The sequence below is a fragment of the Mesorhizobium silamurunense genome (assembly GCF_014843905.1).
In the GTDB taxonomy this organism is placed as follows: Bacteria; Pseudomonadota; Alphaproteobacteria; order Rhizobiales; family Rhizobiaceae; genus Mesorhizobium; species Mesorhizobium silamurunense.
Map to the genome: position 1 here is coordinate 1 of NZ_LPVS01000067.1, position 57,671 is coordinate 57,671.

44 protein-coding genes and 2 pseudogenes (1 of these 46 running past the window's edge) are annotated in these 57,671 nt (G+C 61.4%); 27 read left to right on the forward strand and 19 right to left on the reverse strand.

Translation table 11 applies throughout. The features are described 5' to 3' along the window. Positions 1-49 precede the first annotated feature (49 nt). Positions 50-208, reverse strand: a pseudogene (locus AU465_RS18020) (GlxA family transcriptional regulator); the annotation flags it as partial. Between the two features lie 249 nt (positions 209-457). Continuing rightward, positions 458-1,834 carry an aspartate aminotransferase family protein gene (locus AU465_RS18025; RefSeq protein ID WP_192250529.1) on the reverse strand — a complete coding sequence of 459 codons (1,377 nt, stop codon included), beginning with the start codon at positions 1,832-1,834 and terminating at the stop codon, positions 458-460. Positions 1,835-2,063: 229 nt separating this feature from the next. Here AU465_RS18025 and AU465_RS18030 point away from each other — a divergent pair, with 229 nt between their 5' ends. After that, a complete protein-coding gene (locus AU465_RS18030; protein WP_192250532.1) occupies positions 2,064-3,182 on the forward strand; it encodes an NAD(P)/FAD-dependent oxidoreductase in 1,119 nt (372 codons plus the stop codon). Between the two features lie 258 nt (positions 3,183-3,440). Here AU465_RS18030 and AU465_RS36645 read toward each other — a convergent pair whose 3' ends face one another. Then, complete coding sequence (locus tag AU465_RS36645) at positions 3,441-3,668, reverse strand: hypothetical protein (protein ID WP_246506226.1); 228 nt, start codon at positions 3,666-3,668, stop codon at positions 3,441-3,443. Here AU465_RS36645 and AU465_RS18040 point away from each other — a divergent pair. Next, the gene (locus tag AU465_RS18040) at positions 3,656-5,227 is read left to right on the forward strand and encodes a glycine cleavage T C-terminal barrel domain-containing protein (protein ID WP_312891283.1); all 1,572 of its coding nucleotides are present in this window, start codon (positions 3,656-3,658) and stop codon (positions 5,225-5,227) included. The genes AU465_RS36645 and AU465_RS18040 overlap by 13 nt on opposite strands. Beyond that, positions 5,220-5,696, forward strand: coding sequence for an aminomethyltransferase family protein (locus AU465_RS18045; RefSeq protein ID WP_192250538.1), 477 nt, complete (start codon positions 5,220-5,222; stop codon positions 5,694-5,696). The genes AU465_RS18040 and AU465_RS18045 overlap by 8 nt, the downstream gene beginning before the upstream one ends. Before the next feature lie 48 nt (positions 5,697-5,744). Here AU465_RS18045 and AU465_RS37480 read toward each other — a convergent pair whose 3' ends face one another. Both AU465_RS37480 and AU465_RS18055 read right to left on the reverse strand, forming a co-directional pair. Next, on the reverse strand, positions 5,745-6,488 hold the full coding sequence (locus AU465_RS37480) for a Crp/Fnr family transcriptional regulator (RefSeq protein WP_192250541.1): 744 nt from the start codon (positions 6,486-6,488) through the stop codon (positions 5,745-5,747). Positions 6,489-6,978: 490 nt separating this feature from the next. Then, complete coding sequence (locus AU465_RS18055; protein ID WP_192250544.1) at positions 6,979-7,548, reverse strand: hypothetical protein; 570 nt, start codon at positions 7,546-7,548, stop codon at positions 6,979-6,981. A gap of 410 nt (positions 7,549-7,958) precedes the next feature. Between AU465_RS18055 and AU465_RS18060 the strand changes: the two genes are divergently transcribed. The 11 genes from AU465_RS18060 to AU465_RS18110 all read left to right on the forward strand — a co-directional run bounded on the left by AU465_RS18060 (position 7,959) and on the right by AU465_RS18110 (position 27,731). Continuing rightward, a complete protein-coding gene (locus AU465_RS18060; protein WP_192250547.1) occupies positions 7,959-10,049 on the forward strand; it encodes a GumC family protein in 2,091 nt (696 codons plus the stop codon). A gap of 20 nt (positions 10,050-10,069) precedes the next feature. Beyond that, positions 10,070-10,633 carry a transcription termination/antitermination protein NusG gene (nusG, locus tag AU465_RS18065; protein ID WP_192250550.1) on the forward strand — a complete coding sequence of 188 codons (564 nt, stop codon included), beginning with the start codon at positions 10,070-10,072 and terminating at the stop codon, positions 10,631-10,633. Positions 10,634-11,085: 452 nt separating this feature from the next. Next, complete coding sequence (locus AU465_RS18070; protein WP_192250553.1) at positions 11,086-12,636, forward strand: hypothetical protein; 1,551 nt, start codon at positions 11,086-11,088, stop codon at positions 12,634-12,636. Positions 12,637-12,824: 188 nt separating this feature from the next. After that, positions 12,825-14,045 (forward strand): glycosyltransferase, encoded by a 1,221-nt coding sequence (locus AU465_RS18075; protein ID WP_192250556.1) that lies wholly within the window; start codon positions 12,825-12,827, stop codon positions 14,043-14,045. Between the two features lie 139 nt (positions 14,046-14,184). Continuing rightward, on the forward strand, positions 14,185-15,552 hold the full coding sequence (locus tag AU465_RS18080) for a polysaccharide biosynthesis/export family protein (RefSeq protein ID WP_246506228.1): 1,368 nt from the start codon (positions 14,185-14,187) through the stop codon (positions 15,550-15,552). A gap of 199 nt (positions 15,553-15,751) precedes the next feature. Continuing rightward, positions 15,752-17,803, forward strand: coding sequence for a type I secretion system permease/ATPase (locus AU465_RS18085; protein WP_246506230.1), 2,052 nt, complete (start codon positions 15,752-15,754; stop codon positions 17,801-17,803). Further along, positions 17,800-19,119 (forward strand): HlyD family type I secretion periplasmic adaptor subunit, encoded by a 1,320-nt coding sequence (locus AU465_RS18090; protein ID WP_192250559.1) that lies wholly within the window; start codon positions 17,800-17,802, stop codon positions 19,117-19,119. Before AU465_RS18085 ends, AU465_RS18090 begins: the two co-directional genes overlap by 4 nt. 64 nt (positions 19,120-19,183) lie before the next feature. Further along, on the forward strand, positions 19,184-20,131 hold the full coding sequence (locus AU465_RS18095; protein ID WP_192250562.1) for a sulfotransferase family protein: 948 nt from the start codon (positions 19,184-19,186) through the stop codon (positions 20,129-20,131). Positions 20,132-20,188: 57 nt separating this feature from the next. Then, entirely contained in the window at positions 20,189-21,694 is a 1,506-nt protein-coding gene (locus AU465_RS18100; RefSeq protein WP_312891279.1) for a lipopolysaccharide biosynthesis protein, read from the forward strand. 149 nt (positions 21,695-21,843) lie between these two features. After that, positions 21,844-23,862, forward strand: coding sequence for a cadherin domain-containing protein (locus AU465_RS18105; RefSeq protein ID WP_192250565.1), 2,019 nt, complete (start codon positions 21,844-21,846; stop codon positions 23,860-23,862). Between the two features lie 167 nt (positions 23,863-24,029). Further along, positions 24,030-27,731, forward strand: a complete 3,702-nt coding sequence (locus AU465_RS18110; RefSeq protein WP_192250568.1) for a metallophosphoesterase — start codon at positions 24,030-24,032, stop codon at positions 27,729-27,731. Between the two features lie 498 nt (positions 27,732-28,229). On the opposite strand, the gene AU465_RS18115 is transcribed toward AU465_RS18110, so the two are convergent. From AU465_RS18115 to AU465_RS18135, 5 genes are all read right to left on the reverse strand, one after another. Next, complete coding sequence (locus AU465_RS18115; RefSeq protein WP_246506233.1) at positions 28,230-29,231, reverse strand: nucleotidyltransferase family protein; 1,002 nt, start codon at positions 29,229-29,231, stop codon at positions 28,230-28,232. Beyond that, on the reverse strand, positions 29,222-30,373 hold the full coding sequence (locus AU465_RS18120; RefSeq protein WP_192250571.1) for a PqqD family peptide modification chaperone: 1,152 nt from the start codon (positions 30,371-30,373) through the stop codon (positions 29,222-29,224). Before AU465_RS18120 ends, AU465_RS18115 begins: the two co-directional genes overlap by 10 nt. A 103-nt stretch (positions 30,374-30,476) precedes the next feature. Next, complete coding sequence (locus AU465_RS18125) at positions 30,477-31,481, reverse strand: hypothetical protein (protein ID WP_192250574.1); 1,005 nt, start codon at positions 31,479-31,481, stop codon at positions 30,477-30,479. 28 nt (positions 31,482-31,509) lie between these two features. Then, positions 31,510-32,160, reverse strand: a complete 651-nt coding sequence (locus AU465_RS18130; RefSeq protein ID WP_192250577.1) for a hypothetical protein — start codon at positions 32,158-32,160, stop codon at positions 31,510-31,512. 216 nt (positions 32,161-32,376) lie between these two features. Continuing rightward, complete coding sequence (locus AU465_RS18135; RefSeq protein ID WP_192250580.1) at positions 32,377-33,687, reverse strand: O-antigen ligase family protein; 1,311 nt, start codon at positions 33,685-33,687, stop codon at positions 32,377-32,379. 326 nt (positions 33,688-34,013) lie between these two features. Here AU465_RS18135 and AU465_RS18140 point away from each other — a divergent pair, with 326 nt between their 5' ends. Next, the gene (locus AU465_RS18140; RefSeq protein ID WP_192250583.1) at positions 34,014-34,262 is read left to right on the forward strand and encodes a hypothetical protein; all 249 of its coding nucleotides are present in this window, start codon (positions 34,014-34,016) and stop codon (positions 34,260-34,262) included. A 63-nt stretch (positions 34,263-34,325) separates the two neighbouring features. On the opposite strand, the gene AU465_RS18145 is transcribed toward AU465_RS18140, so the two are convergent. Then, positions 34,326-34,913, reverse strand: coding sequence for a sugar transferase (locus tag AU465_RS18145; protein ID WP_246506235.1), 588 nt, complete (start codon positions 34,911-34,913; stop codon positions 34,326-34,328). A 656-nt stretch (positions 34,914-35,569) separates the two neighbouring features. Here AU465_RS18145 and AU465_RS18150 point away from each other — a divergent pair. Then, on the forward strand, positions 35,570-36,562 hold the full coding sequence (locus tag AU465_RS18150; RefSeq protein WP_192250586.1) for a DNA-directed RNA polymerase subunit omega: 993 nt from the start codon (positions 35,570-35,572) through the stop codon (positions 36,560-36,562). A 246-nt stretch (positions 36,563-36,808) separates the two neighbouring features. On the opposite strand, the gene AU465_RS18155 is transcribed toward AU465_RS18150, so the two are convergent. Beyond that, positions 36,809-37,495, reverse strand: coding sequence for a helix-turn-helix transcriptional regulator (locus AU465_RS18155; protein WP_312891280.1), 687 nt, complete (start codon positions 37,493-37,495; stop codon positions 36,809-36,811). A gap of 962 nt (positions 37,496-38,457) precedes the next feature. On the opposite strand from AU465_RS18155, the gene AU465_RS18160 reads away from it, so the two are divergent. From AU465_RS18160 to AU465_RS37180, 3 genes are read left to right on the forward strand one after another with little or no spacing between them, the layout of a single operon-like run. Next, positions 38,458-39,738: a nucleotide sugar dehydrogenase gene (locus AU465_RS18160; protein ID WP_192250605.1), complete on the forward strand. Its 1,281-nt coding sequence runs from the start codon at positions 38,458-38,460 to the stop codon at positions 39,736-39,738. A gap of 32 nt (positions 39,739-39,770) precedes the next feature. Beyond that, positions 39,771-40,790, forward strand: a complete 1,020-nt coding sequence (locus tag AU465_RS18165; protein WP_192250608.1) for an NAD-dependent epimerase — start codon at positions 39,771-39,773, stop codon at positions 40,788-40,790. A gap of 33 nt (positions 40,791-40,823) precedes the next feature. Next, a complete protein-coding gene (locus AU465_RS37180) occupies positions 40,824-41,282 on the forward strand; it encodes a 50S ribosomal protein L11 methyltransferase (RefSeq protein WP_192250612.1) in 459 nt (152 codons plus the stop codon). A gap of 183 nt (positions 41,283-41,465) precedes the next feature. On the opposite strand, the gene AU465_RS18175 is transcribed toward AU465_RS37180, so the two are convergent. The 5 genes and pseudogenes from AU465_RS18175 to AU465_RS18195 form a co-directional block, all read right to left on the reverse strand. Next, a complete protein-coding gene (locus AU465_RS18175; protein WP_192250615.1) occupies positions 41,466-42,665 on the reverse strand; it encodes a mandelate racemase/muconate lactonizing enzyme family protein in 1,200 nt (399 codons plus the stop codon). A 9-nt stretch (positions 42,666-42,674) separates the two neighbouring features. Further along, a pseudogene (locus AU465_RS18180) lies at positions 42,675-43,002 on the reverse strand (NIPSNAP family protein). 102 nt (positions 43,003-43,104) lie between these two features. Next, on the reverse strand, positions 43,105-44,463 hold the full coding sequence (locus AU465_RS18185) for a mandelate racemase/muconate lactonizing enzyme family protein (protein WP_192250619.1): 1,359 nt from the start codon (positions 44,461-44,463) through the stop codon (positions 43,105-43,107). Between the two features lie 62 nt (positions 44,464-44,525). Continuing rightward, positions 44,526-45,713, reverse strand: coding sequence for a mandelate racemase/muconate lactonizing enzyme family protein (locus AU465_RS18190; RefSeq protein WP_312891284.1), 1,188 nt, complete (start codon positions 45,711-45,713; stop codon positions 44,526-44,528). 32 nt (positions 45,714-45,745) lie between these two features. Further along, positions 45,746-46,456, reverse strand: a complete 711-nt coding sequence (locus AU465_RS18195) for a GntR family transcriptional regulator (RefSeq protein ID WP_192250626.1) — start codon at positions 46,454-46,456, stop codon at positions 45,746-45,748. Positions 46,457-46,668: 212 nt separating this feature from the next. Between AU465_RS18195 and AU465_RS18200 the strand changes: the two genes are divergently transcribed. The 6 genes from AU465_RS18200 (at position 46,669) to AU465_RS18225 (ending at position 53,131) form a co-directional block, all read left to right on the forward strand. Then, the gene (locus AU465_RS18200) at positions 46,669-48,150 is read left to right on the forward strand and encodes an ABC transporter substrate-binding protein (RefSeq protein WP_192250629.1); all 1,482 of its coding nucleotides are present in this window, start codon (positions 46,669-46,671) and stop codon (positions 48,148-48,150) included. A gap of 76 nt (positions 48,151-48,226) precedes the next feature. Beyond that, complete coding sequence (locus AU465_RS18205; protein WP_192250632.1) at positions 48,227-49,186, forward strand: carbohydrate ABC transporter permease; 960 nt, start codon at positions 48,227-48,229, stop codon at positions 49,184-49,186. Next, positions 49,183-50,073: a carbohydrate ABC transporter permease gene (locus AU465_RS18210; protein WP_192250636.1), complete on the forward strand. Its 891-nt coding sequence runs from the start codon at positions 49,183-49,185 to the stop codon at positions 50,071-50,073. Before AU465_RS18205 ends, AU465_RS18210 begins: the two co-directional genes overlap by 4 nt. A 10-nt stretch (positions 50,074-50,083) precedes the next feature. Further along, entirely contained in the window at positions 50,084-51,181 is a 1,098-nt protein-coding gene (locus AU465_RS18215) for an ABC transporter ATP-binding protein (RefSeq protein WP_192250639.1), read from the forward strand. 31 nt (positions 51,182-51,212) lie between these two features. Beyond that, complete coding sequence (locus AU465_RS18220) at positions 51,213-52,376, forward strand: mandelate racemase/muconate lactonizing enzyme family protein (protein ID WP_192250642.1); 1,164 nt, start codon at positions 51,213-51,215, stop codon at positions 52,374-52,376. Between the two features lie 20 nt (positions 52,377-52,396). Next, positions 52,397-53,131 (forward strand): ribonuclease activity regulator RraA, encoded by a 735-nt coding sequence (locus AU465_RS18225; RefSeq protein ID WP_192250645.1) that lies wholly within the window; start codon positions 52,397-52,399, stop codon positions 53,129-53,131. A gap of 233 nt (positions 53,132-53,364) precedes the next feature. On the opposite strand, the gene AU465_RS18230 is transcribed toward AU465_RS18225, so the two are convergent. Both AU465_RS18230 and AU465_RS18235 read right to left on the reverse strand, forming a co-directional pair. Next, complete coding sequence (locus AU465_RS18230) at positions 53,365-53,958, reverse strand: DJ-1/PfpI family protein (RefSeq protein ID WP_192250647.1); 594 nt, start codon at positions 53,956-53,958, stop codon at positions 53,365-53,367. A 68-nt stretch (positions 53,959-54,026) separates the two neighbouring features. Beyond that, positions 54,027-54,722 carry a GntR family transcriptional regulator gene (locus AU465_RS18235; protein ID WP_192250650.1) on the reverse strand — a complete coding sequence of 232 codons (696 nt, stop codon included), beginning with the start codon at positions 54,720-54,722 and terminating at the stop codon, positions 54,027-54,029. A gap of 222 nt (positions 54,723-54,944) precedes the next feature. Here AU465_RS18235 and AU465_RS18240 point away from each other — a divergent pair, with 222 nt between their 5' ends. Both AU465_RS18240 and AU465_RS18245 read left to right on the forward strand, forming a co-directional pair. Next, entirely contained in the window at positions 54,945-56,192 is a 1,248-nt protein-coding gene (locus tag AU465_RS18240; protein ID WP_192250653.1) for an iron-containing alcohol dehydrogenase, read from the forward strand. Between the two features lie 35 nt (positions 56,193-56,227). Next, a protein-coding gene (locus AU465_RS18245) for an NAD-dependent succinate-semialdehyde dehydrogenase (protein ID WP_376774866.1) crosses the window boundary here: on the forward strand, positions 56,228-57,671 show its 5' portion. 5 nt of this gene lie beyond the right edge of the window; only the first 1,444 of its 1,449 coding nucleotides appear in the window; the start codon lies at positions 56,228-56,230; the stop codon falls past the right edge of the window.

The window sequence follows — 57,671 nt, forward strand, 5'->3', positions numbered from 1 at the left end:
ATCAGTGCTTCAGAGCTGCTTCAAGCCGGAGTTTTTCAACACAATCCGCCAGAACCTGCCAGTCGGCAAAGACCCTGCCGGACCTGTCCGCTTCGTCGCTGGCGAGGCGCAGCGTGTCGACGAACAATGCAAACGCTGAAAGCGTGAAGGAGCGGGCAAGAATGAAGCCGATCTTCAGCCGGCTGGTCTCCGGAACAGCTATTTTCATACCTGCCTCACGCTCTATTGGCGGACAATGCGCGCGCTCGGAAGCATTGCTTCCAAACCAGCGCCGATCTCGTCGTCAACACCCTTTTCGCGCATGGCAAGATGCCAGCCGCCGGCGCCCTGGGATAGTCCATGAACGACTTGGCCGTCTCGGAAGGAGACGCGCGGTCGAGGCCGTCGCGCCGGCCGGAATTCAGCGCCGGCTGGCGCGAAGCGTGGCAGTCAGGGCGACGCAGTGTGATGGATCGGTTCAGTCCTGTGGCCGGACCTGCGGCAGCGCGGCGTCGAGCGACCGCTCGAACGCGTCGACCAAAGCGTCGACCTGAGCCTCGGTGATGATCAGCGGTGGACAGAAGGCGATGGCGTCGCCCATGTTGCGCGAGATCACGCCGTTCTGCTGCAGCAAGCCGTTGACCAGGGCGCCGAGCGCTCCCGCCTTGCCCCATGGCGCCTTGCTCGCCTTGTCGGCCACCAGTTCGACGGCGGCGATCAGGCCGACGCCGCGCACCTCGCCCACCAGCGGATGGGAATCCAGCTTGCGCAGCCGTGCCTGCAAATGCGCACCGACCTTGCGCGCATTGCCGACGAGGTCGCGCTCCTCGATCAGCTTAATATTTTCCAGCGCGACGGCCGCGGCGACCGGATGGCCGCCGCCGGTGAAGCCATGGCCGAACGTGCCGATGCGGTCGCTTTCGTCGGCGATCGGCTCGAACACCTTGTCGTTGATGAGCAGCGCCGAGATCGGCAGGTAGGACGACGAGATCTGCTTGGACAACACCATGATGTCGGGCTTGATGCCGAAGGTCTGCGAGCCGAACATCTCGCCGGTCCGGCCGAAGCCGCAGATCACCTCGTCGGCCACCAGCAGGATGTCGTATTTCGACAGCACCGCCTGGATTTTTTCCCAGTAGCCGGCCGGCGGAACGACGACACCGCCGGCGCCCATGATCGGCTCGCCGATAAAGGCGGCGATGGTTTCCGGCCCCTCGGCGAGGATCAGCTTTTCCAGGTCGCCGGCGAGCCGGCTGGAGAACTGTTCCTCGCTTTCGCCGGGCTCGGCGTCGCGCCAATGGTGCGGCGTCGAGGTGTGCAGGATATTGGCGATCGGCAGGTCGAAGGAGAGATGATTGTTCGGCAGGCCGGTCAGGCTCGCCGCGGCAATGGTGACGCCATGGTAGCCGCGCTTGCGGCTGATGATCTTCTTGCGACCCGGCTGGCCGAGCGCATTCGACCGGTACCAGATCATCTTGATCGCCGTGTCGTTGGCCTCGGAACCGGAATTGGTGAAATAGGCCTTGCTCATCGGCACCGGCGCCATCTGCACCAGCTTCTCGGCGAGATCGATCAGCGGCGAATGCGCCTTCGAGCCGAAATCGTGATAGAAGGGCAGCTTCGACATCTGCCTTGTGGCGGCCTCGACCAGCCGCTTTTCCGAGAAACCGACGGCGACGCTCCACAGGCCGGCCATCGCCTCGATGTAGCGGTTGCCGGCAATGTCCTCGACATAGACGCCGTCGCCCTTCTCGATGACCAGCGGGCCCGTCTCCTGATGCTTGCGGGCATTGGTATAGGCATGCAGATGGTAGCGGATATCGCGGGCTTCAGGGGAATTCGGTCTGGCGTCCATGATGGCTCCTGTCTGCGGGCGTTCAAGCGGAAATAGGAACCCGTTTCCCTGTTGAGAAAATCGGGAAAATCCGCCTCGCGTCTGCTGCTTGATGCATCACGGCGGGATGCGGCTGCAAGAGCCCCTGTGTCACAATCGATAGCGCCATGAGATTTCCAAGGCGGACAGAGACGGTATAAGTCCTTGCGGGGGCTGTGGAGCACGGCTTGCGCAACCGAAGAGACGCGATATGGAACAGGTCGACTGCATAGTGGCCGGGGCCGGCGTCATTGGCCTTGCGGTCGCGCGGGGGCTGGCGGCGCGAGGCCTCGATACGCTGATCCTCGAAGCGGCGGACGCCATCGGCACCGAGACGAGCTCGCGCAATTCGGAAGTCATCCATGCCGGGATCTATTATCCTCGAGACTCGCTGAAAACCCTGTTCTGCATTGCCGGACGCGACATGCTTTATCGCTACTGCGCAGTGCGCTCGATCCCGCACCGGCGCTCAGGCAAGCTGATCGTCGCGACCGACGAAGCGCAGGAGCCTGTGCTCACCACCATACGCGCCAGCGCCGCCGCTTGCGGCGTCGCCGATCTGCGTTTCCTCTCCGCCGCCGAAGCGCACGCACTGGAGCCGGCGCTGCATTGCACGAAAGCGCTGCTCTCGCCTTCAACCGGGATCGTCGACAGCCACGCGCTTATGCTCACCTTGCTGGGTGACGCCGAGGAAAGCGGCGCGATGCTGTCGCTCAACACCCGCATCGTTTCAGGCCGCATCGATGCCGGCCGCATCGTGCTCCAGACGATGGACACGACGAACGGCGAAAATTTCGAGATCGCCACGTCACGTCTTGTCAACGCGACCGGCCTCGGCGCGGTCGCGCTGGCCGGCTCGCTCGAGGGATTCGGCCGGCAGTTCCTGCCAACGCTTCGTTACGCCAAAGGCAATTACTTCTCGGTGGCGGGACGGGCGCCCTTCTCGCGGCTCATCTATCCGGTGCCGGAGCCGGGTGGGCTCGGTGTCCATCTGACACTTGATCTCGGCGGAACGGCCCGGTTCGGACCGGACGTCGAATGGACAGATACACTCGAGTACCGAGTCGATCCCGCGCGCGGCGAACGCTTCTACAATGCGGTCCGCAAATACTGGCCGGAATTGGCCGACGGCAGCCTGCAGCCGGCATACAGCGGGATTAGGCCGAAACTTTCGGGCCCGGGCGAAGCCAACAGCGATTTCGTCATCCAGGATAGCGCGACCCACGGTGTCCAGGGCCTGGTCAATCTGTTCGGCATCGAGAGCCCCGGCCTGACGTCCAGCCTGGCGATCGCCGAACACGTGACGCGCATCCTCGCGCCGGAGAACTAATAATGGACAGCTCGATCAAGCAAAGCTTCGAGACGCTATGCGCGAATTGTCCGGCGCGCTGATCGACCGTATCGGCATTGGCGCTTGCGCGCTGCATGGAGGTCCGCACCAGCCCAGCACGAGAGGCAATCAATGGCTTGCACGAGAAGAACTCGGAAAAAGGCCCGCGCCGCTGTGAGCAGGACCTCATTCCGGGCGGCAAGGATTTCCTTCGCTTCCTTCAGGGCATGAAGGCTTCGTGGCGCGCTGAGGCGCTGCTTACCGGTTCACAAGACTGGACGACGCCAGCCCGACCGAATCCTCGCCACGCAACGCTTCACCCTTGTCATTTCGGTGCAGCATCATCCGCCGGAAGCTCATCGAGATATGCGCCCGCCTGATGTGTCCGATCGAAGCCCAGTCGCCGATCTCGGCCGCTGCGAGCACCTCCGCGATTTCCCGGCGGAACGCCGTGAATTCCTCGGCCAGCCCTAATCGCGGCATCATTTTCAGGACGACCCGTAGCATATTGTGGAAAGACAAAGCCGGTCCCGGCCGCTCTCCAGTTCCAATCAGCGGAGCCGGCCACGGCTGCGTTCCGCACCGTCCCACCAGCGCGCGGCAAGGCTTTCGTCGACTTCCAGATGGACGTCACCACCGGCGACATCGCGCTCGCCCATCGCGAGGGCTATCAATCAGTCGAGCATCTGAAGCGCTACACCACGCTCGGCATGGGCACGGACCAGGGCAAGACCAGCAATTTCCCGGCGCTCTCGGCCATGGCGGCCTTGCGCGGCGCGACCATTCCCGAGACGGGCACGACCACCTTCAGGCCGCCCTATGTGCCGGTCGCCATCGGCGCGCTCGCCGGGCGGGCTGTCGGCCATCATTTCAAGCCGACCCGCCGCACGCCGATGCATGACTGGCATATCGCCAACGGCGCCGACATGCTCGAAGTCGGCCTCTGGATGCGGCCGTATTTCTATCGCGGCGCCGGCCGGGACGTGAACGAGGCCTATGTCGCGGAGATGCGTTTCGTGCGCGAGGCCGCCGGGCTGATGGACATCTCGACCCTCGGCAAGATCGACGTTCAGGGTCCCGATGCCGCCACGCTGCTCGACCGGATCTACGCGAACGGTTTCGCCAAGTTGCCGGTCGGCCGCGCCCGCTACGGCGTGATGCTGCGCGACGACGGCATCGTCTTCGACGACGGCACCACGACGAGGCTTGGCGAGCACCGCTTCTTCATGACCACGTCGACCGCCAAGGCGGCCGAAGTAATGTCGCGGCTGGAATTCCTGCTCGACACGGCGTGGCCGGACCTGCGCGTCGCCGTCACCTCCGTGACCGACGAATGGGCGGCGATGTCGGTCGCCGGACCAAGGGGCCGGGAGGTTCTCGCCGCCGCCTTCCCCGCGCTCGACGTGTCCAACGAGGCTCTGCCGCATATGGGCTTCATCGAAGGGGAGTTCGACGGCCGTGCGCTGCGGATCATCCGGCTGAGCTATTCCGGCGAGCGGGCCTACGAAGTCTATGTCGGCGCGAGCGCCGGCGAAGCCGCGTGGCGCCGGTTGATCGAGGCCGGGCAGCCGTTCGGGCTCGAGCCTTACGGGGTCGAAGCGCTGGGAGCGCTACGTGTCGAAAAGGGCCATGTCGCCGGCCCCGAAATCGACGGCCGCACGACGCTGGACGATCTCGGGCTCGGCCGCATGGTTGGAAAGCGCTCCGGTTTCGTCGGCGACGTGCTTCGCCGCCGCCATGCTCTCGCCGAGCAGAACCGGCAGCGCCTGGTCGGGCTGACATGCGTGGAGGCGGACGCGCGCCTGAGCGGCGGCGCGATTCTTTTCAGGCCGGGCGAAGTCCCGAAAGGGCATGGCCGGGGCCGCATCACCTCGGTGACCTACAGCCCGACGCTCGGAGCCTATGTCGGCCTTGCGCTGCTCGCCGGCGACGTGGCGATGGGCGACAAAGTGGTGGCGGTCCACATGATGAAGGGCGAGGCCGTCCGCGCAAGCGTCGTCTCGCCGGTCTTTCTCGAGCCACAGGGAGAGAGGCTCCATGGCTGAAACCCTATCCGTCGAGATTTGCACGATCGTCCAGGTCGAGGGTTGGCCCGAGACGCAAGCGGCGTTCGAAGCCGAACTGTCGCGCCAATTGGGCGCCGCGCTGCCGGCTGCCTTCGGCGAGGCCCTACCGGTCGGCGGATGGCTCGCGGTTCGTCTCGCGCCGCGCCGGTTCTGGCTGATTGCGGAGGGCAGATCGAAGCCGAACTGGTCGATCGATCCCGCCCTTGGCTGTTCGGTGTCGCTCGGCGAAGGCCGGATGCGGCTCAAGCTGAGCGGGCAGCACACCTTCGACGTTCTCGGGGCTTGTGTGGCGATCGACTGGGATTCACCGCAAGCGAAGCCAGGCAGCGCGCTGCAGACCGGGTTCCATCACGTGCCGGTGCTTCTCCTGCGCACCGGGACCGAAGCCTGCGATATTTTTGCGCCGCGCAGCTTTGCGCAAAGCCTGATCGATTGGTTGCGGATATAGCCGTGTCACGCGATGTTCAGGATGAAATGATGCCCCGGGACCCTTGCGTCAGCTCGAAATGTAGGACCGATCAAATCCGGCTGTTTTGATAAGCCCCGCATGGTCGTGCAGCTCGACGACGCCGTTGCGGAATGAGGCCAGGGAGGTCTCTCGCAGCGCCTTCAGCACGCGACTCACATGCACAGCCGAAAGCCCCAATGCGTCGGCCAGTTCAGCCTGGGTCAGGGGGCATTCAAAGCGATCCGGATAACTCGTTGCCGATCGCTGTGAGCGGCAGGCCAGTTCGAGAAGCAAATGGGCCGTGCGCTCAACGGCTCCCCTTCTGCTGACGCTTGCCAGATGTTCCGCAACCCTTGAATATCGGCGCGTCTCGGCCCGCAGGATAGCTTCGCAGATGGACTGCGGAAAGCGCAAAAAACATGTGTGGACGGGACCAGCCAACTCAATCGCGGTAACGTCCGATAGGGCCATTACCGTTTCGCCCGCTTCTCCGGCGAACTCGATCAAGGCAATTTCGTGAGGAAGCGCAAAATCGACGATGAGACGCGAGCCATTCGGCAATGTCTTGGCGAATGCCGCCCAGCCGGCGGTCATGATCAGGATAGAGGATTTGGCGTGATATTCGCCCGCAATGGTCGTGTTGGCCGGATAGGTGCGGCGCACGGCGCCCGGCAGTACGGAAATCCCCTTTTCCCAACTTGCGTCAGCAAGCGTAGGTCCTCTCGCCAGTCCAAGAGCCTGCTTTGATAAGCTCATTTCCCCTGAATAACCCCAGCCCGTGATCCGCCCCACCGGGTCAACCTGAAGCTGCAACTATAGACTAGGCAAAAAGTTCCATCTATCTCTTCATCCCGAATTGCATCGCAGTCTACCACCTTTGGGTACAGCCCTACCACCCCTGGCGGATTGGAACGCGCTGCAGGCAGCAGATTCGGCTTGAGGCCACGATGGCTCCGGAACAAATCGTCGTGCGGCGCCGACGTCAGACAACAACGTCGCGGCGCAACGGCACATGCCATCGAGGTGCAAAGCCGACTGTGTCGATCTTGCGAGCGCGGCACCTGCGCTCCGGCCGGCGATGACGGCTGGGATCCCGCAAAGATCCTTGGCGGGAGGCCGGCAGTACCTCGTCAGAGCAACGCGCGCGACATTACGGGCGCAGTGAAAAGTCGAACCGGGCTGCCGATCTTCTCGGCCGGCGAAGCATGCCCTTACAACTCACTTATCGACTCGATCCGGACAAGTTGCCCGTGGACCTACCGGCAAACCGAAGATCCTTGTCTTAGAACTTGTCGTTAGGGCTTCGATCCGACGATAAAGCAAAATTGCGTCCTGCCGGTTGTGTTGATGCCGGAGCCGCGGATTCCGATCGTGGACCGAACGCTTGCAGTTCTTGCCAAGGCGGTCCGGGAATATATCGCGTCTCTTTTCCTGGGTTGTCCGCAGCAGCGGGCGAAACGGTTTGCTCGATCGTTCCGGCCGCCGGCTTCCGGTGCGAACGCTTGGCGCTGTAAGTCTGCCGCCTTTCCTCTGCGACTTCCAGGCCCTCTATTGCCGACATGACCAATGCGAGGCGGTCCTCGATTTGCTTCAAACGCCTCCAGGTGGAAAGCAGGGCAAATGAAACCAGCACGCAATAGGCGAGAATGGCAGTGACCGCTCCCGCCGAATTTTCGATACCGAACAATATCAATGTCACCGCCCCGATTAGGGCGGCAAGGGCTCCGTAGCCCAACGGCCGGCCCCTAAGAAGAAACATAAGCGGCAGGATTGCTGCCAGCATAAGAATAACTCCGGTGCTGCTGAGCGCCCAACCTAGAAACCACGGAACGATTTCGCTGTAAGTGTCCATGTCCACCTCAGAATCGCCGAGGCCAGCCGCTCTCTCATCGTCGGGAGCACCCCTGACGATCGTAGCGTTATGGTAGACCTCCCTGAAGCGCGACAGGAAGGTGTCCCGGCGACGCTCTAAAGCTCTGAAAGGCATACAGGGTAGACCAGATCGACCTTTAGCCGATTTACTACTCAATAATGGTAATGGCGGGGCTGTCCGCGAAGCTGATATGTTTCTGGCTTAACCGGTGAGACGATCGGTCAGTGGGCGCAAAAGGGCGATTTGGACATGCCGGCGGGGCACTAAGCCTTACGTTTCATGCGTTTCAGCGCGCTTAACAGCTAACTGCCCGAATCATTTTGAAGTGAAGGCCACTCAGCCGACGCTGAGGGGGTGGGAGTTGTGTTGCTGATCGTAAGGATTCGGAAATGGCAAGTCCAACTGACAATCCGATGATGATCCGGGAATTCCTGCCGCTCGATATCAGGGAGGTCTTCGATTTCTTTCTCCGGCGATGGAAGCTGGTGTGCGGAATTGCCGTCATCACCTTCGGCTTATTTGTAATCGCTGCCTATGTTATCCCGCCATCTTATACAGGCGTCTCACAAATATTACTCGATGCTCCGATCGACTATATGACCCCGCAAGATTATTCCAACTCCGACTTTGCCGACAATCCAACATTCATTGAAAGTCAGATTGCAGTCTTGAGGTCTGCCTCACTTCTTCAGCAGGTCGTCGACAGCGAGAAGCTGACGCAAGACCCTAAGATCGGGCCGGCGGCACTGATATGGCTCCAGAGCGAGCTGGGGGTCTCGCGCGTCGGGCTTGGAAATGTCATCGAGATTGATGTCAGCGTATACGACCCCCAAAAAGCAGCATCGCTCGCGAATGCGATTGCCCAGGCCTACGTCGCCGATCGACTAAAGTCTCGTTACGAAGGGGTGCAAAAAGCCTCCACATGGCTCAGCGACCGGGCCGCTTATCTGCGAGCGGAGCTCAGCCGTTCGGAACAAGCTGTCCAGAAGTTTCGGATCGATCACAATTTATTGGCGACGCCGGCGGGCAGCTTGACTGACCAGCAACTGTCCGAATTGAACGTCGCCTTGATCAATGCGCGCGCCGAATTGTCGGCGAAACGGGCGCAATATCAACAAGTTGACAAGCTGCGGGCTGCTGGGGGTGACATCCAGTCGATCCCGGACGTGTTGCAGTCCGTGGTGATCAACGCACTTCGGGCTCAGCTCTCTGGAGTGACCCGGCGGGAAGCCGACCTTCAATTGAAATATGGCGAACGACATCCCGAGGTCTTGTCGGCTCAAGCCGAGCGCCGCGACATCGAGGGACAGATCGCCGCCGAAGTCCAGCGCCTCGTCGGCAATCTGAAGAATGAGGTCGATGCCGCCGAAGCCAGGGAGGCTTCTCTGACACGCGCCTTGGACTCGGTGTCCAACCGATCCGAAGTCGAAGGTCAGGTTGGCGTCCAGTTGCGCGATCTGGAGAGGATTGCCGCCGCGAACAAGGAGCTCTTTGAGACGTTCCTGTCACGCGCCAAGCTCACCGAGGAGAAATCCACCCTCCTCAACAGCGGCGTGCGGGTAATCACCGATGCCAGCGTCCCGGGTTCGCCAAGCTTCCCGAACAGACCTCTTTTTGCGGCTTTGGGTCTGGTCTTCGGCATCTTCTTCGGGGGCGCCGGCGCCGTTCTGCGTGAGCTTTTTGCTTCCGGCTTCATGGCAAAGAAGCAGATCGAGGACGAATTGGCCGTTCCGGTTCTTGCGTCGATGCCAAGGATGTCGGGTTGGTCGAAGGACGTCCATGTCCAGCCTGTGGCCTATCTCGAGCGCAAACCGCTATCCAGGTACAGCGAAGCGGTGCGGCGGCTTCGCCTCGGTATCCAGGCAGCGACGGAACTCGACGGTCCGCCGCGCCTGATGCTCGTGACATCGGCGATGCCCGGCGAAGGTAAGACAACTCTGGCATTGAGCCTGGCCTGCTCGGCCGCTGCCGACGGCGAACGGGTTCTGGTCATCGACGCGGACTTGCGCCTTTCGGCCACCACGGCCTTCTTCGGCATGGCTGACAAGGTCGGATTGGTCGATCTTCTGACGTTGCCGGTGAAGGCCGCAAACGCAATCCATCTAGACGAACGCTCGGGGATTTCCCTGTTGCCGGCAGGAGCAAGGACCCGCAACCCACCTGCCCTTCTTTCTTCGGCGCGAATGCGCTCGCTCCTTGATGAAGTTCGGGGAAAATTCGACACGGTGATCATTGACGCGCCGCCTGTCGGCCCCGCCGCCGATGCCTCGATCCTGGCGAGGCATGTCGACAAGGTCGTCTTCGTCGTGAGGTGGCGGGAAACCTCGCGCGAGGCCGTCGCCGAAGCAATTCGACATATTGGCGATCGGTCCAAGCTTGCCGGCATTGCCCTGACGATGGTGGATGAGCCGAAGCTGCCCAGATATGGCCGTTACACGTCGCTCGAAAGCAGCGTCTCGGACAGTTACTACCTCAATTAGAGAAGAGACAGTATTTCGCCATGCTGCACACTGACCTATACGACAATCGTTTTCCAGCGCCGACGGGGAAAATTGACGGCGGCGAGGCTGCGCGGTGGTGCGTGGTCCAGACGCACCAGCATTCCGAGAGCCTGGCCGAGCGGCACCTGCTGTCGCAGAACTTCCGGACCTATCTGCCCAAGCGCAGGCGAACCGTCCGGCATGCCCGCAGCGTCAGGACCGTCTCCAGTGCGTATTTCGACGGCTATCTGTTCGTCTCACTGGCTGTCCATCAGCAGAGCTGGTACCCGATCAATTCAACCGTCGGCGTCCGAAAGCTGGTCATGAGCAAGGGAATGCCGATACCGGCGCCACATGGTGTGGTTGAGTCCTTGATATCAGTAACCGACGACGATGGAATCTTGCACCCGGACATTCTGTTGAGGCCGGGCCAGAGAATCAGGATCATAGATGGGCCGTTTTCGGACCAGCTTGGGATTCTTGATCATGTCGGAAGCGCTGGAGCCGTCAGAATTCTTCTCGACATTATGAACCGATCGATTCCTATCACTATTGATAGGGACAAATTGTCCATAGTTTCTTGAAAATAGTTGGTGAGTTTTCACTCACTATTTTTTGTTTTCGGAAGATGCCGAAACCGTTCGGCAGGGAGTGATGAGTTGGCACCCAATTCACCCTCGGTGCGGCAGCCTGCGAAGGCGACGTCAGAACCTGCGGGCCGGCACTGAGACGATTGGTCGTGCGACATCCGTGAGACACCGGCCCACCAAGGGGTTTGGACTTCCTCGCGCCAATTCCAAGACGTTTCCGACGACGACGAGCGAATGACGCTCGCCGGCGATCAATCACGGGAAATCCCTTGCAAACTCCACGCAAGTCCACATCGGCAGCCTTCCGCCCGGCCGGGCCCGGAGACCTTCGGGATCGTCTGCAGCCGCAACAGTATCGCCGCTGGGCTCCGGAGGCCAAGGCAGGGATCCTGGCGGAAGCGTCGGCGGCGGGGGCGAATGGATCAGCCTCGGCTAGGGCACTCGGCGTGGACGCGTCAGGCCAAGCAGAAACTGATGGAAGCGCGTTCCGGCCGATCGAAACGGTGCCGGCGCTGCCGATTGCCAGCGAATTGTTTCGGGCATTCAATGAAGCCGGCCTGAAGTACGGAATAATTCAGGATCTCGCGTCCCTGCATGACGGATTTGCCGGCCGGGATGATCTGGATGTCCTTTTGGACAAGCATGACTACCCGGCCTTCTGCTCGATCGTGTGTCAATTGCACGGTCGGCGCAGCGTGAGCCTCTCCTGCTACGATAATGTCTGCGCCGGCAGAGAGGATTGGTTCCTGCCTGACTTCTCGCGTGGCCGGTATCTGCATCTCGACATGCATATCGGTGCCCGGGTCGGCTGGGAGTTTCGTAAGCGCTATCCGGCATTCGACTATGCGGCGATCACGCGATGGGAGTCGATTTCTGTCGACGGCGTGTCGGTTCCGGTGGTCTCTCCCGAGGACGAGCTTCGAATAGCGATTGCCCGTTTCGCCTTCCGGGCCTGGGCGATGCCTTGGAAGCAATGGATCAGCGTCGATGAAGGTTGGAAGCAGCACTTTGCTCGCCTGCCATTGCCGTCCGACGAGCAAGGTGTGCAAGTCGTGGAGTGCACGTTTGGCGGCGCAGGAACGGTGCGCTGCAGGTTCCTGCAAAGCGCTGACGGTCTGGTCGCCCACCGCGGCGACCTGGCCAGGCTGCGGCGTTCGATCCGGGAAATGTGTGGTTACACGGGACGCTTCGCAATCGCCGATGCCGCGGTCCATCTGGCGCGCAAGACCTCCTATCTCGCCCTGAGGTTCCTTCAGCGCTCGATGCCGGGGCGCTTTCCACCAAAGAGACGGCCCGCGGCCGGTGGCTTCGTGGTGGCCTTGATAGGTCCCGATGGCATGGGCAAGAGCACTCAGGCTGGCCGGCTGGCCCAGACATTCGGGTGGAAATTCGGGTGCGCGCAAGTCTATGTGGGAACTGGCGACGGCAATGGATGGTGGCTGCGCAAGGCGCTGCAGAGTGTGGCCTTTCCCCATAGACGCCGCCTGAAGTCCCTGGCCCAGAACGATGGAAAAGATTCCTCCGGCCGAGCTTGGTCGAAGGGAGGCGTTGTCGCTGTCGCGTTGGCATTATGGGCGGTCTTGATTGCGTTCGAGCGATACGCTGTCGTGAAACGTGCGCATCGATGGGCGACGCGCGGCCTGATCGTCATTTGTGACAGGTGGCCGCAGGCGCTGTGCAGGGGATATCTGGACGGGCCGACCATCCCCGCTCGCCTGTTCTCCATTCCAGGCTTGTCAGCTCTCGCCCGGCTTGAGCAGCGACTCTATCAGAAGATGGCGGAACGCCGCCCACACCTCGTCTTGCACCTCGTTTCAGATTTTGCCGTCTCCGAGCAACGAAAGCCCGGGGACATCAGGAAAGAAGCGTTCGATGCGCGGCTATCACTGATGGCGGAGCTGCGGGCGCAGGACAAGGATATCCGAACCGTTGACGCAAGCGCCGGCATAGAGGCGGTCGGCCGCGAATTGTTCAGGCATATCTGGCTGTCTCTCTGAGAGGCAAACAGGCGGTCCATCCGTCCCGCATCATCCTCGAACGTGCAGTTTTCCACGATCGCGTCCCACGACAGGCGATCCCGGCCGCGCCCGAAAAGCCGCGGAAGGAGCCTCGGAAGCTCCCGCTCGGTCCGCTCGATCTCCCGAATGCGCCGCCCCCGGATTTCATGTCCCTGAGGTACAACCAAATGAAGATCGTTCATGTGCTCACCAGACTGCTTCGAGCCGGCTCCGAAGAGAACACGTTGGCTTGCTGTCTCGCTCAGGCGCGGCACGGCCACGAAGTGCTCCTGGTTCACGGCGCGGAATACGACCCAAGGTTACGGGCATCCCTTACCGGAGCCCTTCGAGTGGTGACCCTGGAAAAACTCATCAACCCGATTTCGCCATCCCGCGACATTTCTGCCTTCGGGCGCCTCTCCCGCCTTATGCGTGATTGGCGGCCCGACATCGTGCACACGCATCAAAGCAAAGCCGGCATCGTCGGCCGCTTCGCCGCCAGGGAAGCCAATGTCCCTGGCATCATACATGGCGTGCACATTCTACCTTTCGTGCATGTGGGCAGCGGACAGAGGCTGATGTTCCTCGCCGCAGAACGCCTGGCCGCGAAGTTCACGCGCGCTTTCATCGATGTAAGCCAGGCTATGCGCGACATTTGCATCGCCAATCATTTGGGCAGTCCCGATCAGCACCATGTCGTCCACTCCGGCTTCGATCTGGCTCGCTTCGCGAGCGCGCGGTGGCCGCAAGAGCCGCATCTGCTCCTGGGGACGGCCGCCGGGGAGCCAAAGCCGCCGGTGGTCCTGATGCTGGCCGCGCTGGAACCGAGAAAACGCCACGTCGAGTTCATTGAAGCATTCGGGCAAGTCGTTGACCGAATTCCGAACGTGCGACTGCTCCTTGCGGGTGACGGACCGGCGCGATCGGATGTTGCATCGGCGATTGAACGCTCCCGGTTCGCAAACAACATTCGCATGATCGGCTACCATAGCGAGCCCGAACGACTGATCAGCCTGGCGGACGTGTGCGTGCTGACGTCGATGCGAGAAGGATTGCCTCGCGTCATGATGCAGTATCTGGCGGGTGGTCGAGCCAGCGTGGTCTCGCACTTGCCCGGCGTGGAAGAGGTCGTCCAGCACGGCGTGAACGGAATTGTGACGCCGGCCGAGGATGTGGGCGCCGCGGCGGCGGCCGTCGCCGATCTTCTCGAGAACCAGCACCATCGCGCTCGGCTGGCCGATGGCGCGAAACGCACCGACCTGTCGTCCTGGGGCCTGGAGTCCATGTGCGAAAGCGTCGAGCAGATTTATCAATCCGTGCTGGAGTCCAGCCTTTCGCCCGCAAGGCCGGACAAGGCACGAATTCGCGACCGCCTCGCCGGGCAAACCTTCGGGCTGCACGGTTTTTGACCCTCCTTCTGCTCCTTCGACGGAGCGCGGAGTTCCAAGGCTTACTTCTCAAACCGAACAAATACCCTCCTGTCACGCTCCGGCCGGCGAATGTCGATTGGTCCCGATGGCAGCAGGCTAGATAACCGGAGTACCGACGATGCGTATGCGTGCTGACCAGCAATTTCCTTCCAAGCCTTTGCCGATGAAGGACTGGCGCCGACGGCTTCCCAAATTCGAACCCGCGGTCGGCCGCATGCTCGCAATGATCGGCAGTCTCGCCGTTGCCTTTATTCTGCTCACCGCGGGCGCATCCCGTGCGGATGGATATACATTCGACACCGGTGACGTCCTGCGCGTGTCGGTGATCGGCGAGGAATCCTATCCGCTGGAGGTCGTGGTCGATGATCGGGGCTCGATATCTCTGCCAATGTTGGGCGATGTCCAAGCGCGCGGCCTCACCACCGTTGCCCTCTCGCAGGCCATTCAGCGCGCATTTCAGCAGCAGAAGCTCATCCTCGAGCCATTCGTGAAAGTGGAGATCGGCCAATACCGGCCGTTTTTCATCTCCGGAACGGTGGCACACCCTGGATCGTACCCGTTCCAACCGGGAATAACGGTTCGACATGCGCTGGCCATTGCAGGCGGGTTTCGCGCCACTGCCGTGGGAAATACGGAGCCGGCCCTGGAAATAGCTGATCTGCGAAGCGCGCGCGCAAATCTGGCGATCGAAGAATATCGCCTGAAGGTCCGTCTCGCCCGGCTCCAGGCGGAAAGCCGACAGGATAAGTCCTTCGTTGCTCCGCCGGATCCGCCGGTCGAGTTTGCCGGCCAGTTGATTACTGGCATCATCGCGTCCGAACAGGCGCAGTTGGACGCGCGGCTTGCCGCGTATCGGGATGACATTTCCTACCTCGAGGCCTCGCTGGATCGGGCGAAGAAGGAAGCAGCCATGGTTGCCGCCACCCGGGAAGAACGGGAGAAGACCGCGGACATCCAACTGCAAGAACTGCAGTCTGCCCGGTCTCTGCGGGAAAAGGGCCTGATAACCAACTCGAATGTCATGACCGCGGAAAGAGCACATACCAGCTATCGGGCCGAACTGGCGCAGACCGAATTTCAGCAGGAACAGGCGCAGCAGGCGATGCTGAACGCGGAAAGTGAGCTGCGAAAGAAGCATCAGAGTCACGAGATGGACTTGATCGCCCAGACTCAGGACGCGCAGGTCGAGCTGGGAAAAATTCAAAGTCAAATAAGATACGTTGCCGACAAGCTTCTCTTTATCTTCACTTACGGCGAACAGAGGACCTTTGATGATCTGCAGGGCTCGGTGAAGATTTCGATTTTCAGACGCGACCAGAAGGTCGCCCACGACATCGTCGCCGATCAAAACACGGAAGTGAGAGCTGGCGATGTGATCGAGGTTTCTGTCGTGGCCAACAAGGGGTTCTACGCTCCGGACTCCGGAACGATAGCGTCCCCCAGCGCGCAAAATCCGGCCACCCAGCCCGGCATCGTCGGCCAGTAGCACGACACCGATCTTCGGAACCTTGATCGTGATTTTTGGCGCAGCATTGACGGCCTTTGGGACCCGTCCGCACCGGGCGAATTCGCACGTCGAAACGGAGCGGAGGCCGCTAAGCCTCCTCCGCGCTCCGGTGCGCCGCAAGATGTCGCGCAGGGCTTCGCGCCGCCGTCTCATCGTCCGATCGCGCATTCCAGGTGCAATGTTGCTCCTCCTCGCCGCTGCGCTTGCGGGAGCGGAGTTTCTGCCGCGCCCATTTGATATCGCCAGGGTCGCGCAGACGCGCCCCTGGACCGACCTCGTGGCTGGCTGGCGCTATTTTTCCGATCCGCTGGCCTTGCTGGCCGGTCCGGGTGCTCTCCTGGTTTTCATCGCGGTCGCGGCCCTGGGCTTGCTCATGGCAGCCGTCCGCACCGCAAGGCGGAGACGAAGAGCCGACTTGCCAGGCGCGTTCGCGAACGTCGGCGCCCGGTCTTCGATCAAGGAGCCGGCGCCCGGCTCGGAGCTGGCCTGCGCGTTGCGTTCCTGCAAGGCAGCGTTCGCGGGCGTCGCGGTTTTTAGCGGCGTGAGCAACATCCTCATGCTGACCGGCGCGATGTTCATGTTGCAGGTCTACGACCGGGTGCTGCCGAGCCGCAGCGTCCCGACCCTGGTAGCCATGGCGATATTGGCCGGCGTTTTGTTTGTCGGACAGGCGGTCATCGACCTCGTGCGCGGCCGCATCATGACCCGTATCGGCGCTGAACTGGACGAAGCGGTCGGGGGACGCGTATTCAGCGCCGTTTCGAGGCTGCCCTTGTACATCGGCCAGCAGGGCGATGGATTGCAGCCGCAACGCGATCTCGACAACATCCGCACTTTTCTGTCGAGTGCTGGGCCCGGCACGCTATTCGATCTTCCGTGGCTGCCCTTCTATCTGGCGATCATCTGGAGCCTTCATCCGACCCTCGGGACAACCGCCGCTTGCGGCGCGTTCGTGCTGGTGACGCTGACGGTCGCGACCGAGATCCTTACGCGCAGACCGATGGGCGCCGCGGTCCTAAGTGGCGTGAAGCGCAACAGCTTCGCCGAGGCCAGCCGCCGCAACGCGGAGGTGCTTGCGGCGATGGGCATGGGCAAACGCCTGCACGACCACTGGCGCCAAGCAAGTCGCGAACATCTTACGCACCAGCAGCATGTCAGCGATATCGTTGGCGGCTTCGGCAGCTTCGCCCGCGCCTTGCGACTGATGCTTCAGTCGGCAATGCTAGGTGTAGGCGCCTGGCTTGTGATCCAGGGCGAAGCGACCTCGGGAATCATCATCGCCGGCTCCATCCTTGCAGGCCGCGCGCTAGCGCCCGTCGATCTTGCCATCGCCCATTGGCGCAACTTCGTCGCCGCGCGCCAGAGCTGGAGCAGGCTGGCGAAGTTGCTCGCCCGGTTGCCGCAAGACGCTCAGCCGATGGCGCTTCCGGTGCCCGGCTCGAATCTGACGGTGGAGCGCGTCGCGATCGGTGCGCCGGGCGCGCAGCGTATCATCGTGCAAGGTGTCGAATTCAGCCTCAACGCCGGCTCGGTGCTCGGCATCATAGGGCCAAGCGGTTCCGGCAAATCGAGCCTCGTTCGCGGGCTGGTCGGCGCATGGCGACCGCTGGGAGGCCGTATCAAGCTGGACGGCGCCGCGCTTGATCAGTGGTCGTCGGAGCGCCTTGGCCGTTACATAGGCTACCTTCCGCAGGACGTCGAACTGTTCGCGGGAACGGTTGCCGCCAATATCGCCCGCTTCGATCCCGGGCCGGACCCGCAGGCAATTGTCGCCGCCGCCCACGCCGCGGGCGTCCATCAGCTCATCATCGGTCTTCCCAACGGCTACGAGACGCAGATTGGAGAAGGCGGAACAGCGCTTTCGGCCGGCCAGCGTCAGCGCGTTGCCCTGGCTCGCGCGCTGTATGGCGATCCGTTCCTTGTGGTCCTCGACGAACCCAACTCGAATCTCGACAGCGAAGGTGAGATCGCGCTTGCCGGGGCCATTCTTGCAACCAAGGCGCGCGGCGGCATCGTGGCGATCGTGGCGCATCGGCCCAACATTCTTAGCACGGTGGATTTCCTGCTCGTGATGAAAGAGGGCCAGGTGCAGATGTTCGGCACGAGGGAAAGCGTGCTGTCGAAACTCATGCCCATGTCACAGGCCGTCACCGCGGGCCTGCAGCCGGTTTTCAAGCTCACCCCGACCGCCGAGCTGATGACCGTCCCGGACACGGAAACGGGGAAATGACAGCTGCCCTTTCGAACCGGACGATTTCCAACCGGCGATCCATCCGCCGCAATCTGCTGGGCGGAATGACCATGGTCGCATTGCTCGTCGGCGGAATGGGAGTCTGGGCCGGGACGGTGGACATTTCAGGAGCGGTGATTTCACACGGCGCGGTCGTCGTCGACACCAGCGAAAAGAAAGTTCAACACCCGACCGGCGGCGTGGTCGGCAAGATTTTCGTCCGCGACGGCGACCGCGTCCGGGCCGGAGACATTCTGGTCCAGCTCAGCGACACCGTTCCGCGTGCCAGCCTGGCTTACGTGACAAAGAATCTGGATGAGCTTTACGCGCGAAAGTCCCGTCTCGAGGCCGAGCGTGACGGCAGCGAGCGCATGACGCTTGCCCCGATGCTTGTCGCGGGAATGAACGACCCTGAGATAGCTGCCATGGTGGCCAGCGAACAACGGCTGTTCGAGCTTCGTCGAAACGAGGTGTCCGGCAACAAGGCGCGCCTGCGCGAACGCATCGAGCAACTCGGGAAGCAGATCGAAGGCTATTCGGCGCAGGAATCGGCAAAGACGAAGGAGATCGAGCTGATCAACGACGAGCTCGGCGACATCCGCAGTCTTGTCGAAATGAGGCTCACCCTCAAGTCGAAGCTGACCGAATATGAACGCGAGGCGACACGCATCGAGGGCGAACGGGCGCAGCTTGTGTCGAGCATGGCGCAGGCAAAGGGGGCGATCGCCGAAATCGAGCTCCAGATCCTGCAGCTGGACAAGGAGTTTTCCAGCGAGACCGGGAGCGAATTGCGCGATGTCGAGGCCAAGATTGCCGAGTTCGAGGAGCGAAAGGTCACTGCCGAGGACCAGCTGTCGCGCATCGATATTCGCGCCCCCGCCAGCGGCACGGTCCATCAATCCTCAATCCATACCGTGGGCGGCGTGATCGGCGCAGGGGAGCCGATCATGCTGATCGTGCCCGACACCGAGACCCTCATGGTCGAGGTGAAGGCCGCACCCCAGGACATCGACCAGCTCTTGATCGGTCAGCGCGCGCTTCTTCGCTTCACCGCCTTCAACGTCCGCACCACGCCCGAAACGGAAGGCGTGGTCTCCATGATCGCGGCCGACGTGACGCGCGATCAGCGCACCAACGAAATCTACTACGCGGTGCGCATCACGCCCGATCCGAAGGATTTCAAGAAACTCGGCCCTGTCTCGCTCATTCCCGGCATGCCGGTGGAAGCTTTCATACGGACTGGCGACCGCAAGGTGCTCTCATACCTGATGAAGCCTTTGACGGACCAGATGATGCGCGCGTTCAGGGACCAGTAGCTTGCCGCGCGGCTCGTCGTGCGGATCGGCGCAATCTCACCTGTGGCAAGGGAGACCTGTCAAGATGGCAACAGAACTGAAACCCCCGATCTTTCTGATCGGCAACTATCGCTCGGGCACCACCATTACGCAGAAATTGATCGGGCTGCACCCGGATGTTGTTACCTGGTACGAGCCGAAGACATTGTGGCTCTATGCCGATCCGGCGCGGCGTCATGACGAATTTGTCAAAGCCGACGCCACCGAAAAGGTCGTCCGTTACATTCGCCACCGGTTCCTCGAATATCAGTTGCGGCATGGTAACCGGCAAATCATGGAAAACACGCCCGCCAACGTCTTGCGCGTGCCATTTATCCATCAGATCTTTCCGGAGGCTATATTTCTGTATATCACGAGAAATCCATTCTCATATATAAGCTCCATGGAGCTTAAGTGGCAGCGTGCAAAGAGCTTTAAAGGTCTCCTGCGACTCTTGAAAGACACGCCGGTCACGCAAATTCACTATTACGCGGTGGATGTTATAAGGCAGATAGTCACCAAAAGGATACTGCGAAGAAAATACACATCGATCTACGGGCCGCGCTACAAGGGAATAGATCGGGATTTGCAAGAGCAAGAAAAATTGACAGTGATCGCGCGTCAGTGGGCACGAGGCAATCGAATGGCCCGAGAAGATCTCGCCAGGCTGGGCAACGGCCGCGTATTCTCGTTCCGCTATGAGGATCTCATCCAAGATCCCGAGCGGGTTCTGCGGAGCATATTTGAGCATTGCCGCCTCGACTGCGATGATTGCATTGTTCGCGCGGCGAAGGAGATGATCGATCCCGGCCGCCAGCAGAAGTGGCTCCGCCTGAATCCTAGCGAATTGGCGGCGATCATCCCGGAGGTCCGGGATGAGATGGAGTTCTACCGCTACGAGATCCCGTCCCTTCTCGTTGAGCATGACTCGCGACCGACGCGGGCTCCATTGGCGTTTCAGCACGGCCATCCGGATATTCCGTCCTCCCGCTGAGCGGTTCCGGGAGACGCATTGGCTGCCGCTTTTGGTGGGTCGAGTAAGGAGAGAGGCGTGAGCGACAACCGGCGCGGGCTGGCAAAACACAGCGTCGTGGGCATGTTCTGGACGGCCCTGTCCATGGGTGCCCTCGCTGTCGCGGAGCTTGTCGCTCTCGTCATCCTGGCCCGGCTGCTCTCGCCCAATGAGTTCGGCCTCTACTCCGCAGCCCTGATCATCATCAAATTTTCGGCCATTTTCCAAGGGCTTGGCATTACCCCAGCGATCGTGCAGCGACCGCTGCTGGAGGACCGACACCTTCGGGTCGGGTTCACCTTGTCGTGCTCGCTCGGGCTCGCCGTGTCCGCGCTGGTCTGGGCGATGGCACCCGCCATAGCCGATCTCCTTCGACTTGCCGATCTGGCCCCCGTCGTGCGGGCGATCTGCTTCGTGTTTCTTTTTCAAGGGGCTTCCATGGTGGCTTTGGCCGCGGCCCAGCGCGCGCTGCGGTTCCGTTGGCTCGCCCTCATCGACGCCTGTGCCTTTGCCGCGGGCTACGTCGTTGCCGGTCCGATCCTGGCCTGGCTAGGCTTCGGCATCTGGGCGCTTGTCGGCGCGCTGCTAATCCAGCAATTCATCCGCATGATCGTGCTGCTCGTCGGTCAGCCGCATCCGATGCGGCCTTTGCTTGAGCGGCGCGCGATCGTCGAACTGCTCTATTTCGGAAGCGGCTTCACCATTGCCCGGGTATGCAACTACCTCGCCACGCAGGCGGACAGGTTGGTCGTGGGCCGCTGGCTCGGCGCCGATGCGCTCGGCCTCTACGGCCTGTCGTCACAGCTCATGACGACGCCGGCGGTCATCGTGGGTCAGGTTCTCGATCGCGTGCTGTTCCCGACCATGGCACTGGTCCAGGAGCAGCCTGTGCGGCTTGCTCGCGCCTATCGCAGCGCCGTCGCAGGCTGCGCCCTGCTTGTCCTGCCGGCCAGCGTGGTCGTAGCGATCGTCGCGCCCGAACTGGTTCTGGTGATCCTCGGGCGGGGATGGCAAGGGGCTGTCGCCCCACTCCAGATCCTGGCGTTCAGCATGCTGTTCCGCACGAGCTACAAGCTTAGCGATTCCGTCTCGCGCGCAACAGGCACGGTCTACGCCCGCGCCTGGCGCCAGGCCGTTTTCACCATCGGTGTCTTCGTCGGGTCCCTCATAGGGCAGCTCTGGGGCGTAGAAGGCGTGGCGTTCGGCGTCGGCGCGGCCTTCGGGATCAATTTCTTCCTCATGGCACAGTTGAGCCTGCGCGTGACTGGAATGACATGGGCGGATTTCTTCCTGATCCATCTGCCTGGCCTCGCACTCGCTTGCGTCGTCGGAGCCGGCGTCTGGGCATTTGTGGAATGGCTGCGCGACCTCCAGCTATCTCCACTTCCGTTGCTCATCGATACGGCATTGCTGGCATCTGTCGGGGGCCTGCTGCTGTGCTGGATCCTGCCGTCGCTGTTCCTTGGACGGGACGGGAAATCATTGCTGCGCTTGCTCGCCGCGGTCGCTCCAGCCTGGCCCAGGATGAAGCAGGCAACAGACTGACCAGCGGAACTCGAGGTTAGTTCCGAGGATCAGGTTCTTCACGCGCAACGACATCATCTCCTTGCTCGATCATGGGTCGGCCTGACGCCCGGTCGGGCACCAGGAGGTTCCGTTGTTAACCGAGGGAAAATGCGGAAAGGGGACTTATCATGACTGAACTATTCGAAACGCGGGTGGCGAGCGCAGGCGACGATGTCGAGGAGAAAGGCTCCGGTACGATCGGAACCAACATCAACGACCTGGAGCTGGGCTATGACAGCAGCACCCGCCAGACGGTCGGCATCCGCTTCACCGGCATCGACATCCCACAGGGCGCCATCATCACCAGCGCCTATATCCAGTTCCAGGCCAATGAGGTGAAGACCGGCGCGGCCTCGCTGCTGATCCAGGGCGACAACACCGACGACGCCAACCCCTTCACCACCGCCAGCTTCAATGTGTCTTCCCTTCCCAGGACCTCTGCATCCACGGCCTGGGCGCCCGACCCGTGGACCACGATAGGCGAACAGGGCCTGGCCGAGCGCACGCCCGACCTCTCTGCGATCGTCCAGGAGATCGTCAACCGCTCGGCCTGGGCGGCGCTCAACGACATGGCGTTTCTGATCACCGGCACCGGCACGCGCACGGCCGATTCCTACGAATACAATCCGGCGAGCGCACCGCTGCTGCACATCGAATATATCTTGCCGGGATCCGGAAATCCCGTGGCCTTCAACACGCCTGCCGATGCCGATCCCACCACCAATCAGATCGCCGAGCTCGCCGCGGCCGGCGACCCGACCCGAATCACCGCTTCGGCTTCGGATCCCGATGGATCGACCGTCACCTACAGCATCATCAACGATGCGCGCTTTGCCATTGATTCCAGCACCGGCGTCATCACGCGATCGTCTGTCGGCACCCTCGACTTCGAGACCCAGCCGTCGATCAACCTGACGGTGAAGGCAACCTCGTCGGACGGCAGCACCGCTACCAAGATTTTCACCCTCGCTGTCCTCGACAGCCCGGAGCCGGTCGCGTTCAACACGCCGCCGGATGCCAACACCGCGGCCAACCAAATCTCCCAGAACGCCGCCGCCGGCACTGCCATCGGCATCACCGCTTCGGCCTCGGATCCCGATGCCGGATCGACGGTCACCTACACCACCATCGATGACACGCGATTTGCCATCAATTCCAGCACCGGCGTCATCACGCTATCGAGCCCCGGCACGCTCGATGCCCAAAACGAGCCGTCAATCAATCTCCACGTCACAGCCAAATCGTCAGATGGCAGTATCGCCACGCACACCTTCACGGTTGACGTCACCGGTGGCAGCGGCCAGCTGCCGACATCCGTGACATTAGCTCATACCATCCTGACTTCGCAGTGGTCGCCGCCGAGCCCCGACCCTACGGACATCGTCTATATTTCTCACCTCGGCACGCTGCTGGTTGCCGACAGCGAAGTCGACGAGATGTCGATTTTCACCGGCAAGAATCTCTACCAGATGAATCTGAACGGCACCCTGGCGGGTACGCTCACCACCATCAATTTCTCCGACGAGCCGGCCGGGGTCACTTATAATCCGACGAACCACCATCTCTTCTTCTCGGACGATACCGGCACGAAGAGCGTCTACGAGTTGAACCCAGGCAAAGATGGGCTTTACAACACGTCCGACGATATCGTGACCTCATTCAAGACTTCCGCGTTCGGCAGTTCGGATTCGGAGAGTCTTGCCTACGACACAAACCGCGGAGTGCTCTATCTCGAGGATGGCTCAACCCATAGGATTTACACCATCGCTCCGGGCCAGAACGGCAAATTCGACGGCGTCCCAAGCACGGGCGGCGATGATGTCGTGACGAGTTTTTCTGTACAATCGCTCGGAACCCCTGCTGACGGGGGCATCGCGTATGATCCGGTCCACGACCTGCTTTATGTCATCGTGTCACGCAACTCGGTGGCAATGGTGACGCCAACCGGGGATCTGCTGGGCACGCTCGATATCTCCGCCGCCAACGCGAAAAAACCGGCGGGACTGGCGCTTGCTCCGAGCAGCGATGATCCGAGCCATCAAATGAGCCTCTACATCGTCGATCGCGGCGTGGACAACGACTCCCACCCGACCGAGAACGACGGCAAGATCTACGAATTCCATTTGAACGATTGGCTGCTCGCCTGATCCGGCGAGGCGCGTTGTTCAAGCCCCGGAGCGCCGCATTCCCGGCCGGATGGACGAACTTCGGGCGCGATAGGCTCGAGCCAACTGAAGAGCGTTATAGACGGCCGTAGCCGGTCTCCGAACACGCGTCCCTGAGTCTGCTGATCTAGCGACGAGGGAGATTTGTCATGCCCAAACCACCACCTCGGATTCCCGACAACGGCAATGCGATTGGGCTGCTCTCGGCAGAGCTTGGCTCGACGTCCTTCCCCAAAAGCCTTCACCCGCTCGATGACGGCTCGCCGTTCGCTGTCGGCGATCCGAACCTTGTAAAGGTCCAGCCTGGCGACGACGGCGCGCCGCAGCTTTCGGCGACACCGGATGACGGCAGCCTCGCCGCCGAGCCGGGCGAGCACAATGCCGGCCATGGCGCAGCCTCGACCTCAATAACCAGCGGCGAACTGAAACTGATCGGCCTGGCCGAGGCGGCAGCCAGACTTGGCATTCATCTCGACAGCACCTTTCTCGACACGCTGGCGACGAAAGTCTCCAGCGGCCTTTGGCAATTTGCGGGAACAGGCGATGCGGGCAGTGGTATCGCCGACGCCACCCCCCATGTAGTCATTGACACCGGCGTGATGCCGACTGGCACCACGGTTGCCAGCAGCGGCCTCCTCGCAAGCTCAACTGCGATCGACCCGATCTTCGAAACGAGGGTGGCGACCGCCGGCGACGATGTCGAGGAGAAAGGCTCCGGTACGATCGGAACCAACATCAACGACCTGGAGCTGGGCTATGACGGAACCACGCGCCAGACGGTCGGCATCCGCTTCACGGGCATCAATATCCCGCAGGGCGCCACCATCACCAACGCCTACATCCAGTTCCAGGCCAATGAGGTGATGACCGGCGCGACGTCGCTGTTGATTCAGGGCGACGATACCGACGACGCCAGTCCCTTCACCACCGCCAGCTTCAACGTGTCCTCGCTTCCCAGGACCACCGCGTCAACGTCCTGGGCGCCGGACCCGTGGACCACAGTGGGCGAGCACGGCCTCGCCGAGCGCACGCCGGACCTCACGGCGATCGTGCAGGAGATCGTCAACCGCACGGGCTGGTCGGCGCTCAACCACATGGCGTTCATCATTACCGGCACCGGCACACGCACGGCCGATTCCTACGAATACAATCCGGCCAGCGCAGCGCTGCTGCATATCGAGTATCTGCTGCCTGGTCCGGCCGGCAGTCCGGTCACCTTCAACTCACCGCCGGATGCCGATCCTACCGCCAACCAGATCGCCGAACTCGCCGCGGCGGGCACGGCAGTCGGCATCACCGCCTCGGCCACGGATCCGGACGCAGGCTCGACTGTGGCCTACAACCTCAATGACACGCGCTTCGCCATCAATTCCAGCACCGGCGTCATCACGCGCTCGGCCACCGGCACGCTCGACTTCGAGACCCAGTCGTCGATCAACCTTACGGTGACGGCAACCTCGTCCGACGGCAGCACCGCCAACCAGAGCTTCACCCTCGCGGTCCTCGACAGCCCGGAACCAGTCGCATTCAATACCCCGCCTGATGCCAACGCTACCGTCAACCGGATCGCTCAGAACGCCGTGGCGGGCACGGGCGTCGGCGTCACCGCCTCGGCCAGGGATCCCGATGCTGGTTCGACGGTCACCTACAGCCTCAATGACACGCGCTTCACTATCGATGCCAATACCGGCGTCATCGCGCGCTCTGGCACCGGCACGCTGAATGCGGCAACCGAGCCGTCGGTCAACCTCCATGTCACCGCGACCTCGTCCGACGGGAGCGCCGCGGCGCAAGACTATGCGGTCAGCGTGACCACAGGGCCGATTTTCGAGAAAAGGATCGCAGCCAGCGCCGACGACGTCGAGCAAGGCCCCAGCGGCGGGATGGACCTTACCAGCAGCAATCTCGACATGGCTATCGAGTACGGTGGCACCAAGAACCAAACGGTTGGAATGCGCTTCACCGGCATCGACATTCCCTACGACGCCATCATCACCAGTGCCTACATCCAGTTCCATGCCCAGAATACCAGTACCGGCGCTGAGTCGCTTCTGATCCGGGGCGAAAGCGACGAAGCCACCCCCTTCGAGATTGAGACAAACAATGTCACCTCGCGCCTGATGACGAATGCCTCGGTGACGTGGACGCCGCCCGATTGGACCGTGAACAATGAAGCCAGCCTTGCCGAACGCACCCCGGATCTCTCTCCGATCGTGCAGGAGATCATCAACCAGCCGGGCTATCTGCAACTCAACGACATGGCATTCGTCGTCAGCGGCAGCAGCGGCACGCGCAGGGCCAATTCCTTCGACGGCAGCGCCGCCGGCGCCCCGCTCCTGCACGTCGAATACTATGTGCCGACGACCGGCCCGGTCGGCTTCAAGCATCCGCAGGATGCCGACTCTGCCGCCAACCAGATCACCCAAAACGCAGCCGAGGGCACTCTGGTCCACATCACGGCCTCGGCCAAGGATCCCGATGTAACTGATACGGTCACCTACAGCATCAACGACACGCGCTTCACTATCGATGCCAATACCGGTGTCATCACGCGCTCAGCCACGGGGACGCTCAATGCGGCAACCGAGCCGTCAATCAACCTCCATGTCACCGCAACCTCGTCCGACGGGAGCACCGCCGCGCAGGACTATGCGGTCAGTGTCGCTCCGACGGCGGCGCCGCAGGTCTTGTACCGGTACGCCGTCTTTGGTGATTACGGCGATACCGATCTCTCCGGCGAGAAGGCGGTGTCGGCGATGGTCCATGCCTGGAACGTCGACTTCATTCTCACGATAGGCGACAACGTCTACGCACCGCAGGTAATGGACGCTGCGGTCGGCCAGCAATACCATGACTACATAGGCAACTATCAGGGCGCGTACGGGAGCGGCAGCGCCATCAACCGCTTCTTTCCAACGCTAGGCAACCACGAATACAACGAAGGTAACGTCACAAACTACCTGAACTATTTCACGCTGCCCGACAACGAGCGTTATTACGATTTCCAGGTCGGGCCGGTGCACTTCTTCGCCCTCAACAGCAACAAGCAGGAGCCGGACGGCCGCAGTTCGACTTCGGTGCAGGGCCATTGGATGCAAAACCTTCTCGCGAATTCCAACGCGGGCTTCGACGTCGCCTACTTCCATCACACGCCATTCAACCCGAGTGGCTACACGGCCATCATGCGGTGGCCCTTCGAGCAATGGGGCGTGAACGCGGTCTTTGCCGGCCATCAGCACAATTATTACCGGGAGAACAGGGACGACAACGGCGACGGTGTCTTTCTTCCCTACACGACCACCGGCCTTGGTGGTGCTGGCAAAACCGTTCCCGATGTCGGCGCCAACCTGGTGACGGTCACGGACCAGGGCATGCTGATCGAGTTCTACAAAGTGAGCAGCTTCAACGGGACGACCGCAACCAGCTTGCTGACGGATTCCTACTTTGTCCCGACGCCGGCGGGCCGCGCTCCGACGATCGCCAACGGCGGCTACGTCCTGAACGGCACTGCCGGTGCCGACTATCTGTGGGGCCTGGGCGGAAACGACACGCTGATCGGCGGGCGCGGAAACGACACGCTGGTTGCCGGCAACCAGCATAACCTGTTCGTGTTCGCCCGTGGTGACGGTCAGGACACGGTCATGAATTTCCTGCCCGGCGCCGGCACCGGCGATGTCCTCGATCTCAGAGCCTTCGGCATATACAACGTCAGCCAGTTCCAGCAGGTGGCCACGAACCAGGGTTCGAATGTCGTGGCATCCCTAGGCGGCAGTGATCAGATCACGCTGACTGGCGTTCACGTGGATCAGTTCCACGACGACAACTTCCTTAGCACACTGCTACTCGCGTAGCGCGTCTTTCGCGGACACGCGGGCGCGGTCCATCCAGGCGCCAGGCTGGCCGCGGCCGGCAAACAAATGCCCGGGCCGCTTGCGGCACTCTGGCGTGCCGCAGGCGGTCCGGGCTAGAACCCTATGTCCTGAAAACGCTGCTTTCAGCGACCACCGTGATGGTCAAGAAGCTTACGTCTGGCCGGGAGGGCCAACGTGAATGTGGTTCGTGTCTCCCCAGCCATTGCCCGGGCGTGTTCCTCCCGATTTGGCGATCGCCCTGGAGTTCAAGCTCGTGCCCAGCAGAAGCGTTATGGCCGGTGGAGTCACCGCCGCGAAACGCCCCGCCTTCTTCAGAAAGTCCCGACGCGCCTGAGCCTCTGAAACCAGGGTTTCCTGCGTCCGTTCCGAGCGTTTTGTGCTTTCGGTTGGCATGACAATCCTCCCCATAGGCGTTCCAAAATTTCACGCAATTTACTTTATGCATCCCGATACATGGGTACTAGTTCACCAAAAGGCTTAGATTTTCGCGCTTGGAATCAACAGCGTGCGAGCGATGCGCCGCGCGAGATCGGACGAGCCTCCTCGCGCCGAGCCATCGGCACGTAGAAACTGCCGCGTTCCCCACATCAAATTGCCGGCCAGGCGCAACGGAGCGCCGATGATCGGGTGAGTTGCCGTGAAGATGCGTCTCCAGTGCTGGAAACGGACGATCGGCCGCCCTGCGCATCTTGCCGGGATCCTGGTTCCGAAGAAGTGATGCAAGGCCAGGAGCTGGGTGTCGAGAGCATTGCGAGCACTTCGGTCCGACATGGACGCCTGCAGCGCCCCCCAGTCCACGTCGTCGCTCTCCGCCAATTGTGCGAGGTCATGAAGATGCCTGAGATCAATCCTTCCGCGCCAGTAGTCCCCCTCCTTCAAGAGGTCGTGCACGATCCAATGCAGGGCCCGGGACTGGACAGGAGGAATATTCACCCGCAAACCGTCCCGCTGGACAAGCATAGGGGGTTCAAAGTCGTTCGCCCGGCGCGCCCGGAGTTCCAGCATTCCGGCGTCCTGCTGACGAGCCATGCCTCGGCCACCTGCCACGTCGACGTAACCGAGTTCTTCAAGGCAGGCTTGGGCGGCCGCCTCTTCAGCCGGCTCCACAGCCAGATCGAGGTCGCTTGTCATCCTGCTGGGAGCCTGGCCGACAGGCGAAAGGAACAGGGGAACAGCGCCCTTGAGCAGTAGTGGAACGATGCCGCGGCGATTAAGGGCCGCAACGGCTTCAAGCAGTTGGGCACGCAAGCGCAGGTTCCGCTCCCGATTGCAGTCGTGAACGAACCGAAGGTACTCGTACACGTCCTGCGGCAATCGGTGGATCTGGCCGGCGCGCGCGAGGGACGAGAACAGGTCTGGCGTGAGCAGAGTGCGATTGGCCAGGGCAATCACAGCATGCCAGTCGGCCCTGGCGGCCGGACTGCCGCGAAGTCCGGCGATCAACGCCTCGAGCGCGTTGCCCCTGCGCATCATCGGCATGCCTTCGTGATCAGCTCCACCGCATCGCCGAGCTTCGAATAGGTCAGGCAATAGGTGCCCGCCGATCCGATTACCTGGGTCAGTGCGTCGAAGGCGGCGCCGCTCAACTCTCGGCCTGGCGCGAACGCGCCGTTGAGCAGGACGCGCAATGCGTCGGCTGGGTCGACCGGCTCCAGGCAAGCTTTCGCGTCGCGACCTCGACGAAGCTGGATCACGCAGCCGATCGGTATCGGAGAAGGCGGCGCGACCTCGCTGGGCACCGCAAACCGAACACGCCTGCGGTCCGGTCGGCGACAGACCGGGACAGCATAGAGATCGGGGTAGTGCTCGGCCGCAAGCGGCCATGCTCCCGCCTTGACGGCGGGGGCAAACGGCAGACCAACGCCATGCCCCCGGGAGTCCAGCAGCGTGACATCGTCAGAAGCGAAACCGAACCCTGCATGGACCAGCGCCAGGGTCAGCGTTGTCTTGCCTGCGCCCGGCTTGCCGCAAAGAAGCACGATGCGTTCATTTCTGACAACCGCGGCCGCGTGCAGAGCAAGTTCGTAGGCGCCGCGATCGAGAACCTCGATCAGCAATTGCCCTTTCAGCATGACGGGCAGCTCGTCGGGCGCGCAAGAGAGAATCCAGTCGCCATCCCGGAACAGGTGGACCCGCCCGTCGTGATCGACCAGTTGGAGAAGGACGTCGGCCCTCTCCCTTCGCACCTCGAGATGCCGAAATACGGTGATCGCGGGAAACGCGCAGGCAGCCGGGTAGTCGATGCGCATGTTAAGGCCCGCAATGGCGACCATCTGGCTCACAGGCTCTTGAGCCGACGCTGACAACGGCGCGTGAGGCCGTATCAGGCTCAGCTGCTGCCAATCCCTCAGCGCGGCCTCGACATGCCTGTCTGCCTCGAGCCTATCAACGCCGCCGCGCGCCATCTCGGCCGAGATGGCGTCCGGCGGCATGCCTCCTTCCAGCGAGCGCCAGATCTCGGCGGCAGTATCGTTGACGGCGAAAACGGCCTGCTGGGATGGACTGAACAGGATATTTTGCCCCCTGACGCGTGCCAGCCGCCCTTGGGTCACAAACGTCGCACGACTGTGAGCGGCAGCGCCTGGCGCCACCGTTCTGCTGACCGCCTCGTGGTGATTCATCGCGATAGCCCCCTCCCCGTCTGCCGAAACGTGGCGACGGCCCAAGCTGCAAAGCATTTCTAAGGAACAGAATGACCGGCGACTTGCCGCCGGGTGCGCCTTCTCACAGCGCTTCGTCGGAGAACCGGGCCACGTTCTGATGTCCCGAGACCCACTGGAGATGCGCCTTGTTCCAGTATTCGCGCGCATCAGCCCCCGTCAGCACCTTGAAACCGGACGGCGGCATCGGCAATGCCGACGGGATTGCCTCGTCGGGCAGCCACAGCAACACGTTGTCCCGGCTTTCGATGGCCAGCCGCCAGGTTCTTTCCAGGCGACGGAATCCGCGCATGTTTGCCGAAGCCAATGCAAAAACCGATCCCGTGATCCTCAGCCTGGGTGACTGATCGACAGCCTTGATCGGCGCCTGATGCGTGACTTCGCCCTTCGAGAGAAAGGCGTGCATACGGATGAGGGTACGGTCGATCAGCACGGTTTGCCCAGTTCCGTCCCGGTCGTTTGACGCAGGATCCACGCTGATCCCCGAGAAACAGCCGTCGAACAGGCAATCTTCGACGGTGCCGCTGAGGAGGTAATCATTCTCCACCGCGTCATCCCTGACTTCGCTGAACCAGCACCCTTTTAGGCGAAAGCCATCGGCCCGCTCGGCGAAACGGATGGCGTCCCAGCAGCGCCGCACACGGACACCTTCTATTGTCGCATTGGCGGTTCCGTCCCTGACAAGCAGAGCCGCGCTGTTGCAGTAGGTATCCCGCCAATCGGAGGTTAGCGGCACCTGGCCGTCGAAGCGCCCTCCGATGAAGTGAACGCCGGGGCAGTTACGGATGACGACTGGATAGCGATTGACCGGCAACGTCCCCTCGTCGCAGCCCATCATCGCGCTGGGATTGGTGTTTCTGCTGTTGGCAACTGTGAAGGAAGCATTCCGAGCGTCGATTGTTGCTCCGGCTTCGAGATTCCGAATGGATTGTTGCTCGTAGCCATGCTCACCTGTCAGAACGAGCTGCTTGCCCCCCGGCATTTGTCCGCCTTCGGCCCGGCAGAAGCCGGGCAGCAGAGCAAACACCGGATACAAACCGGCAAGGCATATGAGTGATCGGCGGTCCATCCCCGTACTCATTAGTTGACGGACGTGCTCATCGATCGACCGAGTCGTATCGCCGATGTCGTTCGAGACAGCCTAAAAGCACCGCCTCGAGCGCTCTTTCAGCCACGTCTTCGGGCGATGCCAGCCTTTCCACGTCGACTGACGCCAGTACGCCGACGTGATTCTCCGTGCCCATTTCCCTCTCAAGATCGGCGGCCAGCTCGCGGCAAGTTCGATCCGCAGTCGACCAGAGATCAAGGTCGCGGTCGGCAGATGCCCTTTGCATCCGCGAGGACCGATCACTCCTCTTCAGAAGTCGATCCCGGGCCATGCCCGTCTCAGCGCGCAGATGGACAAAGAGCATGTCATCGACGCCAATAGCGCACAGGATATCAAACCATTTTTCGGAAGTTGCCCGATGCTTGCTTTTAAAAAAAATAGACCAGAAGCCCTGCAGCAGCCCCTGGTCCATAATAGTGATAGTATTTTTCCGTGCCCTCTCGCTCTGGACATAGGCAACCAGAACCGACATGTTCCAGATGACCCTGACGACATCGACAATCGATGATTGTCCGCTTTCGATGGCAAAGCGGGCTATTCGCATGAGCAGGGAACGGAACTCACGATCCTTAACTCTTGGGGCAACAATACCGATCCTATGGATTTGCCGGCCGATGAAAGTTCTTGTCCCCGGCGACATTCGCACGTCACCTACCAGCGGGCCGCACCGTCGCAAGCCGTTCGCCAACAGGCTGCAGGTGGTTGTCTTTCCGACCCCGGGAAGACCGAAGAATTCCACAAATCGAATGTCCGTTTGAAGCACACGTGCTTCGGGGCTTGGCGGGAGGCCTCCCGCCAGGTCGCGAACGTTTTGCGAAGTCATTGGATTAAGGTGGTGAGGTTAACTCGCGGAGGATCAACGACTGGGAAGAAGCTGTCTTATCTTTCCGTGTCCGAAGAGCTGAGACCCAGTCCCGGCGTACAACTTTGGGTTCTCGTTAGATCTGGTCTGCAATGATCGTTGCATGCCGCGGTAGAATATGAGCAAAGCCAGCGGCAGCCAGAAGAAAGCCGAGGTCGACGGACCGAAGGAATCGCTCATCTGGTTCGCGACGAGGTAATTCCACACGGCAACCGACGTTCCGAGCACCATCACATTCACTTCGGTCGCTTGATCGCCCCTCCCTTTGTCGACCAGTGTGTGAAGAACGGCGCAGACCAGATATGCCACGACCAGCACAACGATAGTCAATACCAACGCGAAGCCAGGCACTCCCAGTGTTCTAAAATAGTCGATGAACAGGTTATGGCTATGCGGAGCGATGTCTTCCACCCACTGCCCTGCCCCCACGCCCATGAACGGATGCGCTAGGCCGAGATCGATCGATATGGACCACAGTCGTTGCCGCGACACGATCGAATGCGCCTCACCGCCGGAAAGCTGAAGTGACAGCAGCTTGTAGGCTCGCGGATTTAGGAACTGCAATGTCGCCAAGCTCGCTTGGAATAATATCGGAGCGGCAACCACCCCCGCGATCACTGTTATTGGCCGCTGCTTCCTTATCACCAGATAGATACTGTATAGCCCAAAGAACGTACCGAGACCTGCGACGCCAAGGACGAAATTCGTCTTGGATCCCGATTTAACCAGACCCAGGAGTCCCGCGAGCAGACAACCCGAGAGGAGGATTCGGTGCCTTCGAGAAGCGACCAGCTTCGCAGCGACAAGCGGCAGACCGGCCGACAAGGCAATTCCGAGCTGGTTTGCATGCTTGAAATAGCCTTCCGCCCGATCGGCGAATCGAGCGTCGCCCAGCCCGACAGCGACAAGGCAGGATGTAACAGCAACCATGATGACCATGGCCATCCCAATCCTGTCGATTGCCTCGAACCCCCTGGGCCTCGTGGCGATCACTGCAATCGTTGGAATAATGGCGAAACCAAACACCTGCGCGAAGACCGCGCGCATGGTCCTGATCGGATTGTCCGCGTAAAGTGCCGACAGCAGGGACAGAATCATGATGACAGCAGACATCGTCAGCACGGCAGTCGCCAGGGCTGCGTCAGTCCGATGAAGGCGTCTTGTCGTTTCGGCGTAGGGAACGATGCTCAGCACGGCGCAGAACAAAGCCAGCAAAAAGGAAAGCGAGCCATCGGTGCCGGCTATCCGAGTGGCGCCGGGGAACCATATCGAAACGATAAGCAAAAGAATGGATGTCTGCAGCATGGATGGACATCACGCCGAAAGCGCTATGCAGCAACTGCGCGCCAATGCCGGATTGAAGGCGCGCTGCCGCACCGCGGGTGAATACTCCGCGTACCTATTTCATGAGCAGCGTAGGCGCAGCCGGTGGACAAGGGAATGAGCGAAACCGGAGCATCCGGACAAGGTGCCCTACGCCTTTTGTGCAAGGGTCGGAGATACCGCGGTTCCCCGCTGCCACGTCGAGAGCCGGTCAGGCAGCGCAGCCGGGATTGGGTGTTGGTAGGGATTCGCAGATATGGGAGACTTGGGCGCGGCACACCGAGTCTTCCGCACCATAGGAGATCGCCGTGCTTTGGGGCCTTGTCGCCGTCGGAGTGATCGGCATTTTGCTCGGATTTCGTGTTCGGGCACCGGCGCTCATCGTCATGACCGCGGTGATTGTCGCGTTCGGCGCGGCTGCAGGCGGCATCGGCAGCTTGTTCGACTGGGACCGTCTGCTTTCGATCCTGCTTTTCGTCGTCACGCTGCAGTGCGCCTACCTGCTCGGCGTCTTCCTCGGCGTCGTGTGGCGTCGCGGCATGACCCATGAGCAATGACGGCCGGCGCCGGACCTGTTCGACGCGGCCGTGCCGCCCTAGGTTCGCTGCCTTTCTCGCCGATCAAGACGCATGATCGAATCTCATCACGGCGAAGACCGTCCGGATGAGAATGACGACATCGGCCCATATGGACCAGTTTCGCACGTAGCGGCTGTCGATAGAGACACGGCCTGGATAATCTATTGCGTCCCTGCCCGTCACCTGCCACGCGCCGGTCAGACCGGGCCGGGTTCGAAGGTAGTCGATCGCACAGGCGCCGTAACGTTGCAGTTCATCGGGGACGACCGGTCGAGGGCCGACGCAACTCATGTCGCCGCGCAGCACGTTGATGAGCTGAGGCAACTCATCCAGGCTCGACTTCCTGAGGATGTGCCCCAGGAATGTGACGCGCGGATCGTTTCTGAATTTCAAATTCTGCTCCCACTCCTTGGCGGCTTCGGGATTGCTCGCAAGATAGTCGGCCAGAACCTGCTGGGAGTTGGCGACCATGGTCCTGAACTTGTAGCAGGCGAAACGCTTGCCGTTGAAGCCGATCCGGGTGTGGGAGAATATCGCCGGTCCACCGTCGGTCACCAATATCAAGAGGGCAACCACAAGCATAATCGGTGCGGCAAGGACAAGCGCGACCGATGCGACGGTCACGTCCATGATCCTCTTGGGCCGTCCCCCAAGCGGACGATGGTTTTGGCCGACGCGGACGCCGGGCCTGCGGGGGTTCATATCAAATGCGCTGATTGTCATGAGCTTCGCCAGGGAATACGGCTGGTTTCAACAATCAACTTCACAGCGGCGGCTCATTCCCGGCAAGAACCGCAAAGGAGGTAGCGCCGTATCTGGTACCGGTTACCCCCTTAGCCTGAACCGCGCATTGCCGGCGCGGTATCGATAAGCCTTCTGATCAAACGGCGTATCACCGGGCACCCGTTTTCTGCAGTAGCGGTTCGGGCAAGTTCGACTGTATTGCGTGATCGACGAATTGGAACTGGTTCGGCACCGGCGGTCGAGAGCGCCGACTGAATTCGGGCCCTACCTCTCGTGGCGAGGATGCTGAGAGAGTGTCTGGGGCCACTTTTGCCGAATGCAAGCCGGCAAAGCCGCATGGCAATGCGATGGATGAAAAGCAAGCGCGTCGCGTCCGGACGAGATCCGACGGGCAGATCTTCCGCGTCAAGGAATGCCAGCCTGCCTGATAGTGGAGAGCACGTAACGTGGCGCCCGTTCTGAAGCCTTGGTCCCGTGATTTCCCCGCAAGACCGGCTGCTCGTCATCTTCCCGAGATCGACCGTGCGGAAACACTTGCTATCGTGCGCAAGCAGATAGGCTTGCTCGATCTCGATCTCTCAGGCCTCACCGTCGTGGTCGGCGCTGCGACAGGATATCAAGCAGTGACTGCGACGGCCGCGGCGCTCGCCAATGCCGACCGTGTCGTTGCACTCACTCGCGTATCCTCCAGACATCCGAGCCTGGCGGCAGCCGCAGATGCGACGTTGACATTTGCCGAATACGCCAAGGTCGCCGAACGCGTGGAAGTGACAAACCGCATCGAAAGCCGCAAATGGCAGGACGTCGACATCATCACGAATTGTCCCCAGGTCGGGCCGATTTCGAGATCGCTCATCGAGCTCTTGCCCTCTCATGCGGTTGTTTCGCTCATGGCTGAACCTTGGGAGCTTCGGCCAGGCGTTTTGGACTTCGACGCCTGTGACGAGGCCGGCATCAAGGTTGCGGCTCCAAATCTCAGCCACCCGGCCATAGGCCTGCTGCCGGAATTCGCGCGGCTGTGCCGGGTCTTGCTCGAGGATGCCGGCGTCGACCAGCGTGCCTCGAGGTTCGCCATCGTCTGCGACACGCCCTGCGCGCCATTCCTCGAGCATATGCTCGAGGAGCGTGGGGCAAGAGTCAGTGTTTTTTCGCATCCGGTGCTGCTGACCGATGATGCATGGGAGGTGATCATCGTCGCGATGAGGCCCTCGGCCAAACCGCCAATGGACATCAACAGCCTGGGCCGTATTGCCAGGAGATCGCGCCAGGCGCTGCTGGTGCAGTTCAGCGGCGGGATCGACCGCTCGGCAGCCAGCTATTTCGGCCTCAAGGTTTGGCCGCCGAAGCGCCCCAACCGCGGCGAGCTGGGCCTGCCGCTCGAGATACTCGGAGCGGCTCCGGTGATCCGCAGACTGACGGGGGGCCTGAAGGCCGCCGAAGCCGCATATCGCGATGCGGAGTTGGGCGGAGACAGCGTTGGATTTCTCGTGAAGGCAGGATCGCTCGACCGGGAACATGCCTGCACATCGGCCTGAGCGTATTCGTTTCATGGGCCCGGAGGGATCGTTCAAACTTCTGAACCTGAGACGTGGAGGGTGGACCTGAAAGAGGTCCGCCTCCACGTCCGAGCATTGGCGTGCCGGTCGTTCTATTGCCAGGCGCTAATGCATGTCGCGCAAAAGTGTGCAGCGGTTTTGCGAAAACGACATGCATAAAAACAAAGATCTAAAGCGCGTCGCGTGAATCCGTTTCAGCGCGACGCGCTTTAGACCGGGCAGCCTTCAAAGCATCATCTGTCTAAGTTTGTAGGCTACCTCCGTGCGGTTCGTAGCTTTCAACTTTTTCATGATGTTGCGGATATGGACCTTGACGGTGCTCTCGCAGAGGTTGAGCTCATAGGCAATGATCTTGTTGGCCTTGCCTTTCCTGAGCGCCTCCACGACCGCGGCCTCGCGCAAGGTGAACATGCCGGCAAGCGGACGGGCCCCGTTTGCGGTCGAATGGATGACCTCGCGTAGCGCCAGCACGCAGCTGGCGGGCACGAAGATTCCTCCGGCGCGGGCGAGACCGATGGCCTCGGCAGCGACCTTCACCTTCACACTCGTGGGAATGTAGCCACGGGCGCCGCATTCGAGAGCCGCAAGAATCTCCCCTGGCTCGTCGGAATCCACCACGACGATTACTGGCACGGCGCCAACCTCGGAGATGAGGTGCACAAGTTCCGCCCGAACGCTTTGGTCGGTAACCTTTCTGGCCCCGAGAATAACGAGAATGGCGGATGGCTCCGCCCCGCTGGCAATGTGCTGGATCTCGTCAAGAGATCCGACGGCGCTGACGCGCAAAGCCGGATTATGTTCGATAAGGCCTCGAGCAAGGCATTCGCGCTCGAGCGCTCGCTTGTCCACAATTACGACCAGGCCTTCGGTCTGATGTCCGTCTTCGAGAGCGGGCGTGCCGAGCCCGTTCACGTCCGTCAGATGCCCGTTCTGTAACCCCGTCGCGTCCTTCCAAGAATCGGAAATTTGAGCATGTCCCATCGCCTTATTTACTCCTCTCCGCCGCTGACTTTGCTCGCTCCCCCTTTATATCTTGACCCTCGCAAGGCTTGTCAGAGGCATGAACTGATACGCTCGTTCCTACCGTGTGTCGGGCAACTGGTTGTCAACTGAGGAATAGATTCAAGGAGTAGTGCATACGCCGGCCCAACCCACGGACGTATGGCACCCCCGCTCCATTGAGGTAATCCAGCCTCAAATGCATACTACGATGCTGTGGAAAAGGTGCATTAATCCGGGTTAACAATTTGGTAATTATATCTTAGGTGGCTAAATTAGCCGAAAGGATGACAACCTTAAATTGTAGCGAGGCAATTCAGCGTCCCAAAGCTGCGCGCGGGCCTGTCTCGACCTCATGGTGGAGATTTGCGACCCGGAGGAAATGGCGCCACAATTCCAGGAAAACCCATTGACCTCGGCTGCCAGTGTCCCCCACCCAACCGCTGCAGCCGGGGTTTCTTTTTGACCGGCAACTCGAACAAGAACCGCTTCAGACACTCGCCTGTCTTCGATAGCGCGACGCATTGCGAAGTCGCAGGTGCTGGCGCTTACGGCGGTGCACGAACACGCCTCGTTCGCTTACTCGAGCAGGCATTGTCGTTGACAGTCTCGCCAGCGGAAGACGGCCCGGGGCCTCCTGCCCATTGGCTCTATGAACTCTGCCACGCAGTGAATGCCAAGCCTATCGCGAGCGCCATTGTTCCGTACAGAACTGGCAGGGTCTTGGCGCTTAAGCAGAGTAGGGCCGAGGTGGTCCGTGCCGCCGATCCAGGGTTGAGTGGAGACTTCTCCTTCGCAATGGCGCATCGTTGAATTGAAACACCGCCTGCCATACAAGCGCCTCGACTCAATAAATGACCTGAGGAAATCTGCGGATGTCCGAACGCATTGCTGTAATCGGGTTAGGCTATGTCGGCTTGCCGGTAGCTGTCGCGTTTGGAAAGGTTTTCCCAGGAACGATTGCGTTTGATATCAGCGAACGTCGGATCAACGAACTGCGCGACGGCATCGATCGCACGGGAGAGGTCGACGCAACGGCGCTCAAGGAAACGTCGATCGTCCTCACCGCCGACCGAAAGATGTTGAAAGGCGCGACGTTCTTCATCGTCGCCGTGCCGACCCCTATCGATATCAACCGCGCCCCCGATCTTGCTTCTCTGAAGTTGGCATCCGAACTTGTCGGGGAAGCGATTGAGAAGGGCGCGGTCGTCGTCTTCGAATCGACGGTCTATCCAGGCGTGACGGAAGATTTCTGCGGGCCGATCATCGAGCGGATTTCAGGTCTTAGGCACCCTCATGGCTTCACGCTTGGCTATTCGCCAGAACGAGCCAACCCTGGCGATCGTGAACACTCGCTGCAACGGATCGTCAAAGTCGTCTCTGGCGAGAATACCGAGACGCTGGAGCGCGTGGCGGATATCTACGGCCGCATCATCGATGCCGGTGTCTACCGCGCCCCCTCGATCAAGGTGGCCGAGGCAGCGAAAGTTATCGAGAACACCCAGCGCGATCTGAACATCGCACTGATGAATGAACTGGCAATGATCTTCGAGCGGCTCGAGATTCGGACTCAGGATGTCCTCGATGCCGCGTCGACAAAGTGGAACTTTCTTCCCTTCAAGCCGGGTTTCGTGGGTGGCCACTGCATCAGCGTCGATCCATACTATCTGACCGCCAAGGCAGAGGCTGAGGGATACCATCCGCAGATCATCCTCGCCGGTCGTCGTATCAATGACGGGATGGGAGCCTTTGTTGCCCAACAGGTCGTCAAGCAGCTGATCCGCTCGGACATGCCCGTCAAAGGAGCTTCCATCGGCATTCTCGGGCTGACCTTCAAGGAGGACGTGCCGGATTTGCGCAACAGCCGCGTTTTCGACATGGTCAGGGAACTACGGCAGTTCGGCATTGTCCCCAAAGTCCACGACCCGCTTGCCGATGCCGAAACCGCTCGACGCGACCATGGCGAAACAATCCTGCCGATTGAGGAAATAAAAGATTTGCAGGCGCTTGTTCTGGCGGTTCCTCACAAGCAATATCTGGAAGGTGGGAAGTCCCGCATTTTTCAGATGATCAGGCCAGGTGGAACGCTGTTCGACATCAAGTCTGCCTTCAAGCCGAATGAAATTCCTGGCACGATAAGATATTGGAGCCTGTGAGGCTCGGCCCGAATCGACGCTGGGGATAAGCAGTGACATCAAGCAGGCCAATTCTGATCACCGGCGCGGCCGGTTTCATCGGTTTTCATCTCTGTCAGAGACTGCTCTCCGATGGCCGGCAGGTCGTCGGACTCGATTCCATGAACGAGTACTACGACGTCACCCTGAAGCGGGCGCGACTCGACCGGCTGAACGGGTTTCCGAACTTTCGGTTCGAGCATGTCGATCTCACGGAGCGCGACCGTATTTCGGCGCTGTTTCTGTCGGCCGCGCCGGAGGTCGTCGTCAATCTCGCGGCTCAAGCCGGCGTGCGCTATTCGCTGACCAACCCGCACGCCTATGCGGAAAGCAATCTCAGCGGCTTTCTCAATATCCTCGAAGGATGCCGGCACGCCTCGGTTGGCCATCTGGTCTATGCCTCCTCCAGCTCGATCTATGGCGGCAGTACACGAATGCCGTTCTCCGTTCACGATTCTGCCGACCATCCGCTCAGCCTCTATGCGGCAAGCAAGAAGGCCAACGAGCTTATGGCGCACACCTACAGCCATCTGTTCGGACTGCCGACGACCGGACTGCGCTTCTTCACCGTCTATGGTCCTTGGGGACGGCCGGACATGGCTCTGTTCATCTTCGCCAAGGCCATCCTCGCCGGCGAGCCGATCGACGTCTTCAACTATGGCAACATGCAGCGGGATTTCACTTATATCGACGACATTGTTGAAGGCATTGTCCGCGTCATGCGGCAGCCCGCGACATCCAACCCTGATTGGAAAAGTGCCGCGCCGGATCCGGCAACCAGCAACGCGCCGTTCAGGATCCACAACATTGGCGGCAATTCACCCGTTCAACTGAACCGGCTGATCGAAGTGTTGGAAGACGCGCTCGGGCGCAAGGCAAACCGCAACCTGATGCCGATCCAGCCGGGCGACGTTCCGTCAACTTCCGCCGATGTCAGCTCGCTCGAGGAGGCGACTGGATTCAAACCAGGGATTCCGATCGAGATCGGGGTTCCGCGTTTCGTGAAATGGTATCGGGAATTCTATCGGGTATGATCGACAGCTTCGGCGGACGACGGGTGAAAGTCCATGAACGCGCGCTATGATTTCGGCCGCAACTGGTCTGAGCTCGCGGAGCGCTTCGAGCAGGAACACCTGGATCGCGCTTGCGAAGACCTTAGCCGCCTCGTCGGCGATGTGAAGGACAAGACCTTTCTGGATATCGGCTGCGGATCGGGTTTGCACTCGGCGGCCACCCTTCGGCTTGGGGCGGCGAAGGTCCAGGCGCTGGACTACGACACCGACTGCGTCGAGACGACGAAAGCCGTCCTTTCTCGGTTCGCGCCGACGATGATCGTCGTCACCGTCATAGTATACTTTGTTGGCGGGCTGGCCGGCATTCTTGTCGGCCACGACATTCTTGATTCAACGCTGATGATATTCCTGATTTCTGGAACATATCTGGCTTGCGGACGCACCGTGCCGCCGATCGAAAAAAGCTCCTATGACCATGGCCCAGTTCGGCAGTTGGGCTTCACCAAGACCTGAGGCCGGAGCTTCGACCGAAAGCGGTCCCTATGACTGCCGTTCGATATTCAGCGAGCCAGGCGGACAGTTTGTCCGACCACGTGCGGACGCGGCAGGTGCCGCATAACCAATTGCTGGTGCCGTCAATGATGGAGGGGCCGCATCTGCCCCGCGCGTGGTGCAGGGTGGCGAAGGAAGGACAGTTCAGTCGAAGAAGGCCGCATCCTCTTCCCTGAGATACTTCCTGGCCGCTTCGGCGTCGATATCGAGGCCAAGTCCCGGCGCTTCCAGCAGGTCCACCATGCTGTCCGTCACGATCTGCGGCGGCAGGCCGATTACGAGGTCCTCCCACCAGGGGTCGGAAGCGCTCGGATACTCGAAGGCGATGTAGTTGGCGGGCAAGGTGGCGCAGACATTGATCAGCGCGCCGAGGCCGAGCAGGCCGTTCGCGGTACCGTGCGGCGCCATCAGGATCGAGTGCATATAGGCGTGCTCGGCGACCCATTTGAGCTCCGCAATGCCGCCGACATCGGCCGGATCGGGGCCGATGACACGCACCGCCTGCGTCTCGATCAGTTCCTTGAAATTGTGCCGCAGGTAGATCTGCTCGCCAGTATGGATTGGCGTCGAGGTGGAGGTCGTCAGCTCCCGATAGGCCTGCGGATTGACCCACGGCACGTAGTCGCCAGTCAGCATGTCCTCGAGCCACATCAGATTGTACTTCTCGACCGCGCGAGCGAACTTGATCGCATCGGGCAGCATCCAGCCCGGACCGCAGTCGAGCGCCAGACTGACCTTGTCGCCCAGCACTTCCTTCATCGCGATCACGCAGTTGAGCATGTGATTGAAACCGCGCTCGCTGATCACTCCCTGATCCATGGCGCCGTGGTAGCCGGCCTTCTTCTGCGTCACGCCGTAATGGAAGCCCTCGACGGTGTCCTTCATGTTGGAGTGGAACGAGATTCCTTGCTTGATCATGAAGAAGTTCTGCGGCTGCTCCATCATCCATTTGACGTCGGCGGCGTAGTCCTCCGGCCGGTCGCCGGCGCGCTTCTGACGGATCGAGCCGTTGTAGACACGCACCTTGTCGCGCACCTTGCCGCCGAGCAGCTTGTAGACCGGAACGCCGGCCGCCTTGCCGGCGATGTCCCACAAGGCATGCTCGATGGCGGAGACGGCGGCGCCATAGGGCTTGAACGAGCCGCGCTGGCGGATCTTCAGCATCACGCGCTCGACATCGGTCGGGTCCTCGCCGATCAGCGCCTCGCGGAAATGCAGCACAAAGGGCTTGAGGTAGGTCTTGGTGAACTCGACTTCGCCAAGGCCATAGAGGCTCTCGTCGGTCACGATGCGGACGATCGGGTGCTTGCCGATAACAGCACAGCGCAGGTCGGTGATCTTCATGGCGCAGTCCTATTTCACAGACGAGAAAGCTGTCGGCGTGAGCAGCTGGCTGCTTATATTGGCAATGATCTGCCCGTCGCGCTCGGACTCGTCCCGGGCCCTGTGCCATGCCGGATCGGTGACGAAAGTCGCCCATTTCGCCTCACGCTCGGCCAGCGATTCCCAGGCGAGGAAATAGGTGAGGCGATTGCTGCTTTCGCCGATCGCCGTGGTGAAAAAGCCCGGCTTGGCGGATGCCATGCCTCTCCCAGATGGCCAGCGTTTGGTCGGAAAAGCGCTTGAGCAAAGCCGGCAGCCTACCCGGCAGGCAGTCATAGATACGCAGTTCGTAGATCATGGTTTCGTCCGTTTCTTTCTTCGCCTCTCCCTTGGGAGAGGTCGACACGAATGGTCGGTAGTTGGCCCTGCGAGCCTGGGGGAATGAGGGAAGGGGTCTGGGCTAACTCCAGGTCCGGTCCCAGCTATATTCATTGTTCCAATGCTCGGTGGATTGCCATATCCCCGTGACACCCGGTTGCAGGTGCAGCGAGATTACCTCGTCGACCACGTCGTCAATCCCCAGGCCCGGCTTGTCCAGAACAGTGATGAAGCCGTCCCTCACGAGCGGCTTGGGCAGGCCGGTGACGATATCGTCCCACCAGTTGACATCGGCGGAGTGGTATTCGAGCGCCATGAAGTTTTCGGTCGCGGTGGCGACATGTGCGGCGGCCATTGCGGCGATCGGGCTTTCTGCCATGTGGATCGCCATGGCGACGCCGTGGTCCTGCGCCATGTCGCCGATCTTCTTGGTCTCGAGGATGCCTCCGCTGGTGAGCAGGTCCGGGTGGACAATGGAGAGGCCGCCACTCTTGAGCAGAGGCTCGAAGCCCTCCTTAAGGTAGATGTCCTCTCCGGTGCAGATCGGCACGGTGGTGGCGGCCTGCAGCTGCCGGTACTGCTCGGTGTACTGCCACGGGATCACGTCCTCGAGCCAAGCAGGAACGTATTTCTCGATGCGGCGCGACAGGCGTATGCCGTCCTGCAGCGAGATGTGCCCGACATGGTCGATGGCCAGCGGGATCTCGTATCCGATGACCTCGCGAACCTCGTGAATGTACTGCTCGAGCAGGTCGATCCCCTTTTCGGTGAAATGCAGGCCGGTGAACGGGTGCTGCACGTTCTGCGCATCGTAGGCGAGATTGCGGGCCTTGCGCTCCTCGAGCGTGCCGCCACGGGCGCGCGGATTGGCGTGAAACCCTTCGAGCGCGCCGGCGGGTGCGACCACAGCACCCGGGACATGGGCGATCTGCATCAAGCCCAGGTCCATCTTGAGGAAGGTGAAACCGCGCTTCATGCGCTCCTTGAGGCGCTTTCCGGTTTCGGTGCCGCTCGGCTTTTCCGCATCGGTATCGCAATAGACGCGCACCTTCTCCCGAAACCGGCCGCCGAGCATCTGGTAGATAGGGACGCCGTAGGCTTTGCCGGCGAGATCCCACAATGCGATTTCGACCGCCGAGACGCCGCCGCCTTGCCGGCCGTGCCCGCCGAACTGCTTGATGCGGCGAAACAGGCGATCGATGTCGCAAGGGTTCTCGCCAAGCAACCGGCTCTTCAGCATCAGCGCATGGGTGGCGCTGGCGCCGTCGCGCACCTCGCCAAGCCCGACGATCCCTTGGTTGGTGTAGATCTTGAGCAGCGCTGAGGTGAACGGCGCGCCGACGATTTCGGCTACCCGCATGTCGGTGATGCGAAGGTCGGACGGCTTGGAGTTCGTGTTCACCCGATTGAGGGTCTCGCCGGCTCCACTCGTTCTTGGCATGACTTATCCTCGTTCTAGTCGGCGGGGGTATTCCCGCACGCGAGCCGACATAGAGCGCGTTGCTAGCTCAGCTCAATCTCATGGGCCTGAAGGTAGTCGTGGTTCATCTCGACACCGAGACCGGGTTTCGACGTCAGCTTGAGGCTGCCGTTCGAAACATCGAGCGGTCTGTCGATGAGATGATCGTATTTGCCCAGGTTCCACTCCGACGTTTCGAGTTTGTAGAAGTTGGGAACGGTCATCATCACCTGCGCTCCCGCAACCACGTTGATTGGACCCGCGGCGTCATGCGGCGAGACCGGGACGTAGTAGGCTTCGCATAGGGCGGAAATCTTCTTGAGCTCGGTAATGCCGCCGGTCCAGGTGACGTCCGGCATGATGTAGTCGGCGAGCTTGTTCTCGAGTACCGGCACGAAATCCCACTTCGTGTGGCCGCGCTCGCCCCACGAGATAGCGGCGCTGACCTTCTCACGCACCTGCTTGAGGGCGTTAAGGCTCTCGGGCGGGCACGGCTCCTCGAACCAGTCGATCTGGCCGGCTTCCTCGAGGCTTCGACAGAGGCGAATGGCGGTCGGAACGTCGAAGCGGCCGTGCGCATCGATGAGAATGTCGACATCAGGGCCCGCCGTTTCGCGGATCAGAGCCGTGAGCTCGGCCGCTTCGCGCTCGTCCTTGCGGGTCATGCTGCCATCGAGGTAGCCGTCCCGCCGTTCGCGCGACAGGCCATCGGCGATGCGGCCCTGGTGGGGGAAAGGATCGAACTTGAGCGCAGTGTGTCCGGACTGGACGATGTCCTGAATTTCCCGGACCACAGCTTCCTTGCTGGTGAATTTGGCCTGGTTGGGGTGGGTGTAGAGGGCGATCTCATCGCGCACTGATCCGCCCAGCAACTCGTAGATCGGCTTGCCGAGGACTTTGCCGCGGATGTCCCAGAGAGCTATGTCGATGGCGCTCACGCATTCGACGGCGGCGCCGCGGCTGCCCATGTAGGTGAAGCTGCGGAAGATCTTGTGCCAGAGATATTCGATACGCGCGGGATCCTCACCTGTCATGGCGGCACCGATCTGCCGCAGGATCGTGCAGAGAGCGCGGTTGGCCAGCTTTGTTGTGGTGGTGATTTCTCCCCAGCCGCTCACCCCCTCGTCGGTCGTCACTTCGACGAACAGGTACTCTCCCCAGTAAGAAGCAGCGGACTTGATCAGCCACGGCCGTATGCTCGTGATTTTCATCTCAACTACCTTTGTCTGAATGGCCGGGCTGAAGATGTTCCGGACCGGGTGTTCTATCCGGCCCGTGCGGCGTTGCGGGCCCGCATATGTTCGAGGATGTGCCGGCCGGAGCCCTCGACATGGCGGGCAACGAGTTCGGCCGCCTTGTCGGCATCTCCCGCCTTTACGAGCGCGATGAGCTCGCGGTGCTCGCGAATGATCGCGGCACGTCGCGCGAGGGTGAAATCGAAACGCCGGCTCACGGCTCGCAGCACTTCCCGATGCTTCCACCAAAGCTCGGCGGCATGGCGGTTGTAGTGCCGCTGGTACATCACGGTGTGGAAGGCGGTATCCAGCTCACTATGCCTGAATGTGTCGGCAAAGTTGTTCTCTTCGATCAGGCCCTGGATACGTTCGAGTTCGGCGATGTCCTCGCCGGTGGCCATGTTCACAAACCAGCGCGTCAGGGCCGGCTCGATGAGAACGCCGATCTCGTAGATATCGCGGACAAATTCCTGATCTATAGGCCGGACGCGCGCGCCCCGGTTGGGGGCAAAGATGACAAAGCCCTCGCCGCGCAACAGCTGCAGGGCCTCGCGCACGGGGTTGGTCGAGGTGCCGTGGCGCCGGGCGAGATCGGTGACCACAAGGCGTTCGTTGGCGGCGAGCCGCCCCTCAATGATGTCTTCCCTGATCAGTTCGTAAAGCGAGGCGCCTTCGCTGGAAGCCCCTATGGGGTCAATTCCCGCAGGTGGTTTGGCTTTAAAATCGGTTGGTTCGGCCAAGGCCCCGCTCCCTGGATTAATACACACTCTATCCGATTATCATGCAAAGTTTCGGTAAACAATGTACGATCCAACGCGTTGACAGACAATTCACGATCTGAAAACGTACAATATGGCCGATGGGATACACGAAGCAGATGCCCCGCGGCCGAACGAGCAAGGACCGCTTGCCTCGGAGCGAAGCGGCGTGGGAGAGAACCTGGAGGATACCTATGACGAGGATTACACTCGGCGGTGCCGTCCTGCGCGGCGCTGTCTCCACTGCTTTAGTGGCATCGTTGATGTCGGCACCGGCGCTGGGCGCGCCGCCGGTCGACTTGAGCAAGTGGTCGCCGGAATATGTGCGCTCGATTGCGGGCACGCAGGATTTTGACACGGCGGGCGATTGCGCCAAGGTCACCCCGCTCGACTACAAGGGGCGACTGACTTTCTGGTACCAGGGCGTATTCGAGGGCGACCCCGACCTCCTGCGCCAATACTACAAGGATTTCTTCGCAACCTTCCGCAAGACATATCCGAACATCCAGCTCGAGGAACAGGCCCTCACCTACAACGACCTCCTCGACAAGTTCCGCACGGCGCTCCTAGGCAATGCAGCGCCGATGGCGGTCCGCCTGCAAATCCTGGGTGGTACCGAGTTCGCCTCGAAGGGCTATCTGCAGCCGCTCAAGCCCGAGGATGTGGGGTATTCGACCGAGGATTTCTGGCCCGGCGCCCTGAAGGCCGTTACCTGGGACGGCGTGACCTACGGCATTCCAACCAATAACGAGACGATGGCTTTCATCTGGAACGCCGACATCTTCAAGCGTGCGGGCCTCGATCCGGACAAGCCTCCGGCAACCTGGGACGACGTCGTGAAGTATTCCAAGCAAATCCACGACAAGCTCGGCATTGCCGGTTATGGCCTCGTAGCTCGCAAGAACGCCGGCAATACGCCCTATCGCTTCATGCCACAGCTGTGGGCCTATGGCGGCGGGGTCTTCGACGAAGCCACGGCGAACCCGACCTATAAGCAGATCGAGCTCGACAGCCCGCAGAGCAAGGCCGCGCTGCAGGCCTCCTACGACATGTATGTTCGGGACAAATCGGTTCCGGTTTCGGCACTCACGAACCAGCAGGCCGATAACCAGCCGCTGTTCCTGGCCGGCCAGCTCGGCATGATGATCTCGCACCCGTCCGACTACAACGTCATGCTCGACCTGCAGAAGAAGGCGACGGGCACCGACAAGGACAAGGCGCAGACGGTCATCGACAACATGCGCTACGGGCTCATTCCGACCGGCCCCGACGGCAAGCGGGCGGTGGTGTTCGGTGGCTCGAACATTCACATCCTGAAGCCCGAATATGTGGAGGGCGGCAAGGTAGACGAGCCGGCGGCAAAGGCCATCATCTGCATGTGGACGAGTCCCGAATGGTCGCTGAAGATGGCCTATGCCGGATCGAACCCGGGCAACCTTAACGGCTTCAAGACCAAATGGATGAAGGAGCGTCTGGACAACATAAAGTTCCTCGATGTCACGACTTCGATGCTGCCATACGGCATCCCGTTCCCAGCCCTGCCGCAGTCTCCCGAGATCATGAACATCATCGTCCCAGACATGCTGCAGAATGCCCTAACCGGAGCGATGACCGTCGACCAGGCAGCGGACGATGCCGCCAAGAAAGTAAAAGACCTGATGGGCGGCGGACTCTAGCCGAAGCCTGACCTGCGATCCGACCGGCTGCGCCGCGAGCGTGGCCGGTTCGCTCCGAAAAACAAGGCACGCCAAAGTGACGATCGCGACCGGCCAGAAAGAGGCTAGGCGAGAATTGCAACCCGGTAGCTCGCGCCTGCTGCGCAATATCTGGGAGCATCGCGCTGACTACGCGTACGTCCTCCCGGCGATCGTCGTGATGCTGATCGTCATTGCCTATCCAATCTACTACACGATCGAGCTGTCGTTCTTCAATACGCCGCCTGGCCTGCAGCTCCGGGACAAGAATTTCATCGGTCTCGATAACTACACGGCCATTCTCACCAGCGAGGTGTTCTGGAAGGTCACCTGGAACACTCTTATCTGGACGCTGGGATCCACTTTCATCTCCTTTGTCCTGGGCTTTGCCACCGCGCTGGCGCTCCATCGCGACTTTATCGGCCGTGGTGTCCTGCGCGCTATCCTGATCATTCCCTGGGTCATCAGCGCGGTCGCCGCCTCCTATATCTGGAAGTGGATCTACCATTCGGATTTTGGGATCATCGGCGCGGTGCTGGTCGAACTCGGATTGGCCGACCGACCGCCGAACTTCATCGACAGCGTCGGCACGGTGCTGCCCTCCCTGATCGTCGTCAATATCTGGCGTGAGTTTCCGTTCGCCATGATCATGATGATGGCCGGCCTGCAGACAGTCCCCGACCAGTTGCTGCGCGCCGCAAAAGTCGACGGAGCCAATGCATGGCAGCGCTTCTGGCACGTAACTTTCCCGCACTTGAGAAATGTCTCGACGGTGACGATCCTGCTGCTGGCAGTGGCCAACTTCAATTCCTTCATCATCCCCTGGATCATGACCGGCGGCGGCCCGTCGAACGCATCGCATATCTGGATCACCCACATTTATGAGCTTGCCTTCGGCCGCCAGCGCTGGGGCGTGGCATCGGCCTATTCGGTGCTTCTGTTCCTCATCCTGATGACGCTCGGCTACTTCTACGTCCGTGCGCTCGGCGGCAACGAGAGGAAGGATGGGAGCGCATGAGCACGATTGCCGAGACAGCCCCTCGGGACCAGACCAGTCGCCGCATGCGCGTCGACGGATGGCGGTGGGGCGGGCGCGTCTTCCTGGTGTTCATGCTGCTTTACACCGCGTTGCCGATGATCTGGATGCTGCTCACCTCGATCAAGTCCGGCTTCGCGGCGATGCAATTCCCGCCGCAATGGTGGCCCGATCAGCCTACCCTTGCCAGTTACCAGAAGCTGCTCGATCCGCAGAACAGCGTCGGCCAGGACTTCCTCCGCTTCTTCTGGAACAGCCTTTTCGTTTCCACCGCCACGACGGTCCTTTCGGTGATCGTGGCGGTCCCCGCGGCCTACGCTTTTTCGCGCTTCACCTTCCCGGGCCGGAACTTCCTGTTCTTCGCCGTATTGCTGCGCAACATGTTCCCGGCGGTGATCTTTCTCGTGCCGCTCTTCATCCTGATGCGCGCGATCGGGCTGGTTAACACGCATGGGTCGCTTGTGCTCACCTACCTCACTTTTGGACTGCCGCTGGCGATCTGGCTGCTCAAGGGCTTCTACGACAACATCCCGATCCAGCTCGAGCAGGCGGCGCGCATCGACGGAGCGACGCGGTTTCAGGCCTTCATCTTGATCGTGATGCCGCTCTCTGCGCCGGGAATCATCGCCACCGCCATCTATTCCTTCATCGGCGCGTGGAACGAGTACATCTACGCCTACACCTTCCTCTCCAAGAACGAGCAGTTGACCCTGCCGGTCGGCATCCAGCGCTTCTTCTCGGAAAATACCACGGACTTTCCAGGCCTGATGGCGGCCAGCTTTATGATGAGCGTGCCCGTCGTGGTCCTCTTCCTCGTCCTGCAACGATACTTCGTACGCGCCCTTACAGAAGGCGCGGTCAAGCACTAGGGAGTTGCCGATGGCCCACGTGGTCCTCAAAGATCTCGTCAAGACCTACGGCGGTTTCAAAGCCGTCAACGAGGTTTCACTGACGGTCAATGACGGCGAGTTCGTTGCGCTCGTCGGCCCTTCGGGGTGCGGCAAGACAACCACGCTCAATCTCGTCGCGGGCCTGACCTCAGTCACATCGGGCGACATATTCATAGGCGACCGGGTGGTCAACGACCTCGACCCCAAGGACCGGGACATCGCAATGGTGTTCCAGAACTACGCGCTCTATCCGCAAAAGTCGGTCTATATGAACCTCGCCTTCCCGCTGCAGATGCGCAAGCTGCCCAAGAACGAGATCGACAAGAAGGTCAGGGAAGCGGCGCGAGTGCTCGACATGACCCAGCTGCTCGAGCGCAAGCCGCGCGAACTTTCGGGCGGTCAACAGCAGCGCGTGGCCCTCGGCCGCGCCCTCGTTCGAGATCCGGCGGTGTTCCTGATGGACGAACCGCTCTCCAATCTCGACGCAAAGCTGCGCGTGCAGATGCGATCCGAAATCAAGCGGTTCCATCAGGATTTGAAGGCAACGATCATCTATGTGACGCACGACCAGCTCGAGGCCGTGACCATGGCGGACAGGATGGCCGTGATGAACGGCGGCTTCCTGCAGCAATACGATTCGCCGGCGCAAGTTTTCGCCCATCCGGTAAACATGTTCGTCGCGAGCTTCGTCGGCAGCCCGGCGATGAGTCTTATTCCGCTGGAGGCATCGACGGCAAACGGCGACACCGTTCTGACGAGCGCGGAAGGCTGGAGCCTCGCGCTGTCGCAACCCAACGCGCGCAAGGTGCAGGGGGCGACCACCAGGAAGGTCGTCCTCGGTGCGCGACATTCGACGATCAAGCTGCACAAGAGCGCGGTGCCCGGCTCCATTCCGGCCAAGGCCTATACGGTGGAACCGACCGGAGACGTCACCTTTGTGCAGGCGTTCCTCTTCGGCGCCATCGTCAACATCAGCGTGTCTCCCAACATCGCCGTCACACCCGACGAGCAGATCTGGCTCGAGTTCGACCAGGAGCGCATGCACCTGTTCGACGGCGAAACTGAAATGGCCCTCAGGGCCAACTGACGCCGGCGGACGCGTGTGGAACGTGGCTTGAATGATAACGAAGCTTAAGATCACCGCGATAAAGCCCTATCCGGTGTGGGTGGGAATTCGCAATCAGATGCTCGTCAAGGTCGAGACCGACCAAGGCATCTTCGGCTGGGGCGAGAGCGGCTTGAGCGGTCGCGAGAAGGCCGTGGCCGGCGCGATCGAGCACTATCGCGAGTTTCTCATCGGCCGCGACCCGATGCAGATAGGCCGGATCTGGCAAGAAGTTTATCGCAGCCAGTACTTCGAAGGCGGGCGCGTTCTGCAGGCGGCGATCTCCGCCATCGACATTGCCCTTCACGACATCAAGGGCAAGGCGCTGGGGGTGCCGGTCTACGAGCTGCTGGGCGGCAAACAGCGCGCCCGCATCCCCACCTTCGCCTCGACCGGAGACGAGGCCGAGGGCGATGTTGCCATCGAACGAGCCCGCGAACTGCGCGCACAGGGATGGCAGGCGATCCGCTTCTTCCCCGTCGGGCAAAGCAGCAGGGACATCTTCGAGCCGCGCGAGTCGATAGGCGTTACCGCGGGTATGCTGAACAAGGCGCGCGAGGCGCTTGGCGACGACGTCGTCCTCGGCATCGACTATCACCATCGGCTGTCGGTGGCCGAGGCGGCGAGCTTTTGCAACAAGCTCGACCGCGGCGTGCTTGATTTCCTAGAGGAGCCCATTCGGGACGAGACACCGGAGGCCTACGAATCCCTGCGTACGATGACCGACATCCCGTTCGCCATCGGCGAGGAATTCGCCAGCAAGTGGCAGTTCCTGCCCTACATCGAGCGCGGCATCCATCAGTTCAACCGGCTTGACGTCTGCAATGTCGGCGGGCTCACCGAGGCGATGAAGGTCGCTGGCTGGAGCGAGGCGCATTATGTGGACCTGATGCCGCACAATCCCCTTGGTCCGGTGTGCACGGCCGCGACCATGCATCTCGCCGCGGCGGTGCCGAACTTCGCGTGGCTCGAGACCAGGGCGCCCGAAATGAAGCTGGGCTTCGACAATTCCGAGTTCTTCCCGGTACAACCCCGGCTCGACGGCGCCGACTATCCGGTCAGCGACCTGCCGGGACTGGGCGTCGAGATCAACGAGGCGGCGATCCAGGCGCAGAGTTTCCGCTTCTGGGAAGCGCCTCACCTCAAGCGCCGCGATGGTTCTGTTACGAACTGGTAGTTCAATTTCAGGAGTCCACAATGACGCACACTCCCGACATCACCCGGCCGCCCAGAGACCTGATCGACGCGCTAAGGGAGATCGGCGCCGCGACGGTTGCCGGCACCCTTGGCCACATGGGTTTCCGCAATCCGCACATGGTCGGTCCGGTGGCGCAGAACCACGGGAAGTCGATCGTCGGGCCGGCGCTGACGCTGCAGTTCCTGCCGCAGCGGCCGGACCTCTTCACCGAGGGAGAATATGCCGATCCGGAAACGCAACTGCACCGGCACGTGCTCTATCACGCGCGGGAGGGCGACGTGGTCGTGGTCGACGCGCGCGGCGACATGAGCTCGGGCGTCTTCGGCGATATGATGTCGACGTATTTCAAGGGCAGAGGCGGCGCGGGCATCGTCATCGATGGCTGCATGCGCGACAGGCCCAATGTCGAGAAGCTCGATCTGCCGCTATGGCTGCGCGGCTGGACGCCCAACTATCATGTTCAGACCAGCATCTATCCAAACGCCGTCAACGTTCCGATTGCCTGCGGCGGTGTCACGGTGATCCCCGGCGACATCATCGTCGCCGACGATGACGGGGTGGTGGTGGTTCCAGTCGCAATGGCCCCGAAGGTAATCGAAGAAGCGAAAAAGCATCACGATTGGGAAGAGTTCTCGCGAGAGAAGCTCATGCAGGGCGCGCCGTTACAACGCTACTATCCGCTGCATGACGATGCCCGCGGGGAATACGAGGAGTGGCGCAAAGCAAACCGCTAACCCAAGTTAGCGGATTGATTACCTTGCAGCGGGCGGCAGCTCTTCTGGCGGTATCGCCGGGAGTCGGATTTTCGCCGTCGAACGTCCGCTTTCCGGTCTGGCAGTCGGGATCAGGCGCAGAGCTGCCGGTCAACGCCTGCAACCCGACCAGGTATTTACGCTTTGTACCTGGAGCGGCGCGGCTTCAACCAGAACCGGAGACCCGCTCCAAGACCTCCACTTCCTGCTCTGGACTAGCCGTGCCGGATTTCCGTGCCGAGCACCTTCAGGCATTCCCGGATGAAGGCTGCAAGAGCGGTCCAGCCTTTGGCCGAAACCATTGTGCCGTCGACATATGCCTCAGTTGGCGACAGGTCGATGTAGGTGCCGCCGGCGAGCGTCACTTCCGGCTCGCAGGCCGCCAGCGCACCGACCTTTTTTCCGCGGACGACGCCGTCGACCGCGATCAGGATCTGCACGCCGTGGCAGATCGTGAAGATCGGCTTCCGGGTTTCGTGGAAATGGCGCACCATCGCCTGAACGCGCTTGTCGGTGCGGATGTACTCCGGTCCGCGCCCGCCGGCGCAATAGACGGCGTCGTACTGATCGAGCTGCTTCTCCGCGTCGGAGAACGTCTTATTGATCAACGCGTAATGACCGAGCTTCTCGGTGTAGGTCTGGTCGCCCTCGAAGTCGTGGAGCGAGGTCTTGATCAGGTCGCCGGCATTCTTGTCGGGGCAAACGACGTGGACGGTGTGGCCGACTGCCTCCATCGCCTGTTGGTATACGAAGATCTCGTATTCCTCGGTGAACTCACCGGTCAGCATCAGTATCTTCTTGGCTGGCATGACTTATCCTTTCGATTTTGGAGATGCCAAGGCGCGGGCGCGCCTTGGCTGTCGCAAGTTGGGAGCCGTTACTCGAAGGCGGGCAGGAGCCGGTCCCGCGAATTCTCGATGTGCGCGCGCATCGCCTTCTCGGCGGCGTCCGCATCGCCCGCCGCGAAAGCAGCGAGAATTGCCTCGTGCTCATCCAAGGCTTCTTCGGTGACGCGCGAATGGTACATCAGGCGGAAGATGTGGAAGTGGGTATGCTGGTGGTTCAGCGTCTCGCGGATGAGCTCGTTCTGCGCGAACTCCATGATCTTGTCGTGAAAGATCGCGTCCTGCCGTGCGAAATTGGCATAGCGCAGGCGCTCATCCTTCCCCACTCGCCGCGCCATGACGCCGGCCGCTTCCCGCAGGGCTGCAAGACGCTCCTCATCCAGCGCTGCCGTAGCCTTGGCCGCAGCGGCGGGTTCCAACAGAAGGCGCAACTCGTAGAGTTCGTCGAACCGGCGCCGGGTGATCTGCGGGGCGGCGCGATAGCCGATCAGATGGGTCTTCACCACCAGCCCCTCGCCTTCCAGCCTGCCGAGGGCTTCGCGGATAGGCGTGTGAGAGACGTTGAACTCCCTGACCAGATTATCGACGGTGATCCGCGACCCCGGGGGGATCCTCAGCGACATCAACTGCGCGAAGATCGCTTCATAGACATCCCCGGCGAGACTGGCTCGCTGGATGCGGCCGCTTGGGCGGGCTTCGTTATCGACGGTCAGATCGGGGTCTTGCATCGCTTTTGCCTCTTGACAGGAGCAAGCCCTAACATGATGCTCTGGCCAATTCAATACTATATCCTATACGATTTTATAGAGGATACGAACGATGGGCTAGGAAGCCTTTATTGCATTACGGTTCGGACCGGCACGAAAGCTGAGCCAGGGAACTCGTTTAGGCCAGGCTCGGCGGCGGACGCGGCACTTAGCCAATCAATCTGTTTTGAAAGATCTCAGTCCATGACCTTGTTTGCAGCCGCGCGCCTGCCGCGCGAAATTCTCTTCGGCAAAGGCCAGCGCCATGCGCTGCCTGCCATTGCCAGCCGCTATGGCCGGCGCGCATTCATCTGCACCGACGAACGCCTCGCCGGGATGTCCGAGTTCACTGAAATCCTCGCTGGATTGGAAGCTGCCCGGGTCGACACGCTCGTCTACGATCGAACCTTGCCCGAGGTGCCTCGCGACAGCGTCGGCGCTTGTATTGCGGAAGCGAAGAGCTTCAAGCCGGATATGGTGATCGGCGTTGGGGGCGGCAGTTGCCTCGACATGGCCAAATGCGCCGCACTTCTGCTCAGCCATGGCGGCAAGCTCCAGGACTACTATGGTGAGTTCAAGGTGCCGGGCTCCCTTCCCTTGATTGCGGTGCCGACCACGGCCGGCACCGGCTCCGAAGTGACCCCGGTCGCCGTGATCTCGGACCCGGAGCGGACGCTCAAGGTCGGCATCTCCAGCCCGCATCTCATTGCCGCGGTTGCGCTTTGCGATCCAGACCTGACGGCGACCTGCCCGCCCTCCCTGACGGCCATCGCCGGTGCCGACGCGCTGACGCATGCGATCGAAGCTTTCACTGCGGCAAAACGCGGTGCCGATGCCGATCTGCCGCAACAGCATGTCTTCATCGGCAAGAGCGCATTGACCGATCATTTCGCCCTGCTGGCAATCAGGCTTTTGGGCCGCAGCCTCGAAGCGGCCTATCATGACGGAGCGAACGAGAACGCGCGCGCCGACGTCATGATGGGGGCGTTGGCCGCCGGCTGCGCCTTCGGCACCGCGGGAACCGCCGCTGCCCATGCCGTGCAGTATCCGGTCGGCGCGCTCACCCACACGCCGCACGGACTGGGCGTCGCGACGATGCTCCCCTATGTGATGAGCTACAATCTTTCGGCCGCAACGGAAGAGATTGCCGAACTCGGCGGCGCTCTCGGCGTGCCTCGCCAGGATCGCGACGCCGATCAGCTGGCAGATGCCACGATCAAGGAAGTTGCGCGACTCTTCAAGGCCATCGGCATTACACGGACGCTGGCTGATCTAGGCCTTCCCGAGGATAAGATCGACTGGACGGCCGAGCAGGCGCTAGGCATCGACCGGTTGATCAAGAACAATCCCCGCCCATTCGACTTGGCCGCGATGCGGCGCCTGGTCAGAGCTGCTTATGACGGCGACATGGCCGCCGCAGCAATTGTGAGGGACGGAGCCCGAGTCAAATGAACATCTCCCCAGAGCTATTCGACCAGGATTCTGACATGTCTGACTACATTCCGTTTTCGCACGGGCTCTATATTGACGGGAAATGGCGACCCTCGTCCGACGGCCGCGTCATCGAGGTGGTCGATCCTTCGACCGAGGCCGTGATCGCGGCGGTTCCCGATGCCACGCTCGCCGACGCTGCTGCCGCCGTCGATGCGGCCGAGAAGGCGGCAACAGGCTGGCGCGATACCCCGCCGCGCAGGCGATCAGAGATCCTGAGGCGCTGCTTCGAGCTTATGACCGAACGGGCGGAGACTCTGGCCGCGCTGGTCTCCCTGGAGAATGGCAAGGCGCTGCGCGACGCGCGCGGCGAAGTCGCCTATGCGGCCGAGTTCTTCCGGTGGAACGCCGAGGAAGCGGTTCGTATCAGCGGCGAGTTCGGCCTTGCGCCGTCCGGCGCAAACCGGATCGTGGTCGACTACCTGCCCATCGGCATTTGCATTCTGATCACGCCGTGGAATTTCCCGGCAGCGATGGCGACACGCAAGATCGCGCCGGCGCTTGCAGCCGGCTGCACCGTGATCCTGAAGCCCGCCAGCGAGACGCCGCTGACAGCCTACGCACTTGCCGCTCTCTACGAAGAAGCCGGCGTGCCGCCTGGTGTCGTCAACGTTATCACCACCTCCAATCCAGGCCCGGTGGCGGCGGCCATGCTTGCTGATGCGCGGGTGCGGAAGCTTTCGTTCACCGGCTCGACCGGCGTTGGCCGCGTGCTTCTTGCCGAAGCGGCAAAACACGTCATCTCCTGCTCGATGGAGCTTGGCGGCAATGCGCCGTTCATTGTGTTCGATGATGCCGATCTGGAGGCAGCCCTCGATGGCGCGATGGTCGCGAAGATGCGCAATGCCGGCGAGGCCTGCACGGCCGCTAATCGGCTCTACGTGCAGGCGGGCATCCATGACGCTTTCGCGGAAGGGCTGCGCAAACGCATGGCAGCGCTCAATATCGGCCCGGGCACAGACTCAGAAACCGAATGCGGGCCGATGATCACCAGGAAGGCTGTCGACAAGATCGATCGGCTCGTCCAGGACGCGGTTGCCCGCGGCGCGAAAGTTCTGTGCGGCGGAGCTGCCTCTGAAGGCAGAGGCTACTTCTATCCGCCAACTGTGCTTCGCGACGTACCGGCTGACGCGGCAATGGCGCATGAGGAGATATTCGGCCCCGTGGCTCCGATCAGCCGCTTCGAACACGAGGCGGAAGCAATCGCGAGGGCGAACGATACCGAATACGGCCTGGCCGCCTACATCTACACGCGCGACCTGGCGAAAGGCATGCGTGTGGCATCGAAGATCGAGTCCGGCATGATTGCGCTCAATCGTGGCCTGATGTCGGATCCGGCGGCGCCCTTCGGCGGCGTCAAGCAGAGCGGGCTGGGGCGAGAAGGCGGCCAGAAGCACGGCATAGCCGAGTTTATGGAGGCGAAGTACATCGCCGTGACGA

What these genes read in the sequence shown, in the direction of transcription:
- AU465_RS18095 (WP_192250562.1), top strand. Translation starts at nt 19,184, where the DNA reads ATGGCAACAGAACTGAAACCCCCGATCTTTCTGATCGGCAACTATCGC.
- AU465_RS18125 (WP_192250574.1), bottom strand. Translation starts at nt 31,481, where the DNA reads ATGGACCGCCGATCACTCATATGCCTTGCCGGTTTGTATCCGGTGTTT.
- AU465_RS18240 (WP_192250653.1), top strand. Translation starts at nt 54,945, where the DNA reads ATGACCTTGTTTGCAGCCGCGCGCCTGCCGCGCGAAATTCTCTTCGGC.
- nusG (WP_192250550.1), top strand. Translation starts at nt 10,070, where the DNA reads ATGCTGCACACTGACCTATACGACAATCGTTTTCCAGCGCCGACGGGG.
- AU465_RS18090 (WP_192250559.1), top strand. Translation starts at nt 17,800, where the DNA reads ATGACAGCTGCCCTTTCGAACCGGACGATTTCCAACCGGCGATCCATC.
- AU465_RS18210 (WP_192250636.1), top strand. Translation starts at nt 49,183, where the DNA reads ATGAGCACGATTGCCGAGACAGCCCCTCGGGACCAGACCAGTCGCCGC.
- AU465_RS18185 (WP_192250619.1), bottom strand. Translation starts at nt 44,463, where the DNA reads ATGCCAAGAACGAGTGGAGCCGGCGAGACCCTCAATCGGGTGAACACG.
- AU465_RS18085 (WP_246506230.1), top strand. Translation starts at nt 15,752, where the DNA reads ATGTTGCTCCTCCTCGCCGCTGCGCTTGCGGGAGCGGAGTTTCTGCCG.
- AU465_RS37180 (WP_192250612.1), top strand. Translation starts at nt 40,824, where the DNA reads ATGAACGCGCGCTATGATTTCGGCCGCAACTGGTCTGAGCTCGCGGAG.
- AU465_RS36645 (WP_246506226.1), bottom strand. Translation starts at nt 3,668, where the DNA reads ATGATGCCGCGATTAGGGCTGGCCGAGGAATTCACGGCGTTCCGCCGG.
- AU465_RS18145 (WP_246506235.1), bottom strand. Translation starts at nt 34,913, where the DNA reads ATGGACGTGACCGTCGCATCGGTCGCGCTTGTCCTTGCCGCACCGATT.
- AU465_RS18110 (WP_192250568.1), top strand. Translation starts at nt 24,030, where the DNA reads ATGCCCAAACCACCACCTCGGATTCCCGACAACGGCAATGCGATTGGG.
- AU465_RS18175 (WP_192250615.1), bottom strand. Translation starts at nt 42,665, where the DNA reads ATGAAGATCACCGACCTGCGCTGTGCTGTTATCGGCAAGCACCCGATC.
- AU465_RS18115 (WP_246506233.1), bottom strand. Translation starts at nt 29,231, where the DNA reads ATGCCGATGATGCGCAGGGGCAACGCGCTCGAGGCGTTGATCGCCGGA.
- AU465_RS18235 (WP_192250650.1), bottom strand. Translation starts at nt 54,722, where the DNA reads ATGCAAGACCCCGATCTGACCGTCGATAACGAAGCCCGCCCAAGCGGC.
- AU465_RS18225 (WP_192250645.1), top strand. Translation starts at nt 52,397, where the DNA reads ATGACGCACACTCCCGACATCACCCGGCCGCCCAGAGACCTGATCGAC.
- AU465_RS18160 (WP_192250605.1), top strand. Translation starts at nt 38,458, where the DNA reads ATGTCCGAACGCATTGCTGTAATCGGGTTAGGCTATGTCGGCTTGCCG.
- AU465_RS18030 (WP_192250532.1), top strand. Translation starts at nt 2,064, where the DNA reads ATGGAACAGGTCGACTGCATAGTGGCCGGGGCCGGCGTCATTGGCCTT.
- AU465_RS18135 (WP_192250580.1), bottom strand. Translation starts at nt 33,687, where the DNA reads ATGCTGCAGACATCCATTCTTTTGCTTATCGTTTCGATATGGTTCCCC.
- AU465_RS18120 (WP_192250571.1), bottom strand. Translation starts at nt 30,373, where the DNA reads ATGAATCACCACGAGGCGGTCAGCAGAACGGTGGCGCCAGGCGCTGCC.
- AU465_RS18060 (WP_192250547.1), top strand. Translation starts at nt 7,959, where the DNA reads ATGGCAAGTCCAACTGACAATCCGATGATGATCCGGGAATTCCTGCCG.
- AU465_RS18230 (WP_192250647.1), bottom strand. Translation starts at nt 53,958, where the DNA reads ATGCCAGCCAAGAAGATACTGATGCTGACCGGTGAGTTCACCGAGGAA.
- AU465_RS18220 (WP_192250642.1), top strand. Translation starts at nt 51,213, where the DNA reads ATGATAACGAAGCTTAAGATCACCGCGATAAAGCCCTATCCGGTGTGG.
- AU465_RS18055 (WP_192250544.1), bottom strand. Translation starts at nt 7,548, where the DNA reads ATGGACACTTACAGCGAAATCGTTCCGTGGTTTCTAGGTTGGGCGCTC.
- AU465_RS18215 (WP_192250639.1), top strand. Translation starts at nt 50,084, where the DNA reads ATGGCCCACGTGGTCCTCAAAGATCTCGTCAAGACCTACGGCGGTTTC.
- AU465_RS18075 (WP_192250556.1), top strand. Translation starts at nt 12,825, where the DNA reads ATGAAGATCGTTCATGTGCTCACCAGACTGCTTCGAGCCGGCTCCGAA.
- AU465_RS18080 (WP_246506228.1), top strand. Translation starts at nt 14,185, where the DNA reads ATGCGTATGCGTGCTGACCAGCAATTTCCTTCCAAGCCTTTGCCGATG.
- AU465_RS18025 (WP_192250529.1), bottom strand. Translation starts at nt 1,834, where the DNA reads ATGGACGCCAGACCGAATTCCCCTGAAGCCCGCGATATCCGCTACCAT.
- AU465_RS18045 (WP_192250538.1), top strand. Translation starts at nt 5,220, where the DNA reads ATGGCTGAAACCCTATCCGTCGAGATTTGCACGATCGTCCAGGTCGAG.
- AU465_RS18200 (WP_192250629.1), top strand. Translation starts at nt 46,669, where the DNA reads ATGACGAGGATTACACTCGGCGGTGCCGTCCTGCGCGGCGCTGTCTCC.
- AU465_RS18105 (WP_192250565.1), top strand. Translation starts at nt 21,844, where the DNA reads ATGACTGAACTATTCGAAACGCGGGTGGCGAGCGCAGGCGACGATGTC.
- AU465_RS18130 (WP_192250577.1), bottom strand. Translation starts at nt 32,160, where the DNA reads ATGTCGCCGGGGACAAGAACTTTCATCGGCCGGCAAATCCATAGGATC.